Source organism: Streptomyces sp. DSM 120436 (assembly GCF_055778765.1).
On record NZ_JBSKBS010000001.1, the window covers coordinates 852,033 to 907,441 of the forward strand.

Annotated in this window: 49 protein-coding genes and 3 pseudogenes (2 of these 52 cut by a window edge); 24 read left to right on the forward strand and 28 right to left on the reverse strand. The window is 74.5% G+C overall.

What is annotated here, in order from left to right:
• The 3 genes and pseudogenes from ACWH4W_RS03795 to ACWH4W_RS03805 form a co-directional block, all read right to left on the reverse strand.
• Positions 1-52, reverse strand: a pseudogene (locus ACWH4W_RS03795) (tyrosine-type recombinase/integrase) (its annotated part extends 446 nt beyond the left edge of the window); the annotation flags it as partial.
• Positions 52-234 (reverse strand): helix-turn-helix domain-containing protein, encoded by a 183-nt coding sequence (locus ACWH4W_RS03800; RefSeq protein ID WP_019524151.1) that lies wholly within the window; start codon positions 232-234, stop codon positions 52-54. The pseudogene ACWH4W_RS03795 and the gene ACWH4W_RS03800, both read right to left, overlap by 1 nt.
• A pseudogene (locus tag ACWH4W_RS03805) lies at positions 224-640 on the reverse strand (replication initiator); the annotation flags it as partial. The pseudogene ACWH4W_RS03805 and the gene ACWH4W_RS03800, both read right to left, overlap by 11 nt.
• 222 nt (positions 641-862) lie before the next feature.
• On the opposite strand from ACWH4W_RS03805, the gene ACWH4W_RS03810 reads away from it, so the two are divergent.
• The 3 genes from ACWH4W_RS03810 to ACWH4W_RS03820 all read left to right on the forward strand — a co-directional run bounded on the left by ACWH4W_RS03810 (position 863) and on the right by ACWH4W_RS03820 (position 4,054).
• Positions 863-1,921, forward strand: a complete 1,059-nt coding sequence (locus tag ACWH4W_RS03810; protein ID WP_473074417.1) for a Gfo/Idh/MocA family protein — start codon at positions 863-865, stop codon at positions 1,919-1,921.
• Between the two features lie 520 nt (positions 1,922-2,441).
• Positions 2,442-3,638, forward strand: a complete 1,197-nt coding sequence (locus ACWH4W_RS03815; RefSeq protein ID WP_473077405.1) for a PP2C family protein-serine/threonine phosphatase — start codon at positions 2,442-2,444, stop codon at positions 3,636-3,638.
• On the forward strand, positions 3,635-4,054 hold the full coding sequence (locus ACWH4W_RS03820) for an STAS domain-containing protein (RefSeq protein ID WP_473074418.1): 420 nt from the start codon (positions 3,635-3,637) through the stop codon (positions 4,052-4,054). Before ACWH4W_RS03815 ends, ACWH4W_RS03820 begins: the two co-directional genes overlap by 4 nt.
• Positions 4,055-4,097: 43 nt before the next feature.
• Here ACWH4W_RS03820 and ACWH4W_RS03825 read toward each other — a convergent pair whose 3' ends face one another.
• Together ACWH4W_RS03825 and ACWH4W_RS03830 are read right to left on the reverse strand one after the other, a co-directional pair.
• Positions 4,098-4,769 (reverse strand): enoyl-CoA hydratase-related protein, encoded by a 672-nt coding sequence (locus ACWH4W_RS03825; protein ID WP_473074419.1) that lies wholly within the window; start codon positions 4,767-4,769, stop codon positions 4,098-4,100.
• Between the two features lie 89 nt (positions 4,770-4,858).
• Positions 4,859-5,212 carry a hypothetical protein gene (locus ACWH4W_RS03830; RefSeq protein ID WP_473074420.1) on the reverse strand — a complete coding sequence of 118 codons (354 nt, stop codon included), beginning with the start codon at positions 5,210-5,212 and terminating at the stop codon, positions 4,859-4,861.
• A gap of 352 nt (positions 5,213-5,564) precedes the next feature.
• Here ACWH4W_RS03830 and ACWH4W_RS03835 point away from each other — a divergent pair, with 352 nt between their 5' ends.
• Positions 5,565-6,602, forward strand: coding sequence for an XRE family transcriptional regulator (locus tag ACWH4W_RS03835; protein WP_473074421.1), 1,038 nt, complete (start codon positions 5,565-5,567; stop codon positions 6,600-6,602).
• A gap of 18 nt (positions 6,603-6,620) precedes the next feature.
• Here ACWH4W_RS03835 and ACWH4W_RS03840 read toward each other — a convergent pair whose 3' ends face one another.
• Complete coding sequence (locus ACWH4W_RS03840) at positions 6,621-7,259, reverse strand: DUF4352 domain-containing protein (protein ID WP_473074422.1); 639 nt, start codon at positions 7,257-7,259, stop codon at positions 6,621-6,623.
• Between the two features lie 218 nt (positions 7,260-7,477).
• On the opposite strand from ACWH4W_RS03840, the gene ACWH4W_RS03845 reads away from it, so the two are divergent.
• Both ACWH4W_RS03845 and ACWH4W_RS03850 read left to right on the forward strand, forming a co-directional pair.
• Positions 7,478-7,987 (forward strand): glutathione peroxidase, encoded by a 510-nt coding sequence (locus ACWH4W_RS03845; protein WP_106413764.1) that lies wholly within the window; start codon positions 7,478-7,480, stop codon positions 7,985-7,987.
• 80 nt (positions 7,988-8,067) lie between these two features.
• On the forward strand, positions 8,068-8,940 hold the full coding sequence (locus ACWH4W_RS03850; RefSeq protein WP_473077406.1) for a MerR family transcriptional regulator: 873 nt from the start codon (positions 8,068-8,070) through the stop codon (positions 8,938-8,940).
• A gap of 221 nt (positions 8,941-9,161) precedes the next feature.
• Here ACWH4W_RS03850 and ACWH4W_RS03855 read toward each other — a convergent pair whose 3' ends face one another.
• From ACWH4W_RS03855 to ACWH4W_RS03865, 3 genes are all read right to left on the reverse strand, one after another.
• The gene (locus tag ACWH4W_RS03855) at positions 9,162-9,353 is read right to left on the reverse strand and encodes a DUF397 domain-containing protein (protein WP_473074423.1); all 192 of its coding nucleotides are present in this window, start codon (positions 9,351-9,353) and stop codon (positions 9,162-9,164) included.
• A gap of 226 nt (positions 9,354-9,579) precedes the next feature.
• On the reverse strand, positions 9,580-10,437 hold the full coding sequence (locus ACWH4W_RS03860; RefSeq protein WP_473074424.1) for a helix-turn-helix domain-containing protein: 858 nt from the start codon (positions 10,435-10,437) through the stop codon (positions 9,580-9,582).
• Positions 10,438-10,755: 318 nt separating this feature from the next.
• Positions 10,756-11,508, reverse strand: coding sequence for a GOLPH3/VPS74 family protein (locus tag ACWH4W_RS03865; RefSeq protein WP_473074425.1), 753 nt, complete (start codon positions 11,506-11,508; stop codon positions 10,756-10,758).
• 343 nt (positions 11,509-11,851) lie between these two features.
• On the opposite strand from ACWH4W_RS03865, the gene ACWH4W_RS03870 reads away from it, so the two are divergent.
• Positions 11,852-14,398: a D-alanyl-D-alanine carboxypeptidase gene (locus ACWH4W_RS03870; RefSeq protein ID WP_473077407.1), complete on the forward strand. Its 2,547-nt coding sequence runs from the start codon at positions 11,852-11,854 to the stop codon at positions 14,396-14,398.
• A gap of 437 nt (positions 14,399-14,835) precedes the next feature.
• The gene (locus ACWH4W_RS03875) at positions 14,836-16,533 is read left to right on the forward strand and encodes an MFS transporter (RefSeq protein WP_473077408.1); all 1,698 of its coding nucleotides are present in this window, start codon (positions 14,836-14,838) and stop codon (positions 16,531-16,533) included.
• 36 nt (positions 16,534-16,569) lie between these two features.
• Here ACWH4W_RS03875 and ACWH4W_RS03880 read toward each other — a convergent pair whose 3' ends face one another.
• Together ACWH4W_RS03880 and ACWH4W_RS03885 are read right to left on the reverse strand one after the other, a co-directional pair.
• Positions 16,570-17,688 carry an ADP-ribosylglycohydrolase family protein gene (locus tag ACWH4W_RS03880; protein WP_473074426.1) on the reverse strand — a complete coding sequence of 373 codons (1,119 nt, stop codon included), beginning with the start codon at positions 17,686-17,688 and terminating at the stop codon, positions 16,570-16,572.
• A 122-nt stretch (positions 17,689-17,810) separates the two neighbouring features.
• A complete protein-coding gene (locus tag ACWH4W_RS03885; RefSeq protein ID WP_473074427.1) occupies positions 17,811-18,758 on the reverse strand; it encodes a tetratricopeptide repeat protein in 948 nt (315 codons plus the stop codon).
• 424 nt (positions 18,759-19,182) lie between these two features.
• Here ACWH4W_RS03885 and ACWH4W_RS03890 point away from each other — a divergent pair, with 424 nt between their 5' ends.
• Positions 19,183-19,359, forward strand: a complete 177-nt coding sequence (locus ACWH4W_RS03890; RefSeq protein ID WP_473074428.1) for a hypothetical protein — start codon at positions 19,183-19,185, stop codon at positions 19,357-19,359.
• A gap of 363 nt (positions 19,360-19,722) precedes the next feature.
• On the opposite strand, the gene ACWH4W_RS03895 is transcribed toward ACWH4W_RS03890, so the two are convergent.
• From ACWH4W_RS03895 to ACWH4W_RS03905, 3 genes are all read right to left on the reverse strand, one after another.
• Positions 19,723-20,292: a hypothetical protein gene (locus tag ACWH4W_RS03895; protein WP_473074429.1), complete on the reverse strand. Its 570-nt coding sequence runs from the start codon at positions 20,290-20,292 to the stop codon at positions 19,723-19,725.
• 70 nt (positions 20,293-20,362) lie between these two features.
• Positions 20,363-22,951 (reverse strand): bifunctional FO biosynthesis protein CofGH, encoded by a 2,589-nt coding sequence (locus tag ACWH4W_RS03900; protein ID WP_473074430.1) that lies wholly within the window; start codon positions 22,949-22,951, stop codon positions 20,363-20,365.
• Positions 22,952-22,975: 24 nt separating this feature from the next.
• The gene (locus ACWH4W_RS03905) at positions 22,976-23,836 is read right to left on the reverse strand and encodes an LLM class F420-dependent oxidoreductase (RefSeq protein WP_473074431.1); all 861 of its coding nucleotides are present in this window, start codon (positions 23,834-23,836) and stop codon (positions 22,976-22,978) included.
• Between the two features lie 222 nt (positions 23,837-24,058).
• Between ACWH4W_RS03905 and ACWH4W_RS03910 the strand changes: the two genes are divergently transcribed.
• From ACWH4W_RS03910 to afsS, 4 genes are all read left to right on the forward strand, one after another.
• Positions 24,059-25,570, forward strand: coding sequence for a CehA/McbA family metallohydrolase (locus tag ACWH4W_RS03910; RefSeq protein ID WP_473074432.1), 1,512 nt, complete (start codon positions 24,059-24,061; stop codon positions 25,568-25,570).
• 13 nt (positions 25,571-25,583) lie between these two features.
• Positions 25,584-25,979 carry a nitroreductase/quinone reductase family protein gene (locus tag ACWH4W_RS03915; RefSeq protein ID WP_473074433.1) on the forward strand — a complete coding sequence of 132 codons (396 nt, stop codon included), beginning with the start codon at positions 25,584-25,586 and terminating at the stop codon, positions 25,977-25,979.
• Positions 25,980-26,104: 125 nt separating this feature from the next.
• Complete coding sequence (gene afsR / locus ACWH4W_RS03920; protein WP_473074434.1) at positions 26,105-29,062, forward strand: SARP-family global regulator AfsR; 2,958 nt, start codon at positions 26,105-26,107, stop codon at positions 29,060-29,062.
• Positions 29,063-29,271: 209 nt separating this feature from the next.
• Complete coding sequence (afsS, locus tag ACWH4W_RS03925) at positions 29,272-29,460, forward strand: regulatory protein AfsS (protein ID WP_473074435.1); 189 nt, start codon at positions 29,272-29,274, stop codon at positions 29,458-29,460.
• Positions 29,461-29,593: 133 nt separating this feature from the next.
• On the opposite strand, the gene ACWH4W_RS03930 is transcribed toward afsS, so the two are convergent.
• From ACWH4W_RS03930 to kbpA, 3 genes are all read right to left on the reverse strand, one after another.
• A complete protein-coding gene (locus ACWH4W_RS03930; RefSeq protein ID WP_473074436.1) occupies positions 29,594-30,139 on the reverse strand; it encodes a hypothetical protein in 546 nt (181 codons plus the stop codon).
• Positions 30,140-30,325: 186 nt separating this feature from the next.
• A complete protein-coding gene (afsK, locus tag ACWH4W_RS03935; RefSeq protein ID WP_473074437.1) occupies positions 30,326-32,692 on the reverse strand; it encodes a protein serine/threonine kinase AfsK in 2,367 nt (788 codons plus the stop codon).
• 222 nt (positions 32,693-32,914) lie between these two features.
• Positions 32,915-33,637, reverse strand: coding sequence for an AfsK-binding protein KbpA (gene kbpA, locus ACWH4W_RS03940; RefSeq protein ID WP_473074438.1), 723 nt, complete (start codon positions 33,635-33,637; stop codon positions 32,915-32,917).
• A 134-nt stretch (positions 33,638-33,771) separates the two neighbouring features.
• Between kbpA and ACWH4W_RS03945 the strand changes: the two genes are divergently transcribed.
• The 3 genes from ACWH4W_RS03945 to ACWH4W_RS03955 all read left to right on the forward strand — a co-directional run bounded on the left by ACWH4W_RS03945 (position 33,772) and on the right by ACWH4W_RS03955 (position 35,759).
• Positions 33,772-34,407 carry a TetR family transcriptional regulator gene (locus ACWH4W_RS03945; RefSeq protein WP_473077409.1) on the forward strand — a complete coding sequence of 212 codons (636 nt, stop codon included), beginning with the start codon at positions 33,772-33,774 and terminating at the stop codon, positions 34,405-34,407.
• Positions 34,408-34,630: 223 nt separating this feature from the next.
• Positions 34,631-35,056: a pyridoxamine 5'-phosphate oxidase family protein gene (locus ACWH4W_RS03950; protein ID WP_473074439.1), complete on the forward strand. Its 426-nt coding sequence runs from the start codon at positions 34,631-34,633 to the stop codon at positions 35,054-35,056.
• Between the two features lie 37 nt (positions 35,057-35,093).
• Complete coding sequence (locus ACWH4W_RS03955) at positions 35,094-35,759, forward strand: pyridoxine/pyridoxamine 5'-phosphate oxidase (RefSeq protein WP_473074440.1); 666 nt, start codon at positions 35,094-35,096, stop codon at positions 35,757-35,759.
• Positions 35,760-35,826: 67 nt separating this feature from the next.
• Here ACWH4W_RS03955 and ACWH4W_RS03960 read toward each other — a convergent pair whose 3' ends face one another.
• Positions 35,827-36,429: a GNAT family N-acetyltransferase gene (locus ACWH4W_RS03960; protein ID WP_473074441.1), complete on the reverse strand. Its 603-nt coding sequence runs from the start codon at positions 36,427-36,429 to the stop codon at positions 35,827-35,829.
• 106 nt (positions 36,430-36,535) lie between these two features.
• Between ACWH4W_RS03960 and ACWH4W_RS03965 the strand changes: the two genes are divergently transcribed.
• Complete coding sequence (locus tag ACWH4W_RS03965; RefSeq protein ID WP_473074442.1) at positions 36,536-37,735, forward strand: flavin-containing monooxygenase; 1,200 nt, start codon at positions 36,536-36,538, stop codon at positions 37,733-37,735.
• A 40-nt stretch (positions 37,736-37,775) separates the two neighbouring features.
• On the opposite strand, the gene ACWH4W_RS03970 is transcribed toward ACWH4W_RS03965, so the two are convergent.
• Positions 37,776-39,101: an MFS transporter gene (locus ACWH4W_RS03970; protein ID WP_473074443.1), complete on the reverse strand. Its 1,326-nt coding sequence runs from the start codon at positions 39,099-39,101 to the stop codon at positions 37,776-37,778.
• Positions 39,102-39,172: 71 nt separating this feature from the next.
• Between ACWH4W_RS03970 and ACWH4W_RS03975 the strand changes: the two genes are divergently transcribed.
• Positions 39,173-40,210 carry a GlxA family transcriptional regulator gene (locus tag ACWH4W_RS03975; protein ID WP_473074444.1) on the forward strand — a complete coding sequence of 346 codons (1,038 nt, stop codon included), beginning with the start codon at positions 39,173-39,175 and terminating at the stop codon, positions 40,208-40,210.
• A gap of 426 nt (positions 40,211-40,636) precedes the next feature.
• Here ACWH4W_RS03975 and ACWH4W_RS03980 read toward each other — a convergent pair whose 3' ends face one another.
• The 3 genes from ACWH4W_RS03980 to ACWH4W_RS03990 form a co-directional block, all read right to left on the reverse strand.
• A complete protein-coding gene (locus ACWH4W_RS03980) occupies positions 40,637-41,104 on the reverse strand; it encodes an ATP-binding protein (RefSeq protein ID WP_473077410.1) in 468 nt (155 codons plus the stop codon).
• Positions 41,105-41,587: 483 nt separating this feature from the next.
• Positions 41,588-42,100 (reverse strand): EF-hand domain-containing protein, encoded by a 513-nt coding sequence (locus ACWH4W_RS03985; RefSeq protein ID WP_473074445.1) that lies wholly within the window; start codon positions 42,098-42,100, stop codon positions 41,588-41,590.
• 172 nt (positions 42,101-42,272) lie between these two features.
• On the reverse strand, positions 42,273-42,653 hold the full coding sequence (locus ACWH4W_RS03990) for an STAS domain-containing protein (protein ID WP_473074446.1): 381 nt from the start codon (positions 42,651-42,653) through the stop codon (positions 42,273-42,275).
• A gap of 360 nt (positions 42,654-43,013) precedes the next feature.
• Between ACWH4W_RS03990 and ACWH4W_RS03995 the strand changes: the two genes are divergently transcribed.
• Positions 43,014-43,595, forward strand: coding sequence for a sigma-70 family RNA polymerase sigma factor (locus ACWH4W_RS03995; RefSeq protein ID WP_473074447.1), 582 nt, complete (start codon positions 43,014-43,016; stop codon positions 43,593-43,595).
• On the forward strand, positions 43,592-44,764 hold the full coding sequence (locus tag ACWH4W_RS04000) for a zf-HC2 domain-containing protein (RefSeq protein WP_473074448.1): 1,173 nt from the start codon (positions 43,592-43,594) through the stop codon (positions 44,762-44,764). The genes ACWH4W_RS03995 and ACWH4W_RS04000 overlap by 4 nt, the downstream gene beginning before the upstream one ends.
• A 61-nt stretch (positions 44,765-44,825) precedes the next feature.
• Here the strand turns inward: ACWH4W_RS04000 and purU are convergent, their stop codons facing one another.
• Positions 44,826-45,707, reverse strand: a complete 882-nt coding sequence (purU, locus tag ACWH4W_RS04005) for a formyltetrahydrofolate deformylase (protein ID WP_473074449.1) — start codon at positions 45,705-45,707, stop codon at positions 44,826-44,828.
• Between the two features lie 47 nt (positions 45,708-45,754).
• Entirely contained in the window at positions 45,755-46,201 is a 447-nt protein-coding gene (locus ACWH4W_RS04010; RefSeq protein WP_473077411.1) for an SCO4402 family protein, read from the reverse strand.
• A 172-nt stretch (positions 46,202-46,373) separates the two neighbouring features.
• Between ACWH4W_RS04010 and ACWH4W_RS04015 the strand changes: the two genes are divergently transcribed.
• Positions 46,374-47,681 (forward strand): ABC transporter substrate-binding protein, encoded by a 1,308-nt coding sequence (locus tag ACWH4W_RS04015; protein ID WP_473074450.1) that lies wholly within the window; start codon positions 46,374-46,376, stop codon positions 47,679-47,681.
• A 30-nt stretch (positions 47,682-47,711) separates the two neighbouring features.
• Here the strand turns inward: ACWH4W_RS04015 and ACWH4W_RS04020 are convergent, their stop codons facing one another.
• Positions 47,712-49,535, reverse strand: a complete 1,824-nt coding sequence (locus ACWH4W_RS04020) for a hypothetical protein (protein ID WP_473074451.1) — start codon at positions 49,533-49,535, stop codon at positions 47,712-47,714.
• 189 nt (positions 49,536-49,724) lie between these two features.
• Positions 49,725-51,110 carry an NsdA family TPR-like regulatory protein gene (locus ACWH4W_RS04025; protein ID WP_473074452.1) on the reverse strand — a complete coding sequence of 462 codons (1,386 nt, stop codon included), beginning with the start codon at positions 51,108-51,110 and terminating at the stop codon, positions 49,725-49,727.
• Between the two features lie 309 nt (positions 51,111-51,419).
• Here ACWH4W_RS04025 and ACWH4W_RS04030 point away from each other — a divergent pair, with 309 nt between their 5' ends.
• Positions 51,420-52,082, forward strand: coding sequence for a bifunctional DNA primase/polymerase (locus ACWH4W_RS04030; protein ID WP_473074453.1), 663 nt, complete (start codon positions 51,420-51,422; stop codon positions 52,080-52,082).
• Positions 52,083-52,190: 108 nt separating this feature from the next.
• Positions 52,191-52,466 (forward strand): annotated as a pseudogene (locus tag ACWH4W_RS04035) (ATP-binding cassette domain-containing protein); the annotation flags it as partial.
• A 155-nt stretch (positions 52,467-52,621) separates the two neighbouring features.
• Here the strand turns inward: ACWH4W_RS04035 and ACWH4W_RS04040 are convergent.
• Positions 52,622-53,500, reverse strand: coding sequence for an alpha/beta fold hydrolase (locus tag ACWH4W_RS04040; RefSeq protein ID WP_473074454.1), 879 nt, complete (start codon positions 53,498-53,500; stop codon positions 52,622-52,624).
• Between the two features lie 568 nt (positions 53,501-54,068).
• The gene (locus ACWH4W_RS04045) at positions 54,069-54,761 is read right to left on the reverse strand and encodes an iron-dependent transcriptional repressor DtxR (RefSeq protein ID WP_473074455.1); all 693 of its coding nucleotides are present in this window, start codon (positions 54,759-54,761) and stop codon (positions 54,069-54,071) included.
• A 230-nt stretch (positions 54,762-54,991) separates the two neighbouring features.
• Here ACWH4W_RS04045 and ACWH4W_RS04050 point away from each other — a divergent pair, with 230 nt between their 5' ends.
• A protein-coding gene (locus ACWH4W_RS04050) for an SIS domain-containing protein (RefSeq protein ID WP_473074456.1) crosses the window boundary here: on the forward strand, positions 54,992-55,409 show its 5' portion. The gene runs 338 nt beyond the window's last position; 418 of the gene's 756 nt are visible here — the first part of the coding sequence; it begins with the start codon at positions 54,992-54,994; the stop codon falls past the right edge of the window.

Here is a 55,409-nt window from a genome sequence, read left to right on the forward strand (position 1 = left end):
GCTTGGTGATGGTGCCGGCGCCGTTGGGGTTGCGCTTGCGTTGCTGGGCCATCAGGCCGCCGCCTCCAGTTCGTTGGTGATGTACTCGCGGACGGCCCGCGCCGGGATGCGTCGGCACCGGCCGATGGTGATCGAGGGCAGGCGACGGGAACGGATCAGGTCGTAGACCGTGGAGCGACCGACCTTCAGCCGCTCCATCACCTCGGGCACCGTCAGCAGCTCGTCATCGCGCATGGGTCGGTTCTCCTTCCGTTCCGGGGGAGGGTTGGCGGGAGGCGGCAAGCCAGGTCTCCGCGGCTGTCAGGCCGGTACCGGCGAAGCGCCAGTGCGAGAGGACGAGCACGGTGTCCGGGTCGGGCAGCGGGTGGCCGGCCTCGGCCGCGCGTGCGCGGGCCAGGGCTTCGTTGTGGTCGGCGCGTTCCTGGCGGAGGGCGCCGAGGGTGACGGAGTAGGCGCGGGACTTGGTGGAGAAGTGGCCTCGGAAGCCGAGCATGTGAGCCCACTTGCGCAGGCGCAGGTCTTCGAGTTCGGGCAGGGCGCCGAGGTGCCAGCAGGTGAGGATCATGCGCCGGGCGTGGTCGGTGACGCCGGAGCCGATCAGGTCCGTGATCGGGTTGCGGATGGGCCGGTCGAGGATGCCCGCGGTCTAAAGCGGGTGTCGCAGGTTCGAATCCTGCCGGGGCACAACGAGAAGGGCCGGCTCAGGAGGGGTTTCCTCCCGGGTCGGCCCTTCGTCGTGTCCGGGACGTGCGCTTCGGTCAGCCCCTCCGCCTGCTGCGTTTTCACGGTGGGAAACCGGCTGTGAAGGAGGGGGGATCCGGAAGAGAATGCCCGTATGCGGATAGGAGTGGTCGGACTCGGGATGGGGCTTCACCTGGCGGACTGGTGCCGCAAGGTGGGCATGGAGGTCGTGGCGGCGTGTGATCGCGACCCCGAACGCCGTGCCGTGGCGCGGGCGCAGTCATCCGATGTGGTGCTGGTGGAACGGTGGCAGGAGCTGCTGGAGCACCGTCTTGACGGGGTCGTCCTGGCCAACGACTTCGACGAGCACGCGCCGCCGGCCATCGCGTTCCTGGACCGTGGGGTGCATGTGCTGTCCGAGTCGGCGGCGTGCGTGGACGCCGCGGAAGGAGAGCGGCTCATCGCGGCGGCGGACAGGTCGTCCGCGACCTACTCCTTCGCCGAGAACTACGTGGCCCACCCGCATGTCCGTCTCATCCGGCAGGCGATCGAGGCCGGGGAGCTGGGCCGGGTCAGCCTGATCGAAGCGGACTACCTGCACGGCATGTCCCCGGCCGAGGTCGCGGGCCTGATCGGTGACCCGGCGCACTGGCGCGGGCGCATCGCTCCCACGGCGTACTGCACGCACACCCTCTCCCCGGTGCTGGCCCTCACGGACGCCTGGCCGGTGGAGGTGTCGGCGTTCCCGGTGGACGAGGCGGACCCACGCGCCGCGGTCGTCATGGCGGTACGGCTGTCCACCGGGGCGCTGGCCCTCACCCGGCACGGCTTCCTCCAGGGCGAACCCGACAGCCACTGGAGCTGGATCTCCGTGCGCGGTACCAAGGCGCTGGCCGAGTCCGTCCGGGCCGCCGGCGAACGGTCCTGGTCGGTCCGTGTCAGGACGGAGGGCTGGGCGGCCCCGGAGGGCCACGCCCGCGAGGAGGAACGCGCCCCCGCGCCGCTCACCCTTGCCGGGGAACCCGTGGCACGCGGGGCCGAGGGCACCGTGGCGGTCCTGCGCGCCTTCCGGGCCACGATGGAGCACGGAGAGCCACCGCTGGTACCGGTGCGGCCCGCCGTGGCCGCGTCACTGGTCGGCGTGGCCGGCGCGGAGTCACTGGCCAACGGTTCCCGCCCGGTCCCGGTACCCGTGATGACGACCGGCCCACGAAGAACCACGGGCCAGGCAGACCCCTGACATCCACAGCTGACATCCACAGCTGACATCAACGACACCGGACGGGAAGGCACGCCAGCGTCTCCGTCCGGCCGTCGCAGCAGTCACCGACAACCGCAGAGACGTGTTTCCCGTGGCCAGGCACCCCACGGTGGACGCTTTCGCAGGTCAAGCCCCCACTCAGGGAAAACTCCTGAAGCGGGGCTCGCCGGTTCGGATCCTGCGGGGCACAGGGTGAGGGGCGCCTGCGAACCTAGCGATCACCAGGTCGGCCACCCGGCGGCGTGGCTCGCGGCCGGTGCTGATCACTGCGGCCCGGTACGGCCTTCGCCGAGGTCGTCGACGGGTCCCGGTACCGCACGTGTGCCCCGGCGGGCGGCCCTCCCCACCGAGCGGTGCATGCCGTCGCCGAGCGGGATACTCGGTAGGAGGGGAGCACGGCGGCGCCCTGAGTCGCGAAGCGGCGCGGTCCTTCGGGACGTCGTATGTCCGGCCGGCGAGGGGATCCAGGACCGTGACGGAACGCAGTGCGGTGTCGCTGATGCGGTTGATGCAGGCCAGCCATGTGGCCACGATGGAGCAGCTTCCGCGGTTGATCGCCGGTCACGCCGCCTCGGCGGGCCTGTACGACACGGCGGTCTTCCTGGTGGACATGCAGGAGACGGTGCTGCGCCAGCTCACCGGGCGAGGGCCGGACGCGGGGCAGGGCGGGCAGGAGTTCACCGTGTCGGGCAGCCTGCCCGGCCAGGCCTATCAGCGCGTGGAGCTGATCCCCGAGCCCGTACGGGCCCAGGGGGGCGGCGGTGCGCGGCGGCGCCGGTGGTGGGTGGCCGTCACCGACGGTGTGGAGCGTCTGGGGGTGTTACGGGCCGACACCGACACCGACACCGAGGCCGTCCGCGGGGCCTTGAAGGACCTGGCGTCGATGACGGCCCTGCTGGTGCTGAGCAAACGGTCCTTCAGTGACTCCTACGCCCGGCTGGTGCGCACCGAGCCGATGAACGTGGCGGCGGAGATGCAGTGGAACCTGACCCCGCCCCCCGCCTATGCCGGGCACGACGCCACCGTCGGGGCGGTGATGGAGCCCGCCTACCAGGTCGGCGGGGACGCCTTCGACTACGCGGTGACCGGCCGCGTTCTCCACCTGGGCGTCTTCGACGCCATGGGGCACGACACCACCGCCGGCATCACCGCCAACGTCGCCGTCGCCGCCTGCCGCAACGCCCGCAGGCAGGGCGCCTCCCTGGCCGGGACCAGCCGGGAGGTGGAGCGCGTCCTGATCGAGCAGTTCGGCGCCCGCCGCTACGTCACCGCGATCCTGGCGGACCTGGACATGGAGAGCGGCAAGCTGACGTGGGTCAACCGCGGTCACCACCTGCCGATCCTGATCCGCGACAGCCGCTGGACCACCGACCTGTCCTGCCCTCCGGCCGGCCCCATGGGAGCCGATCTGGGCCTGCCGATCGCCGAGGCCACCGAGCAGCTGGAACCCGGCGACCGTCTGCTGCTGTACACCGACGGCATCGTCGAGGCCCGCGACCGGCACGGCGTCGAGTTCGGCCGGGACCGCTTCGTCGAGTTCGTCCGCCGTCACCATTCCGGCCGGCACACCCTGCACGAGACCCTGCGCCGGCTGATGACCGCCGTCATGGACCACCACGACGGCATGCTCGACGACGACGCCACCGTCCTGCTCACCGAGTGGCGCGGCGGCCATCAGCAGGAGCTGATCCCATGAACCACCCGCACGTGCGCAAGGACGCCTCGACGCACTCCGACCAGCCGTCCGCCCCGTACGGCCGGCCGCCCGTCCCGGACATCGACGTCCGTCGGGCGGGCGCCGGCCACCACCTGGTCACGGTCCGGGGCGCCCTCGACCTGCACACCGCCCACCGGCTCGCCGACGTGCTGAGGCCGCTGACGCTCACCGACGGCCACAGCGTCCTCCTGGAGCTGTCCGGCGTGACGTTCCTGGACTCCACCGGTCTGACCTGCCTGATCGCGGCCTACCGCACGACCAGAACCGCCGGCGCCCGCATCGCGCTGATCGCGCCCAGCCCGCCCGTACGCCGCATGCTGGCCCTGACGGGCGTGGACCAGGTCCTGCACAGCTACCCCGCCCTCGAAGCGGTGCCGGACTGGCCGGGGCAGTGATCCGAGGAGCGCCCTTCCCGGCGCCGGCGGCGTGTCGTGCCCGTCAGCCCAGCGGGTCCGTGGTGTCCCTCAGGGTGGTCAGGACCTCGGTGTACAGGCGGGTCTTGATGGTTCCCAGGGTGGCGCCGGCCTTGGCCGCCTGGGCCCGGGCCAGGTCGACGGCCGTGGAGCGGACCGCGTCTTCCGGGACCGCCTGGTCCACGATCGCCGCGGCTGCCGCGTCCGTGCCTCCGTAGCGGCGGGCCGTCGTCATGGCCGCGTGGGCCGTCTGCGGGGTCAGGCGGGCGCGGATGAGGGCGGACATGCCGGGGGTGAACGGGATGTCGATGTCCGCCTCCGGCAGGCACCAGTAGCCGCGGTCGGCACGCATCACGCGGAAGTCGTGGGCCAGGGAGAGCATGGCCCCGGCCGCGAAGGTGTGGCCCTGGAGGGCGGCCACCGTCACGACCGGCAGGGACAGCAGCCGCGCGAACAGCGCGTGCACGGAGACCACGTAGTCGTGGTAGTGGTCCGCGTGGGCGAACAGCCACTCCAGGTCCAGGCCGTTGGACCAGAACTTGCCCGTGGCCGCGGTCACCAGGGCGCGCGGGCCCTCCGCCTTCTCCACCTCGTCGAGCGCGGCCCCGACCGCGGCGATCCAGTCGGGGTGGAAGCGGTTCTCGCCGTCTCCCAGGTCGAGGACGAAGACGTTGTCGTGGCGGTCCAGCGTGGGCATGGCGGCGCTCCGTTCACCTGTGGCCTACTCGCCAGTAACTTAAAGGGCAGGCCCAGGTTCCGCAAGACGCCCCGGGGCGCGGACACGGGTCAGGAGTAGCTGAAGTCGCCCACCGTCCAGGCGCTGACGTCCTCGATCGCCACCCGGTACATGCCGCCCGTCTCCGGGATGCCGACCGTGCCCTGGATGATCCGGGCGACGTGGAAGTGGAGGTGGGTGGGCGGGCCGTCCCGCTTCACCGGGGCGTCGAAGACGGAGGCGAACTCGCCGAGTCGGTCCGAGTCCGTCAGCACCTCCGCGACCCTCTTCCGCCACACGGCTTCGGGAGCCAGCCGGCCGGTGATGACGGCACCACCGGTGACCACGGTCAGAGACATCTGACTGCTCTGCCCCGATTCCACGCGGGCGGCGATGTCTACGATCAGCTCGTCGGGCTTCAGCATGGGCCGGATTCTATGCGGGGGCGTTGCGCGGTGTGCCGCCCGCTGTCCGGGTCACGGGTGCGGCACGCCTCTGACCTGCCCGGACACGGTGACGGTTGTCCGGGACAGGCGCTCCCTGTTGATCCCGGCCGGCGCGGTCGGCAAGGTCGGTGGTGCCGGCCGGGGGGCACGGGCCGCGGTGAGGGGGAGACCGCGGGCCGGCACTCCCGGCGGGCCGGCGACCCTGACGCGCCGACGCGCGGACACCCCCGGCGGGCCGGCGCGCACACGGCCGCGGGGTCCCGGCAGGCGGGTGGGGCGTGGCGGATTTCCCCGTTGTTCAGCGTGCAACGACCGCAGCAAGATGGCGCGCATGGGGAACCTGCGCGCGTTGTCTCCGTACGCGGCCGAGGATGCCGCCGGTTTCGTCGCGTCGTTGAGGCGGCTCAAAGAGCTGTCCGGGATGACCTACCGCGAACTGGAGGAGCAGGCGGCCCGGAACGGGGACGTGCTCGCGCGCAGCACCCTGGCCGACGTTCTCCGGCGTGACCGTCTGCCCCGGCCCGATGTCCTGGCCGCCTTCGTGCGCGCCTGCGGGGACGGACAGCGGGCCGGGGACTGGCTGGACGCCAGGGAGCGGATCGCGGAGGGCGGCACGGAACGGGGCGGCGGCACACCCACGCCGCCCCCGTCCGCGCCCCAGCCCCCGCCCGCGCCGAGCGGTGACGAGGACGAGGAGGTGGGCGCGGTGGCGCAGGACGGTGCGGCGCCCGCGGCCGGGCGGCCGGGGCGGCGCCGGGGGTGGACGCTCGCACTCGCCGCTCTCGCGCTCCTCCTGGCCGCCGGCGCCGGTGCCTGGGCCTGGCTGTCCCCCGGGGCGTCCGGCGCGCGGGACGGCGCCTCGGACGACGCCCCGGTCGCGCGGGGCGAGCGGGCGCCCGTGGACGGGTGGGTCACCATCCGGCCCGCCGGACGCACCGGTCTGTGCCTCACGGACGGACGCGATCGCCGGGGCGCCTACGGCAGCGCCGTCGCCGTGCACCTTCCCTGCGCCGGGGCCCCCGTGCCGCGTACGTACCTCGAACCGGCCGGTGCGGGGCTGTACCGCATCCAGTGGCACCACCCGGAGCTCGGCAAGGGCTGTCTGACCGTCCTGGGCGACGGTCCGGTGAGGGGCATGCTCGAACCGCGCGACGACTGCGCCCAAGCGACCCTGTTCCGCCCTGAGCCCGCCCCGGAGGGGGCCGGCGCCCCCGGCGCGTACCGGTTCCGGACGGTGCCGGGCGCGCAGTGCGTGGGCACCGCGGACGACACCGTGGCGGAGGGCGTGGAGGCCGTCCAGGAGCCCTGCGCGGACTCCCCGGACTCCCCGGACTCCCCCGGCCAGTACTTCGTCGTCCGGGCGGACTGAGGCGCCGGCGGCCGGGCGTCAGGAGACGTCGACGCGGACCGGGTCGCCCAGGAGGCCGTCGGTGTAGGTCACGTACCGCGGTGTGAAGGCGCCCCTGCCGGTGACGGTGCCGGAGACGTTCTCGCCGGGCGCGAGGTCCACGGTCTCGACCTGCCGCGTGTCCGCGCCGAGTTCGGCGGTGTGCTTGGTGCCCTCGGCGTCGGTGATCGTGAAGTACAGGGGGTTCACGCCCACCTCGTCGTCGCCGTTGTTGACGACGGTGACCAGCACGCTGGTGTAGGCGCTGCCGTCGGCCAGGGGGTCCTTGCTGAACTCCGTCCGCTCCGCGGTGATCTTCACCGGGCCGCTCCGCGCGGACTCCTTCTTCGCCTCGGACGTGTCCTTCGTCCCGGCGGACGCGGAGGTCTCGGCGGCCGTGTTCCCGCCGTCGCCGGCGTCGCCGCCGCCCGCCGACACCGCGGCGATCATGACGGCGAGGCCGAGGAACCCCGCGCAGCCGAGCCCCGTGACCTTCAGGAAGCGGCCCTTCCCGGGCGGCCGGGGCGGGGTGCCGGGGAAGCCGTGCCCCGGCGGCTGGGGGCGGGGCTGCTGGTTCGGGTACGGCTGCCGGTGCGCGTGGGGCGGCCGCTGCCTGCTCGGGTCGTTCGGCTGGGTCACGGTGCGGGGGCTCCCTGGTCGTCGCTGGTCGTGCGGGGAGGTGACCCGCGAGGAATGCGACCCGTTGCCCTGTACCGGACGGATTCACCCGACCGTGGCGGAGCGGCTGGTGAAGGTCGGGAGCCGGGGGGAAGGAGCGGGCGGACGGCTCCGGGGCGCGGCGGGATCCCGTCGGGGCGGTCAGGGCGGTGTCGGCGGCCGGGGCTAGGGTCGGCCCCATGACGACTACCGAGAACAACAGCGCCTCGCCGCTCGACGTCGAGATCGGCGCCCTGACCGGCGGCCCGGCCGGCCTCTCCCAGTACGCGGGCCGTGCCGTGCTCGTCGTGAACGTGGCCTCCAAGTGCGGGCTGACCCCGCAGTACGAGGGCCTGGAGCGGCTGCACGAGCGGTACGCGGAGCGGGGGTTCACCGTGCTCGGCGTGCCCTGCAACCAGTTCCTCGGGCAGGAGCCGGGCTCCGCGGAGGAGATCGCCGAGTTCTGTTCGGCGACGTACGGGGTGACGTTCCCGATGACCGAGAAGGTCGAGGTGAACGGGGAGGGCCGGCACCCGCTGTACGAGCGCCTGGTGGGCTTCGCCGACGCCGAGGGGCACAGCGGGGACGTCCGCTGGAACTTCGAGAAGTTCCTCGTCGGCCGGGACGGCGCCGTCGTGGCCCGTTTCTCCCCGCAGACCGAGCCGGAGTCGGCGGAGGTCGTGGCGGCCGTGGAGAAGGCTCTGGGCTGACGGTTGACCTTGCCCTTGGGGCAGGGGTGAGCGTCTTCGTCACCGGGCGGAGGAACCGCCCGGTCACGGAGAAGGGCGACGTGGACGAGGAACTGCTCTCCATCGGGGCGTTCGCGGCGCGGAGCCGCCTGTCGGCCAAGGCCCTGCGGTTGTACGACCGGCTGGGGCTGCTGGCGCCGGCGCGGGTCGACGCGGACACCGGTTACCGGTTCTACCGGGTGAGCCAGGTCGAACGGGCCCGGCTGGTGGCGCTGTTGCGGCGGCTGGACATGCCGCTGGCGCGGATCGCCGAGGTGGTGGACGCGGGCGACGGCGCAGCACAGGCGGGCCGGCTGGACGCGTACTGGGCCGAGGTCGAGGCGCGTCACGCCGCGCAGCGGACGCTCGCCGACTATCTCCGTGGACGGTTGTCGGGGAGGAGCCTCGAGATGTACGGGAAGTTCACGGTGGAGACGGTGGACGTGCCGGAGCAGGTGGTGCTCACCGAGTCGCGCCACATCCTGGCGGGCGAGCTGCCGGCGTGGATCGGCGCGTCGCTGGGCCGGCTGGAGGAGGGCGCCCGCGCCTGCGGCGGAGCGACCGGGTCACCGTTCGTCGTCTACCACTCCGAGGTGACGGTGGAGAGCGACGGGCCCGCGGAGGCGTGCGTGCCGGTCGCCGACGGGGCGGCGGCCCGCGCCTGGGCCGCGGAGCGGGGCCGGGCCCGGGGGACGGCGGTGCGGGTGGAGCCGGCGATGCGGCTGGCCCGCACCCGCATCACCAAGGCGCAGGTCGCGCACCCGCAGATCCTGGCCGCCTTCGAGGCGGTGGAGGCGTGGATGCGGGAGCAGGGACTGACGTACGCGGGGCCCTGCCGTGAGATCTACTTCGCGGACTGGGACGCGGCGGGCCCGGAGGACCCGGTGTGCGACGTCGCCTTCCCGGTCGCGGAGGCGAGGACGACCGCGGGCTGAGTGAGACGACCGCGGGCTGAGTGAGACGACCGCGGACCGAGGGACGGACACGGTCGCACGGGGCCGGTCGCGGGGGCTTCCCCGCGGCCGGTCCTGCCGTCTCCCGGCGGGGCGGGCCGGGACCCCGGGACGTGCGGAGCGGGGCGCGTGCCGGCCCTCTCGGCAAGGACGGCGGACTCGTCGAGAGGGCCTGTCGGCGGTGCCGGGCCCGCGCCGGGGCGCTAGGACCTGACCGAGGCCACGAAGGCGTTCCACGCGTCGGCCGGGAAGGCCAGCTTCGGACCCTCGGGGATCTTGGTGTCCCCGAGCTCCAGCGCCTCCTCGGTGGTCGACCTGACCATCACGCACGCGCCGTTGTTGTTGGTGTGGGAGGACGTCGTCCACGTTTCCGTGGCGCCCAGACGAATTGCCATGTTCGCTCCGTAGCCAGATGCTGAGTTGCTGTCACCGGCCTGCGCATTCCGGCGTGGACCCGCAGAACGGATTACGCCAACCGTGGATGCTGGTTGGCGTGATCGACGCTACTCGCCACCTTCGTCGTCCGGAGCGGCCGTTCACTCGACCGGATGGCATCTCTGGGGCGATACTTCCAGTCGTATGTGTCGGCGATGTACTATCCCGCCCTCTTACGACGGGAGTTCAGCGTGCGTACTCCTTCGCGAGCCGCTCCACCAACCGCCGCGACTGCTCCACGTTCAGCGACTGCGCCCGCAGGTGCTCGTACATCACCGTGTACTTCTGCACGTCGTGCGGCTTCTCCAGGTACAGGTCGCTGGTGACGCCCTCGATGTAGACCACGCTCGAGTCGGCCGCGTCGGCGAACTCCAGGATGGAGTACTGGCCGTTGATGCCCGCGTGCGCGCCGACCTCGAACGGCAGCACCTGCACGGTGATGTGCGGCAGCCGGCTCAGCTCCAGCACGTGCTCCAGTTGTTCGCGCATCACCTGGCGGCTGCCGACGACCCGGTGCAGCGCGGCCTCGTCGAGCACCACCCACAGCCGCAGCGGGTCCTGCTCGGCGGTGATCCGGCTCTGCCGGCGCAGCCGCACCTCCACCCGCTTGTCGTTCTCCTGCCCGCTGGACTCCGGCGAACCGCCCTGGACGATCGCCTCGGCGTACGGGCGGGTCTGCAGCAGACCGGTGATGATCTGCGGCTCGTACACCCGCAGCGACTCCGCGTCCGTCTCCAGACCGATGTAGACGCTGTACGGGATGTCGCCGAACGCGTGCCACCAGCCCTGCTGGCGGGAGTCCTTGGCCATCTGCATCAACGAGTCGACGATCCGCTGGTCCTCGACCTCGTAGACCCCGCACAGATCGCGCACGTCGCGTTGGCTGATGCTGCGGCGGCCGTTCTCCAGCCGGCTGATCTTCGACTGCGACACCAGCAGCCGCTCCGCGACCTCCTCGGCCGTCATGCCCTTCAGCTCACGGAGCCGGCGCAGCTCCTGGCCGAGCCGGCGCCGCCGGACGGTGGGGTTGACATTGGACGCCACGGGACGTGCACCTCCGGCTGCGTGCCTCGTACTTGCACTGTGTACTTGGACTTCGTACGTGCCACTGTGTGTGTCTGCTCGATGAGCAGACTGCCACCAACGCGCGTACTGCCGCTGGGAAATGGTGGATATACGACCGGTACACGCCCGTTCACCGCCCGCGGCCGGGAGCGACCGTGCCCTCGGGCACGCCGAGCGGGGCGGAGAGAGCCCGTGTGCTCTCTCCGCCCCGCTCGGACAGCGGCTCCCGTGACCGGGGCTGCGATGCCGTGGATCCGTGGTGGCGCCCTGCCGTGCCGAGCCCGGGGGACGTACGGCTCAGTGGACGGCGGCCCGTGCCATGGATCCGCGGTGGGGCTGCGCCGGAACGCCGCGGGCGGGTTCCGGTCCGCTCCTGCCGCCGGGGGCCTGCCGGCCCGCCGGTGCGGAGCTGCGGCGCGGCTGGGCCGCGACGCCGTTCTGGACGTCCATCACCGCGTGCGCGACGAGTCCGCCCATCGGGTCGTGCCGGATCAGGTCCCGCAACCGGGAGCGCGAGGAGCGACCCTCGTTCCCCGGGTACAGGTGCTTGCCGAGACCGACCGCGTGCGCCAGCGCGGCGAGCGCCGCGGTCCGCGGGTCCGGCGGGACGCCGGTGCGGATCGCGGAGTCCAGCCGGGCCCTGATCTCCCGGCTGATCTCGGTGTCCGTCGCCTGGTACCGGGTCGTCGGCAAGACCCCGCACATCTGGCCGGCCACGGCGTGCACCATGCCGCACCGCTCCAGATGCGAGAGGTAGGTCTGGCGGAGCCCGAGACGGGGCCCGCCGATCCAGTGGACGGCCCGCACGGGAGCGCCGCGCCTTCGCAGCAACTCCAGTGCGCTGTCCAGTGTTGGGTCTCCAGTCGGCCGTGGCACCACCACGGCGATACGATCCCCGTCTGGGGCTATCCGTCCGGCCAGCGCCAGCTCCACCAGCTGTGCTCCGGCCAGACCGAGATCGAGCGACTGCGGCTGCGCAGTGGTACCCGTGGCCGGGTCCAGTGCCAGCAGCAGAAGCTCCTCCGGAAGTGTTCTGCGGCTCCTGCCCATCCATGCCTCCCCGCGTGGATGAATGACAGGGTGACCCCTCTCACATTGGTCTGTCGAGGGTGCGTGACCGGTTCGTAGTGGAACCGATAGGTATGTCGTTCTCGTCTACCGCATGGGGTAAGCCCGCACACAGGACACTGGTACATGGTTCGGACAGCGCTTCAGGGCGATGTCACGGGCGGGCGGTTCACGGTTCGGTTGGCGCACGCGGGGCGTGCGGCACATGGAGGAGGCATCGGTGGCGGGCGAGTCCCCCGACAGGTCGAAGCAGCGCGAGTCGTCGGCACAACAGACGTCGGGGAGCGCCGGGCCGGTTCCCGAGAAGCAGGATCCCCGCCTCGCCATGACCCGCGAGACGGGGCGCTCGGAGAGCCGGGGAAGCGCGGACAGGCGAAGCGTGGACACGGCCACGCGGGTGCTGTCGGTCCGGGAGGCCGCGGCCTCCGGACCGGAGCCGGAGGAGAAGTCGGTCCCGGGGGCGGCTGCCGAGGCGGAGCGGGAGCGGGGGCCGGCCTCGGGGTCGGCTTCGGATTCCGGTTCGGTTTCGGACGGTGCTGCCTCCGACGCGGCGGACGACGCCCCGGCCGAAGGGCGTGACGGAGCCGTGGACGGCGGTGACGGGCGTCTGCGGGAGGCCGTCGCGGCCTGGGTGCGGCCGGCGGAGCCGAAGGAGGACGCGGAAGTGCCGGAGGCCGGCTCGGAGGAGTCGGCGCGGGACGACGCGGACGACGCCGGGGAAGCGCGGGACGACAGGAATCCGAAGGCCTCCACGGACGCCAAGGCCGCCTCGGACGAAGAGGCCGCCTCGGACGGGGAGGCCGCCACCGTCACCGCGGCGGAGGCCGACGCGGCCGACAGGGCGTCCGAGAGCGACGCAAGGGCGGACGACGGGGCCCGGGGCGACGGCGACGACGTCAGCGGGGTCGGCGCGGACGCCTCCGAGGCCCGCGCGGACGCCTCCCCCGCCGACGAGGACGAAGCTGACGAGGACGGGGAGAACGCCAAGCCCTCCGCGAGTGCCGAGGACGACGGCGGGAGCCCTCGCGAAGCCGACGGGGACGCCGACGCCCCGTCCGGCGACGCGCCCCAGGACGACGACCGGGACAAGGACGCCCAGGGCAAGGACGACCGGGCCGAGGACGACGACGAGGACGACGGGGACGGCCGCGCCCAGAACAAGGCCACCGCGGCCGGGGGCGACGAAGACGACCGCGCCTCGGACGAGGCCGCCCCGGACAAGGTCACCCCGGACACGGCCGACCAGGCCAGGGACGACGACGGGGACAACGACGGGGACGACGAAGACGACCGCGCCCCGGACGAGGCCGCCCCGGACAAGGGCGACGACGGCACCCCCGTCGATCAGCCCACCGCCGTGTTCCGGGCGCCGCGGCCCGCCGAGGCGTCCGTCGACCAGCCGACCACCATGCTCAAGCTGGGCGAGGCGGCCGCCCGTGCCGGCGAGGCCGAGCGGGCCGGCAAGTTCGTCGCGCTCAAGGAGGACCCCGCCCTGCGGCAGCCTCCGCGTCAGGGCGGCCCCGCCCCGGCCGAGTCGACGACGTTCCTGCCGCAGCTCGGCCCGGAGCGGACCACGCAGCAGCCGTTGCCCCCGAAGCCGCCGCTGGACCTGCTGGCCGAGCTGACCAACACGCCGCCGCCCCCGCAGACCCCGCTGCGGACGGCCGTGCGGCGGATCAAGATCTGGACGCCGCTGGTCGTCCTGCTGGTGATCGTCTTCGCGGTCGTGCAGAACGTCCGGCCACTGCCGACGCCCACCCTGGTGCTGACCGCCGAGGACAGCTACACCTTCGAGGGCGGCAAGCCGGACATCCCGTGGCCGGACAGCGGACAGGCCGCGCTGGACGTCGAGGGCGTCGGCACCTTCGGCTCCTCCGGTGAGCAGAAGCCGGTGCCGATCGCGAGTGTCGCCAAGGTCATGACCGCGTACGTGATCCTGCGCGACCACCCGCTGAAGAGCGGCGCCGAGGGGCCGAAGATCCCGGTCGACGCGCTCGCCGAGGAGCAGTCCGACGCCGGGCAGGAGTCGACCGTCAACGTCACCGAGGGCGACGCGATCAGCGAGCGGGAGGCCATCGAGGCCATCCTCATCGCGTCCGCGAACAACGTGGCTCGGCTGCTCGCCCGTTGGGACGCGGGATCGGAGGAGGCGTTCGTCGAGAAGATGAACGAGGCCGCCGAGGACCTCGGGATGTCGGACACGACGTACACCGACCCCTCGGGTCTGGACGACACCACCGTGAGCACCGCCGTGGACCAGGTGAAGCTGGCCCGTGCCGCGATGCAGCAGCCCGCGTTCCGCGAGGTCGCCGCGATGATGGAGTACATCGACTACAAGGGCGAGAAGCACGGCAACTGGAACCGCCTGGTCGGGCGGGACGACGTGGTCGGCATCAAGACCGGCACCACCACCTCCGCGCTCGGCAACCTGTCCTTCGCGGCGAAGAAGGACGTCGACGGCGAGGTGCACCGGATCGTCGGCGCGGTGCTGCGCCAGCCCGAGGGCGGCGAGGACAACACCATTCTGTCGGGCGCCCTGGACGCCGGGCACAAGCTCATTCTGGCCGGTCAGGACGCGCTGCGGGCGGAGACCATCCTGAAGAAGGGCGCCGTCGTCGGGTACGCGGACGACGGTCTCGGCGGCCGCACCCCGGTCGTCGTCACGGAGGACGTGAAGGCCGTCGGCTGGGCGGGGCTGTCGGTGAAGCTGACGTTCGCCGGGACCGAGCTGCCGCACACGGCGGAGGCCGGGACGAAGGTCGGCACGCTCACCGTGGGCGACGGCAAGAACGGCGCCGTCAAGGTGCCGGTCGCGCTGCGGGAGGACCTCGTGGAGCCCGGCTTCACCGACAAGCTGACCCGCGTCGCCTGATCCGGCGGCCGGTCGCCGACGTCCGCACCCCGCGGACCGCCGCCCTCCCGGGCGATCGGTCCGCGGGGTGCGTGCTAGCGTCACGAAACGGACAGGAGACGGGCGAGGAACGGGACACGGGGAGTGCCTTCAGGTGGCGACAGCGGAGCCGACACGCGCCGACGACGCAGACCCGGGCCCGGGAGCCGGCCCGCGAATACCCGCATCCGGAGCGGAGTGGTCCGCCGAGACCGCCGACGCCCCCCCCGGAGACGGACGCACCCCCGAAGACGGACGCAGCCCCGAAGACGGACGCACCCCCGGAGACGGACGCGCACCGGGCGAGGACGCCTGACGGGAACACCCCCCAGGGCGGCCCTCAGGGGGACCCCCGGCGTGACTCCCAAGACGACCCCCCGGGCCGCGTCGGGGCCGCCGTCCTCGCCGTGCGGGCCCGCATGCTGCGCCACCCGGTGCTGTCGGTCACCGCGCTCGCCGGGCTGCTGCACGTCCTCTGGTTCTTCACCTTCGCGAACAGCGGCGGCGACCTCGCCGCTCAGGACGCGTGGGCCGAGTTCGTGGGCCGGCACCCCGACTCCGCGTACAACCTCGCCTGGTACGGCGGGATGCACCCGGTGTCGTACAGCATGGTGTCGCCGTACCTGATGTCGCTGCTCGGGGTGCGGACCACGATGATGATCGCGGGCACGGTGTCGGCGGGCCTGCTGACCCTGGTGCTCCTGCGCAGCTCGTCGGTGCGCAACCCCCTGTGGGCCGCGCTGGCGGGCGTGTTCGCGCTGCTGTGCAACGCCGCCTCGGGCCGGGTGACGTACGGGCTGGGCACGATGTTCGGGCTCGGCGCCGTCGCGGTCGTCTTCTGCTGGCCCCACCGGTGGCGGTACAAGCGCTGGGCGAAGGCGCTGTGCGCGGCCCCGCTGGCGGCGCTCGCGACCATGGCCTCACCGGTCGCCGGCCTGTTCGTGGGCCTGGTGGCGGTGGCGCTGTTCCTGCAGAAGCGCCGGCCGGGCGCGTGGGCGCTGGGTCTCGCGCCCAGCGCGGTGGTCGCGGTGTCGGCCTGGCTGTTCCCGTTCTCCGGCACGCAGCCGATGAGCTTCGGCTCGGTGGTGCTGCCGCTGCTCTACTCGGTGCTGGTGTACGTCCTGGTGCCGAAGGACTGGAGGACGGTCCGGATCACGGCCGCGGTGTACGGGCTCGGCGTGGTGCTGGTCTGGCTGATCAGCTCGCAGATCGGGTCGAACATGACCCGGCTGGCCATGCTGTTCGGCGGTGTGGTGCTGGTGGCGGCGCTGCCGTTCGCCGAGCCCCGGTCCCGCAGGTGGTACGCGCTGGTCGTCGCCGTGGTCGGCTTCACCTGCTGGATCGGCGTGAAGTCCGTGAACGACGTGGTGAACACGACGCCCGCCGCCTCCTGGGCGCGTGAGCTGGCGCCGCTGGTGAACGAGCTCCAGGAGGTCGGCGCCGAGCGGGGCCGGGTGGAGGTCGTCCCGGCCCGCTCGCACCGCGAGGCCTCCGCGCTCGCGCCGTACGTGAACCTGGCGCGCGGCTGGAACCGGCAGGCCGACATGGAGCGCAACCCGCTCTTCTACGACGACACCCTCAACGCGGCCAACTACCACGAGTGGCTGAAGCGCTGGGGCGTGCACTACGTGGTGCTGCCGAAGGACGAGCCGGACGGCGACGGCGGCCAGCGGGAGCGGGAGCTGGTGCAGGGCGGGCTGCCGTACCTGAAGCAGGTCTGGGGTGACGCCAACTGGCAGCTGTTCGAGGTGCAGGCGCCGACCCCGCTGGCGGAGCCGCACACGGTCGTGGAGCGCGCCGAGCAGGGCGAGTGGACGCTGCGCGTGGAGAAGCCGGGCCGGATCCTGATCCGGGTGCCGTACTCGCCGTGGCTGGGTCTGGTCGACGCCGAGGGCGAGGCGCTGGACCCGCCGCGGGAGACGGAGGAGTCCGAGAACCGCCCGGAGGGCGAGCCGAAGACGTACGAGAACGTCCACGGCTGCCTGATGGAGACGGAGGAGGACGCCAACGGCGACCGGTGGACGGTGCTGCTGGCGCCCGAGGCGGGGACGTACCGGCTGGCGGCCCCGTACAAGTGGGGCGAGCGGGGAACGCCCTGCCCCGACGAGCTGCGCTGACGCGCTCCGGCGGGAGGCGGCCCCGGGGGCGTCCCCCTAGGCGCCTCGCGGGTAGCGGGCGAGCCAGGCCGGGGAGGCGGCCGCGGGGGTGTGGAGGGCGGGGCCCTGGGTCATCTCCATGGCGAAGTCGTCGGCGAGTTCGAGGACCGTGGGACGGCCCTCCAGTTCGGCCAGCCAGGCCGGCGGGAGGGCCGTCTCGCCGTGCAGGGCGCCCAGCAGGCCGCCGGTCAGGGCGCCGGCCGCGGCACTGGGGCCGCTGTGGTTCACGGCGAGGCACAGACCGTGCCGTACGTCCTCCCCCACCAGCGCGCAGTACACGGCCGCGGCGAGCAGGCCCTCGGCGGTGGCGGCGCCGACCAGTTCCGTGACCCGCTCCGCGCCGGGCGCCCCCTGCCGCACGGCGCCCAGCGCGCGCTGGAGGGCGTCCGTCACCGGCTGGTGGCCGGGCCGGGCGGCCAGCAGGGCGAGGGTGCGCCGCACCGCCGCGTCCAGAGCGTCGCCCCGGGTCAGCGCGTGCACCAGCACCGCGTACGCGCCCGCCGTGAGGAAGGCGACCGGGTGGCCGTGGGTCTGCGCCGCGCACTCCACGGCGAGCTGCGCCACGAGCTGCGGGTCCCAGCCGGCCAGCAGCCCGAACGGCGCGGACCGCGCCGCCGCCTCGGGACCCGCCTCGCCGGGGTTCTTGGGCGCGTCCAGCGTGCCCATCGTGTGGTCCCCGAGCCCCATGAGCAGGGCGCGGGCCGGGTCGCGTCGGGCGTACAGCCACTCCTCCCGCGCCAGCCAGCCGTCCTCCTCGCGCCGCTCGTCCGGGCCCCAGTCGCGCTGGGTCGTGGCCCAGCGCAGATACGCCTGGTGCAGGTCGGTCGGCGGGTGCCAGGCGCCGGTGTCGCGCCGCACCTGGGCGCGGATCAGGCCGTCCACGGTGAAGAGGGTGAGCTGGGTGTGGTGGGTGACGGCGCCGCGCCGGCCGTAGGCGGGGGCGAGGTCGGTCAGGCCCGCCGCGCCGTGGGTCCGGCGGATGGTGTCGACGTCCAGCCGGTCCACGGGCGCGCCCAGTGCATCGCCGACGGCCGCCCCGAGCAGCGTGCCGCGCACCCGGCTGCGGAAGTCCTGCTGCTCACGGCGTCCCCACACGGGCCCGGCAGTACCAGCCACCCAGACCTCCCCGGGACCGTCCGTACGTGCGACGCCCAGCACTGTAATCGAACGGGGGCGGCCGGCTCAGAGGCCGGATCGCTGTGCGGAGTGTGACCCGAGCGGCCGGAAGTGGCCGGTTTTCACCCGTCGCGGTCCCGTACGACCGCATCGCGCCGCTCGCGCGCCCAGGCGTAGGACGGATTCAGCTCCAGGGCGCGGTCCAGGTCGGCGAGGGCCCGGTCGCGGTGGCCCAGGCGGTGGTGGGCCACGCCCCGGCTCGCGTACGCCGACGCGTATCCGGGGTCGAGGGCGAGGGCCCGGTCGTAGGCGTCCAGGGCGTCGCGGTAGCGGTTGGCGGCGCGGAGCGCGTCCCCGCGCTCGCAGTGCGCCCACGCGGAGCCCGGATCCACGGCGACGGCGCGGTCGAGGGCGGCCAGGCGGCCGTCCATGTCGCCCAGTTCCCGGGCCACCCGAGCGCGGCGGACGAGCGCCCAGGCGTAGTCCGGTCTCAGGGCGAGGGCGTGGCCGAGCGCGGTGCGGGCCTCCTCCGGGTGTCCGAGGGCGAGGCGGGCCGCTCCGAGGGAGGCCCAGGCGTAGGCGTCGGCGGGGTCGAGGGCGGCGGCCCGCTCCAGGTCGGCGGCGGCCTCCGCGTGGCGTCCGACGACGCGCAGGCACTCGCCGCGCAGGGCGAGGGTACGGGCGTCGTCGGCGGCGAGGGCGGCGGTCTCCGCCTCGTGGCGGCGCTCGCGGTGGGCGGCGAGCATCCGCTCCAGGTCCTTGAACCGGTGTCCCTGTGCGGCGAACTGACGGCACACGGCTTCCAGCACCTCGGGGACGGAGCCGGAGGTCTCGTTGACGTACGCCGTCAACGCGCCTCGTTCACGTGCGAGATGCTCGAACTCCTTGACCAGGCGAGTCTTTCCGACGCCCGCGGTGCCGTGCACATGGAACAGGAAGCGGTGCCGTCCGTCCTCGGGTGTGGTGTCGAAGTTACCCCGGAACAGCTCCCGTTCGGCACTGCGCGCGACGAGCCCGGCCCGCGTCCGCCGCCGCACCCGCTCCTGGAGCGAAATCCGCCCGCGCGCCATGCGTACGTCCCTTCCCCCGCGTCACGACGGCCTCATTCTTTCGCACCTCGGGCCGGTCCGGCAGGGCGACGACAGACGACTGATCGCTCTGAGTGACCGCTCCCCTTGACTTCGGAATACGTTCCGAAGTCCGGTCGGGGCGTGTCCACACCAACGGTCGCCTTCTCCGGACTCCCGAAGAACTCAAAACGTGTCGCCGAGACCCCGACCGGGTCCAACGCGTGCACGTCACGCGCCGGGACGGAGAGGACCTCCACCTCACGACAGCTCGCCACGACCGGCAGCGTGAGGAGACGGCGGACATCACCGCCCGGCTCCTCGGCGCCCTCGTCCGCAGCGACGCGGGCGAGCGGGCCGTACTGCGCGCACTTCCCTCGGTCTTCCCCTGGTACGCCACCTGCCGGCGGAGGAGGCGAAGGAGTTCGTGGCGGACCTCATCGACGCCACGAACGACGCTGCGCACCCGGACGTCCACGGCAACCTGCACCGTCTGGTCACCGAATGGCGCGCGACCGCCCGCATCCTGGCGCACCCCGAACTCACGGCGAAGCTCACGCGGCGGCCGCCGGACGAGGACCACGGCGAGGTGACGGCGCCGTGAGCCCCGAGCGCGGCGACGACGTCGCGCCCCCGCCGGTGGACGGCGAACGGCGTCCGCGCTTCGCGGCGAACGAGGCCGCGAAGGGGTGGGGCGAACTCGGCGCGGGGGCGCCGGGCACCACGCGCCGCTGCATCGAGGCCCTGCGCAGGGATCCGACGTCCCGCCCGGACCCGGACCGTCAGCACCGCCTGCGGGGCCGGCCCACCACGGGGAACCTCGGCGGCCGGGACCGTCCGCAGGGGGAGTACGAGGTCACGGCGGGCGGCCGGGTGCGCTGCCTCGCCGACGAGGCGCGACGCACGGTGTGCTTCGTCCACGCGTCGCCGCGGCACCCGAAGGACACCGGGTGGCCGGGACGGCCGGCTAGTCCACCACGTGCACCGTGGTGCCCGCCGTGCCGAAGGTCCACAGGGCCTTGCCGTCCTGTTTGGCGACGCGGATGCCGCCGGTCCGGGTGCCGGGGTCGGCGGGCGGGGGTGAGGAGCCGTCGACCGCGTTGGAGAAGGCGACGAAGACGCCGGACTTCTGGGCGAAGTACATGATGTGCTCCACCGGCACGCCGTCGCTGCCGGTGGTGGCCTCGTTGCGGGTGCCGATCGTGTAGGAGCCGGGGTCCGGGGAGACCGTGCCGGGCCACACCGGGAAGGAGCGGCGGGCGGCGTCGCTGGCGTCGACGAGCCAGACGCGCTTCTGGCCGAGGGAGTAGACGATCCGGCGGCCGGTGCCGGAGTCGGCGGGCACGCCCGGTGCGCGGGTCTCCTCCGGCGGGGCGGTGGACGGCTTGGGGTCCGCCGTCGCCGCGGCCTTCGGCGGAGTGGTGGCGGCGACGGGCTTGGTGCCCTGGTCCGCCTGGACGCCCAGGACCGCCACCGCGGCTATCGCCCCCGTGGTCAGCCCGGTCACCCAGGCCCACGAGGGAAGTCGGGCAGACACCGGTACGCACTCCTCAGCTACCGACAGCGGGTCGGATCATCCTACTGCGAGCGGGGGCCGGGTCCGGGTCTCAGTCGAGCACGGGCAGCAGCTCCGGCAGATGCCCGTCCGACGCCTCCGCCGCGCGGCGGCGCTCCTCGGGCACCTCGCCGTACAGGGTCGTGCGCGGTTTCGCCGGGCGGCCGGCCGCCTCCGCGACCGCGATCAGGTCCTTGACCGACTTGTAGGAGCCGTAGGAGGAGCCCGCCATGCGGGAGATGGTCTCCTCCATCAGCGTCCCGCCGAGGTCGTTCGCGCCGGAGCGCAGCATCTCCGCCGCACCCTCCGCGCCCAGCTTGACCCAGCTCGTCTGGATGTTGGGGATCCACGGGTGGAGCAGGAGGCGGGCCATCGCCGTCACCGCGCGGTTGTCGCGGACCGTCGGGCCGGGGCGGGCGATGCCGGCCAGGTAGACGGGGGCGTTGGTGTGCACGAAGGGCAGCGTCACGAACTCGGTGAAGCCGCCGGTCCGCTGCTGGATCCCGGCCAGGGTGCGCAGGTGGCCGAGCCAGTGGCGGGGCTGGTCGACGTGGCCGTACATCATCGTGGAGCTCGACCGGATGCCCAGGTCGTGCGCCGTCTCGACGACCTCGATCCACGTCGCCGCCGGCAGCTTGCCCTTGGTGAGGATCCAGCGGACCTCGTCGTCGAGGATCTCCGCCGCCGTGCCCGGGATGGTGTCCAGCCCGGCCTCCTTCGCCGCCGTCAGCCACTCGCGGATCGACAGGCCGGTGCGGGTCGCGCCGTTCACCACCTCCATCGGGGAGAAGGCGTGCACGTGCATGCCGGGGACGCGCTCCTTCACGGCCCGCGCGATGTCGAAGTAGGCGGTGCCGGGCAGGTCGGGATGGATGCCGCCCTGCATGCACACCTCCACCGCGCCGACGTCCCACGCCTGTTGGGCGCGGTCGGCCACCTGGTCCAGCGACAGCGTGTACGCGTCGGCGTCGGTGCGGCGCTGGGCGAAGGCGCAGAAGCGGCAGCCGGTGTAGCAGACGTTGGTGAAGTTGATGTTGCGGGTGACGATGTACGTCACGTCGTCGCCGACCGCCGACCTGCGCACGTCGTCCGCGATCCGGCACAGGGCGTCCAGCGCGGGCCCGTCGGCGTGCAGCAGGGCCAGCGCCTCGGCGTCCGTGAGCTTCGTCGGGTCGTCGGCGGCCGTGCGCAGCGCCTCGCGCACGTCGGTGTCGATCCGCTCCGGGACCATGCCGGGGGCGGCGGCCTCGCGCAGGGCGTCCCAGTCGCCGTACACCTCGTCGAAGTCGGCGCGGCGGTCGCCCGTGCGCCCCTCGGTGTCGACGGTGCGGTGCAGGTCGGTGCGGCCGGACGCGGTGAACGCCTCGTCCGGCTCCTGCCACGGCAGCCCCCGGGGCAGGGCGTCCGGGCGGGCGAGTCCCGTCTCCGGATCGGCGAGCGCGGCGACGTGCGGGCGCAGCCGCGGGTCCAGCCAGGGCTCGCCGCGCCGCACGAACTCCGGGTAGACGCAGAGGCGTTCGCGCAGCTCGAAGCCGGCCGCGCGGGACTGTTCGGCCAGTTCCTCGATCTGCGGCCAGGGGCGCTCGGGGTTGACGTGGTCGATGGTGAGCGGGGAGATTCCGCCCCAGTCGTCGATGCCGGCGGCGATCAGCCGCCCGTACTCGGTGTCGACCAGGTTCGGCGGGGCCTGGAGGCAGGCGGTGGGGCCGAGGACGAGGCGGGCGACGGCGACCGCGGCGACCAGTTCGTCCAGTTCCGCGTCCGGCATGCCGCGCATCGCGGTGTCCGGCTTGGCGCGGAAGTTCTGGATGATCAGTTCCTGGATGCCGTGGTGGGCGCGGGCGACCTTGCGCAGCGCGAACAGCGACTCGGCGCGCTCCTCGTAGGTCTCGCCGATGCCGATGAGGATGCCGGAGGTGAAGGGCACGGAGGAGCGGCCGGCGTCCTCCAGGACCCGCAGCCGCACGGCCGGTTCCTTGTCCGGGGAGCCGTGGTGGGGGCCGCCGGGCTCGGACCACAGGCGGGTCGCGGTGGTCTCCAGCATCATGCCCATGGAGGGGGCGACCGGCTTGAGGCGCTGGAAGTCGGTCCAGGACAGCACGCCCGGGTTGAGGTGCGGGAGGAGGCCGGTCTCCTCCAGGATGCGGATCGAGATGGCGCGGACGTAAGCGATCGTGTCGTCGTAGCCGTGCGCGTCGAGCCATTCGCGGGCCTCGGGCCAGCGGTCCTCGGGCTTGTCGCCGAGGGTGATGAGGGCTTCCTTGCAGCCGAGCGCGGCGCCCTTGCGGGCGATGTCCAGCACCTCGTCCGGCGACATGAACATCCCGTGCCCGGCCCGGCGCAGCTTGCCGGGCACGGTGACGAACGTGCAGTAGTGGCACTTGTCCCGGCACAGCCGCGTCAGCGGGACGAAGACGCTCCGGGAGTACGTGATGACGCCGGGCCGTCCCGCCGCCTCCAGGCCCGCGTCGCGGACCCGGGCGGCCGAGGCGGAGAGGTCTTCCAGGTGGTCGCCGCGGGCCTGGAGCAGGACCGCGGCCTCGGAGACGTCCAGGGAGACGCCGTCGCGGGCGCGCCTGAGCGCGCGGCGCAGGGAGTTCTCGGTCGGGCCGCCGGTTCCGGTGGTCGCGGAAGTCGTCATGCTGTGAGCATACGTTCGGCGTGGTTAGGACCCCTGCCCGTCCAGGAACGGCTGGAGGGCGTCCAGCGCGCCCAGCACCTCCGTCTCCCCCGCCGCCGGCAGCTGCGCCACGACCTCCTCCACGCCCAGCTCCGCGAAGTGCTCCAGCTTCCCCGCGCTGGGCCGGACCGCGTACGGCACGACCTGGAGGGCGGCCGGGTCGCGGCCGGCGTCGGCCCAGGCGGCGCGCAGCGCCGGCAGCGCCCGGGTCAGGCCGCGCCCGCCGATCGGCAGCCAGCCGTCGGCGTACGCGCAGACGTCGGCGAACAGCTTCGGGCCCGCCGCCCCGCCGAGAAGCGTGCGCGGGCCGGTCACCGGTCCGCGCGGCTTCCGCACCGGCTTGGGGTACGCGACGCTCGCCCGGACGCTGCCGAACTCACCCTGGTAGGCGGTCGGTTCGTCGGCCCACAGGGCGCGCATCAGGCCGATCCGGTCCCGGACCAGCGCCCGCCGGGTGCGCCACTCCACCCCGTGGTCGGCGGCCTCCTCCACGTTCCACCCGAAGCCGACGCCCAGCGTGAACCGGCCTCCGGAGAGGTGGTCCAGGGTCGCGATCTGCTTGGCCAGGTCGATCGGGTCGTGCTGCGCGGCGAGCGTGATGCCGGTGCCGAGCCCGAGCCGCTCGGTGACGGCCGCGGCCTGTCCGAGCGCGACGAAGGGGTCGAGGGTGCGGCCGTACTCGCGGGGCAGTTCGCCGCCCGCCGGGTAGGGGCTGGTGCGCTCGACGGGGATGTGCGTGTGCTCGGGCAGGTACAGCCCGGCGAAGCCCCGCCGTTCCAGCTCCCGGGCCAGCCGGACCGGGGTGATCGTCTCGTCGGTGAGGAAGATCGTGACGGCGATGCGCATGGACGGCCTTTCGTACGCGGGACGACGTCCCATGCATACCCGCCCGCCCCCCTCCTGTCCATACCGACCGGTCGGCATTCATCCCGCCGCTCCCCCGCCACCCGCCCCGAAATCCGTCGATTCCCTTCCCTTCCACGGCAGTTCACTGCTCAATACGAAGGTTGCACCGCACCATCCCTGCATCACCCAGCCCTGTCCTCACCGACACCCGGGAGCAGCAGCATGTGCGAGGAGCACCAGACCGGCATCGGGCGGCGCACCGTCTTCCTGACGGGCGCCGCCGCCGCGCTTACGTCGGGGAGCGTGAGCTTCGCCTCCGCGGCCGAGGGCGGCCGCACCCGGACCAGGACGGTGCGCGGCACCCTGGAGCCCGGCGCACCCGACTTCGTGTACGTCCCCGTCGAAGTGCCGCACGGCGTGAGGGAGATCAAGGTCGCCTACGCCTACGACCGACCCCAGGTCCCGGCCGGCACCGCGGGCAACGCCCTGGACATCGGCGTCTTCGACGAGCGCGGCACCGGACTCGGCGGCGAGGGCTTCCGGGGCTGGTCCGGCGGTGCCCGCACCGAGTTCTTCCTGCGCGCCGACGACGCCACCCCCGGCTACCTCCCCGGCCCGGTCCGCGCGGGCACCTGGCACATCGCGCTGGGTCCGTACACGATCGCCCCGCAGGGCCTGTCGTACGAGATCACCGTGACGCTGACGTTCGGCGAGCCCGGCCGGACGTCCCGGCCGGTGTACCCGCCGGAGCGGGCGAGGGGACGGGGGCGGGCCTGGTACCGGGGCGACTGCCACCTGCACTCCTGGCACTCCGACGGCCGCCGCACCCCCGGGGAGATCGCCGCGCTCGCCCGCGCGGCCGGGCTGGACTTCGTCAACTCCAGCGAGCACAACACCCATTCCGCGCACGCCCACTGGGCGGAGGCGGCCGGCGACGACCTGCTGGTGCTGCTCGGCGAGGAGGTCACCACCCGCAACGGGCACGTGGTGGCGCTCGGCACCGACCCCGGCACCTTCGTCGACTGGCGCTACCGGGCCCGCGACAACCGCTTCGGACGGTTCGCCCGGCAGATCCGCCGCGCGGGCGGCCTGGTCGTGCCCGCCCATCCGCACGCCACCTGCATCGGGTGCAACTGGAAGTTCGGCTTCGGCGAGGCGGACGCGGTCGAGGTGTGGAACGGCCCCTGGACGCCCGACGACGAGGTGGCGCTGGCCGACTGGGACAGCATGCTGGTCACGTCCGTGCGGGACGGCCGTGACTGGATTCCGGCCATGGGCAGCAGCGACGCCCACCGCGACCCGGACGTGGTCGGCCTGCCGCAGACCGTCGTCCTCGCCGACGACCTCAGCCGCCGCGCGATCCAGGACGGCATCCGCGCCGGCCGCTGCTACGTCGCCGAGTCCGCGCGGGTCTCCCTGGCCTTCTCCGCGTCCGGCCCGCGCGGCGAACACGCCGGGATCGGTGAGCGGCTGCGGGTCCCGGACGACGCCCCGGTGACCGTCCGCCTCGAGGTCACCGGCGCCCCCGGCCGCACCGTCCGGCTCGTCACCGACCAGGGCGTGCTGCACACCTCCGCGCCGCTGCCGGCGAGCGGGAAGGGCGTCGTCGAGTGGCGGACCACGCCGTCGTACGCCGCGTACGTGCGCGCGGAGGTGCGGCACGGGGCCCCGGCCGGGCCGCTGCCCGGAAGCTTGGCCGCTTTCACCAACCCCGTCTTCCTCGGCCGCCGGTAGGCTCGGCGCCACGATGACTTCTCGCGCCGAACGCAAGTACCGCGTCGCCACGGCCTTCCAGCGCCGCGTGGGGAACCCGCTGCTGCGCCGGATGCCGTTCCAGACCCTGCTGGAGACCACCGGCCGCGTCTCCGGCCTGCCCCGCACCACGCCGGTGGGCGGGCGCCGGGTCGGCGACGCCTTCTGGCTGGTGTCGGAGTTCGGCGAACGCTCGCAGTACGTGCGGAACATCAAGGCGGACCCCCGGGTGCGGGTGCGCGTCCGGGGCCGCTGGCACACGGGCACCGCCCGTCTGCTGCCCGAGGACGACCCCGTCGCCCGGCTGCGCACCCTCCCCCGCTTCAACAGCGCCGCCGTGCGGGTGATCGGGGCGGATCTGCTCACGGTCCGGGTGGATCTGGACGGGTGAGGTCGCACACGTGGGGAGTCCGTGGCGGCCCTCCGGTCCCCGTGTGATCGGCGTCTCGCACGGCTGACTCCTGCGTCAGGAGAAGGCAAACTGGCGTAGTTGCTCGGAATGCATAGGGGGACTGCATGGACGGTGTGCCGCGGGGACCCGAGCAGCGGGGTCCCGGCTCCCCGACGGAGCCGGTGGCGCTGCGGTTCGGTGTGCTGGGTCCGGTGCGCGCCTGGCGTGACGGCCTACCGGTCGCCACCGGCAGTCCACAGCAACGCGCCCTGCTGGCCGCCCTGTTGCTGCGCGAGGGCCGCACCGCCACGGCCGCCGAGCTGATCGACGCCCTGTGGGGCGGGGAACCGCCCTCCCAGGCGCTCGCCGCGGTGCGCACGTACGCGTCCCGGCTGCGGAAGGTGCTGGACCCCGGCGTCCTGGTCAGCGAGTCCGGCGGCTACGCCGTGCGCGGGCTCGGCGAGGGCGCGCTGGACCTCGCGGCCGCCCAGGAGCTGGCCGCGGAGGCGGAGAAGGCCCGCAACACCGGCGACCTGTGCCGCGCCCGCGACCTGCTCAGCCAGGCGCTGGCGCTGTGGGACGGCGAGTCGCTGGCCGGGGTGCCCGGCCCGTACGCCGACGCGCAGCGCGTCCGCCTGGAGGAGTGGCGGCTGCAACTGCTGGAGACGCGGCTGGACATGGACCTGGAGCAGGGCTGCCACGCGGAGGCCGTCTCCGAGCTGACCGCGCTGACCGCCGCGCATCCGCTGCGGGAGCGGCTGCGCGAGCTGCTGATGCTGGCGCTGTACCGCAGCGGCCGCCAGGCGGAGGCGCTCGCCGTGTACGCCGACACCCGCCGGCTGCTCGCCGACGAGCTGGGCGTCGACCCGCGCCCGGACCTGAGCGAGCTGCAGCAGCGCATCCTGGAGGCCGACCCGGCCCTCGTGGAACCGCCCGCCCGGCTGCCCCACCCGGACCCCGCGCCGGTGCGCCCGGCACAGCTCCCGGCGACCGTGCCGGACTTCACCGGCCGTGCGGCCTTCGTACGGGAGCTGGGCGATGTCCTGGCGTCGGCCTCCGGCGACGAGGCGCGGGTGATGGCGGTGTCCGCCGTCGCCGGCATCGGCGGCGTCGGCAAGACCACCCTCGCCGTGCACGTGGCGCACGCCGCCCGCGACGCCTTCCCCGACGGCCAGCTCTACGTCGACCTCCAGGGCGCCGGAGCGCGCGCCGCGGAGCCGGAGACGGTTCTCGGCTCCTTCCTGCGCGCCCTCGGCACGGCCGACTCGGCGATCCCTGACTCCCTGGAGGAGCGGGCGGCGCTGTACCGCTCGGTGCTGGACGGCCGCCGGGTGCTGGTGCTGCTGGACAACGCGCGCGACGCGGCGCAGGTACGGCCGCTGCTGCCGGGCACGGCGGGCTGCGCGGCCCTGGTGACGTCCCGCGTGCGGATGGTGGACCTGGCCGGGGCACATCTGGTCGACCTGGACGTGATGGCGCCGGAGGAGGCGCTGGCGCTCTTCACGAAGATCGTCGGTGAGGAGCGGGTGCGCTCCGAGCGGGAGGCCGCCCTGGACGTGGTGGCCGCCTGCGGCTTCCTGCCGCTGGCCATCCGCATCGCCGCCTCCCGGCTGGCCGCCCGCCGCACCTGGACGGTCCCCTTCCTGGCGGCGAAGCTCGCCGACGAACGCCGTCGGCTGGACGAGCTCCAGGCGGGCGACCTGGCGGTCGCGGCCACCTTCGAACTGGGCTACGGCGCGCTGGAGGCGGCGCAGGCGCGTGCGTTCCGGCTCCTGGGCCTGGCCGACGGCCCCGACATCTCGCTGGCCGCCGCGGCCGCCCTGCTGGACCTGCCGACGGCTGAGACGGAGGACCTGCTGGAGTCCCTCGTCGACACGTCCCTCCTGGAGTCCGCGGGCCCCGGCCGCTACCGCTTCCACGATCTGCTGCGGCTCTACGCGCGTGCATGCGCCGAACGCGACGAACAGCCGCCCGCCGAGCGGGAGGCCGCCCGGTCGCGGCTGCTGGACTACTACCTGGCGACGGCGGTGCGGGTGTACGGCATCGAGCGGCCGGGCGACCGGACCGTGGCGCACCTGGAGAAGGGCCGTGCCGCGGGCGAGGAGTTCAGCGGCGCGGCGAAGGCGCTGGACTGGCTGCACAGCGAGGCCGGGCCGCTGCTGGCGTGCGTGCAGCAGTCGCTGGGCGCGTCCATGGTGCGCCGGGCCGTGGACCTGCTGGTCGCGGCCATCGACCTCGCGGAGTCCGGGGTGGACTCCCGCCAGTACCGCAAGACCGCGCGGGCCGCGTGCGAGGCGGCGGCCGCCCTCGGGGACGCGCGCGCCGAGGTGCGGGCCCGGGTCACCGTCGCCCAGGTGTTCAGCCAGGCGGGCCGGTTCGAGGCCGCCGACGAGGAGGCGAGGCGCGCGGACGCGCTGCTGCGGGACGCGGACGACCCGTGGGCGAACGGCACCGCCCCGAACCAGCTCGGCATCATCGCCCTGTGCACCGCGCGGTACGCGGAGGCCGAAGGCTGCTTCCTGCGCGCGATCGACGCCTTCCGCGCCGACGGCAACCGGCCCGGCGAGGCCAGCGCCGTCTGCAACCTTTCCCGCACCCTCGCCTCGATGGGCCGCAGCGGCGAGGCCGTCGAACTCGCCCAGCGGGGCGTCGAGATCTACGACGAGCTGGGGATGTCCATGCGGCTGGCGAACGCCCGCTACGCCTCCGGCATCGTGCTCAGCCAGGCGGGACGGTCCTCGGAGGCGCTCGCCCAGCTCGACGAGGCGCTGTGCATCTTCGCGGAGAACCGGCAGTCGCTGTGGGAGGGCACCACCCACTACCGCATCGCCGAGGTGCACCTGCGGGCCGGCCGCCCGGCGCGGGCCGCCCGCCACGCCGAACAGGCCCTGGCGACGGGCTGCATCGGCGGCGACTGGATGCGGGCCAACGCCCTCACCGTGCTCGGCCGGGCGCTGGACACCCTCGGCCAGGGCGACCGGGCGCGCGCCTGCTGGCGCGAGGCGCTGACCCTGTACGAGGAGACGGGCTCCGCCGAGGCCGTCCAGGTGCGCCACCTGCTCGCCCGGCTGTCGGCGGCCTGACGGCGGCCCCCGCGGCGGCGTTCATCGAACGTTTATGGCGGGCTGCCACCCTCATGGGACGGATGCGTCGCGTCGGGGGGCAGGCGGATCCGAGGGGCTCATCTCCACGGTGGGACCCGCTGGAACGGCCGCTCGGCGGCTTCGGGGGAGCCGCCGAGCGTGCCGTTCGACCGCACGGCCCAGTCCACCTGTTGGGGGTAGCACACGTCATGAGCGACGCCACGAACGAGCCGGAGTTCACCACGCAGGACCAGCACGCGCCGGCCCCGCCGGGCAAGGACGGCCCTGAGGTCACCACGCTGGACCAGCACGCGCCCGCCCCGCCGAGCATCGGCGAGGTCACCACGCTGGACCAGCACGCGCCGGCCCCGCCCGCCCTGGACCGGGACGGCCGGTAGGTCTCCGCACGGGGACCGGCCCCGGCGGCGCGGAGGGGCAGCCGCCGCGGCCGGGACGTGCAGAGGGTCCGGTCGCGGTGTCGTACGACACCGCGACCGGACCCTTTCGTGTCGTCGCCCCCGGGCGCCCGGGTCAGGACGCCGGGGCGGAGGGGTCCAGGTCGCACGCGTCGATCAGCGGGACGCTCTCCGCGTCGTCCACCGGGACCCTGGCCGGCGTGGTCCCGCCCGCCGGGACGGCGACCTCCTCGGTCCGGCTGACGAGTTCGTCGCCGGCGGTGTCCTTGAAGACGACCGTGACCGAGAAGGTGCCGTCCACCGTGTCGGTGTTGGTGACCTCGACGGTGGCGTAGGGCGTCTCCTCGGACGCGCAGCCGACCAGCCTCACCGTGGCGTCCTCCGGGGACGCCGACGCCTCCGGGCTGCCGGACCCGCCGCTGCTGCCGTAGTCGTCGTAGCCGCCGCCGTTGTAGTCGTCGTCATCGTCGTCGTCGCGGTGCGAGCCGCCGCCCGAGCCCGACGCGTCGTGGTTCTGGCTGGAACTGCTGCAGCCGCCGCCCCCGCCGTCGCCGTCCCCGCTGCCGCCTCCGTGCCCGCGGCCGGTGGAGAAACCGGTGAGGGCGAGGACGACGAGCGCCGAGACGGCGGTGAGCTTGAGTGTCTTCCCCCGAGAAGTCATGCCTCTCAGGCTAGCGATCTCCGTGTCACGGGCATGTCACCGCCTGGCGACCGTCCCGCACGCGGTGCGGCGTCGGCCCCGAGGGCGGCGGACACCGCCGCTCCCCGCCGCGGCGGCCGCCGTCCGGGCCCCTTCCGCGCAGCCGGCGCGACGGCCGTCCCGCGGTGACGCGGGGGACGGCACGGCTCACGCGGTCCGTGCCGTGCCCGTCCCCTTCTCCGCGTCCAGCGCGTACACACAGCGGTCCTTGCTGCACGCGTACACCACGCCGTCCCGCACCACCGGCGAGCCGGTGATCTCCCCGCCGGTGGCGAGCTTCCAGCGCAGGCGCCCGTCGTCGGCCTTCAGCGTGTACAGCAGGTGGTCGCTGGAGCCGAAGTGGATGCGGCCCTCGGCGACCGCGGGGGAGCCGACGATCTCGCCGCCGGACTGGAAGCGCCACTTGGGCGTGCCGGTGACCGCGTCCAGCGTGTAGAGGCCCTTGCCGCTGCCCACGTGGACGTGGCCGGCGGCGACCAGCACCGGCTCGACCGAGGAGCGGGCCTCGGTGGCGATGCGCCAGCGGTCGCGGCCGTCGGTGGCGTCCAGGGCGTAGACCGTGCCGAGGTAGTCGGCGAGGTACACCCCGCCGCCGGTGACCGCGGGGCCGGGCACGAAGGCGGGCGGGCACAGGAAGACCGCCGGGGCCTCGAAGTGCCAGCGGACGTGCCCGGAGGCCGCCTCCAGGGCGACCACCCGGGTGCCGGCGCAGACGTAGACGTAGCCGTCGGGCGCGGAGGTGAGGCGGACCGGGACGCCGCCGCAGGAGGCCGCGTCGCCGATCGGGTACGCCCAGCGCTCCTCGCCGGTGCGGGCGTCCAGGGCGCGCAGCCGGGCGTCCTGCCAGACGTAGGCGGTGCCGTCGAGGAGGGCGGGTCCCGCCTCCGGGGACTCGAAGTCGGTCTGGCAGCCGGTCACCTCCCACAGCTTCTGCCCGGTGGACGCCTCCCAGCCCTGTACGCCGCCGCCGCGGGTGCCGGTGAGGACGGTGCCGCGGTCGGCCTTGAGGGAGTACACCCAGGCGTCCGTGTTCAGCCGCCACAGGTCGCCGCCCCCGCGGGCGTCGAGCGCGTAGAGGGTGGGGCCGTCGGAGGCGTGGACGCGGCCGTCGGCGACCGCCATCGACCAGGCGACGTCCCGCGTCTTGAAGCGGCGCCGGCCGGTGGCCACGTCCAGGGCGTGCACCTCGAAGGAGGTGACGTACACCAGGTCGCCGGCCACGGCGGGCGTGCCCCACACGTCGTTGGACATGCGGAACCGCCACGGACGCCAGCCGCCGGGCTGCTCCGGCGGGGCGGCGGGCGCCGGGGGCGCGGGCGCGGCGGCGGGCTCGGCGCCGTTGACGTCGGGGCGGGACTTCGTCCAGGTCGCGGCCAGGGCGGCGGTGGGCGGGGGCGCCTGCACGGCGGCCGTGCGCGTGTCGGCGACGCGCGGGCCGGGGCCGATGGGCACCGCGGCGCCCGCCAGCCGGACGGGCCCGGTGCCGGGCGCGCCCACGGGGGCCGGCCGCGGCGGGGGCGGCGGCACGACCGGGTCGTGCGGCGGCGGGGGCGGCACGGGGGGACGCGCGCCGGCGCCGCCCCCGCTGCGACCGCCGCTCTGCGGCGGCTTGGCGGGCCGGCCGCCGCGGCGCGCCTCGATCAGGCTGACCGCCCGCTCGGGCAGCCACGCCGACGCCGTGCCGCTGTCGTCGGAGCCGGAGCCGAACAGGTGCGGGGCGAGCTGCGCCTGGAGGTCGGCGGGGTTGGGCCGGGCCGTGGGGTCCGTCTGCATGCACGACTCGATGAGCGGCCGCAGCTCGTCCGGCAGGCCCTCGAGGTCCGGGCCCTCGCGCAGCAGCATGAAGACCGTCTCGACGGGGTTGGCGCCGTGGAACGGGGGGTGTCCGGTGGCGGCGAAGACCAGCATGGAGCCGAGGGAGAAGACGTCGCTCGCGCCGGTGACGCTGCGGGAGTCCTTGGCCTGCTCCGGGGACATGTAGGCGGGGGTGCCGACGGCGACGTTGGTCATCGTGAGCCGGGTGTTGGACACACCGGAGGCGATGCCGAAGTCGATCACGCGGGGGCCGTCCTCGACGACCAGCACGTTGGAGGGCTTGAGGTCGCGGTGGACCAGGCCCGCGCCGTGGATCGACTGGAGCGCCTCGGCGACGCCCGCGGCGAGCCAGCGCACGGCCTGCGCGGGCAGCGGCCCGCACTCGTTCACTATCTCCTCGAGCGAGGGGGCGGGGACGTACGCGGTGGCCAGCCACGGCACGGCGGCGCGCGGGTCGGCGTCCACGACGGCCGCCGTGTAGAAGCCGGAGACGGCGCGGGCCGCCTCCACCTCGCGCGTGAAGCGGACCCGGAAGAGCTGGTCCTCGGCCAGCTCGGTCCGGACCGTCTTGATCGCCACCCGCCGGCCGGACGCCGAGCGCGCGAGATAGACCAGCCCCATGCCGCCGGCTCCCAGCCGTCCCAGCACCTCGAACGGCCCGATACGCCGCGGATCGTGCTGCGTCAGCTGATCCACCACTTGCCTGCCACCTCCCCGTACGCGTCACGCCACCACCTGTGCGCGACCGTAGTGCAGCGTCTCACCACCGCACCGCCGTGGCGGCACGCACCCCGATTCTTCCTGTCCGGGCCCCCTGGTGCGAACCGGCCGACAAATCGGGTGTCCAGGTTGACATATGACGTGATCGGACGGCCGGACGGTGCACGGGAGACGGACCGCGACGGCGCACCGAGCGTACGGTCAGGGGCGCAGCAGCGCGAAGGACGCCCCCTGGTCGTCGGTGACGACGGCCGCCGTCCCGTACGAGGTCGCGAAGGGCGGCACCTGTGTCCGGCCGCCGAGCCGGGTCACCTTCTCCAGGGCGGGCTCCAGCTCCCGCACCGCGAAGTGGACGAGGAGGTGCGGCGGCATCTCGGGGGCGAAGACCTCGGAGACCGGCGCGCGTCCGAAGTCGGGGTCGGCGTCCGCGCCGAACAGGGCCTCGTGGAAGAGGCCGCCGTAGAAGGCGTTGGCCGTCTCCGTGTCCCGTGCGTAGAGCTGGACCCAGGCGAAGGCGCCCGGCTCGTGCCGGCGTCCGAAGCCGGCCGCGGTCCCGGACTCCCACAGCGAGAACACCGCGCCCTCGGGGTCGGTGACGAGCGCGGTGCGGCCGAGGTCGCCGAACGGCGCCGGGGGTGCGACCACCTGTCCGCCGGCCGCCCGGATCCGCGCGCAGAGCGCGTCGGCGTCCGGGGTGAAGAAGGACACCGTCCACACCGTCGGCAGCCGCCCGTCCGTCTTGTGCGCGAGGGAGGCGACGGGCTCCCCGTCCTTCAGCGCCCGGACCGTCCCGGTGGGCCGGCCCTCGAAGGTCCAGCCGAACAGCTCACCGTAGAACCGCTTGCCCGCCTCCAGATCGGGCAGTTGCGCGTCCACCCAGCACGGGGTGCCCTCCGTGTACTCCGATGCCCTGTTTTCGGCCATGCCGACAACGTAACCGTGCCGCCCGCACGTCGCCGACCAGGCACACCAGGGTCACGGAGTCCTCGCACCCCATTTGCAGTCGGCCGAATCGCGCTCCCTCACCCCGTCGGTAAGCTGACGGCATGACAGGACAAGTGCGTACCGTCGACGGCCGTGTGGCCGGCCGGCGCGGGCAGGAGACCCGGCAGAAGCTGCTCGACTGCCTCAGCGAGATGCTCAGCTCGTCCCCGTACCGGGATGTCAAGGTCATCGACGTCGCCCGCCGCGCAGGGACCTCGCCGGCCACCTTCTACCAGTACTTCCCGGACGTCGAGGGCGCCGTCCTGGAGCTCGCCGAGACCATGGCCGCGGAGAGCGGCTCCCTGGGCGAGCTGGTCGAGGGCCGCTCCTGGAGCGGGCGGGCCGGCTGGCAGACGGCGCAGGAACTGGTCGAGGGCTTCCTGGAGTTCTGGCGGCGCAACGACGCGATCCTGCGCGTGGTGGACCTGGGCGCCGCCGAAGGGGATAAACGTTTCTTCAAGATCCGTCTGAAGGTCCTCAGCGCGGTGGAGACCTCGCTCGCCGGGTCCGTCTCCGAGCTCCAGGCGAAGGGGCGGATCGACAAGGACGTCAGCCCCGGCGCGGTCGCCGGGTCCCTGGTCGCCATGCTGGCGGCCGTGGCCTCGCACCAGAAGGGTTTCTCCTCGCGGGGCGTCAAGCAGGCCGAGATCAAGCCGAACCTGGCGCTGCTGGTGCACCTGGGGGTCACCGGGCGCAAGCCCACCAAGTAGCCGCGCCCGCGGCCCGCTCCCCGCACGCGACCTCGCCGTTTCCTGTCATCCGGGCGGCGGTTCACTCCGGTGGACCGCCGCCTGTCGCGTCCCGCGGGCCGTCCGGTTCCGATGGTCGGGGCGCGACGCACGGAACACGTCCCCGCCCGGCCGGCGTTGCACCGCCCGGCCGCAGGCCGCCCGGGCGCACGCCCCGACCGCAGACGCCGCTGGAGGAACCGCCATGGCCCTGACCCGTGAAGAGCGCGAACAGTTCCTGTCCGAACCGCGCGTGGCCGCGTTCGCGGTGGACGCGGGCGAGGGCCGCGCCCCGCTGACCGTGCCGATCTGGTACCAGTACGCGCCCGGCGAGGACGTGTGGATCCTCACCGGCCTGCACTCCCGCAAGAACCGGCTGCTGAAGGCGGCGGGGCGCTTCTCCCTCCTGGTGGAGCGCGCCGAGCCGACCCTCCGCTACGTCTCCGTCGAGGGCCCGGTCGTCGACACCTCCCCCGCGACGGTCGAGAGACTGCGGGAGGTCTCCGCGCGCTACCTGCCGGCCGAGAAGGTCGAGGGGTACGTCGACTTCGCGTGGAAGAACCACGGCGAGCAGGTCGTCGTACGGATGCGTCCGGAACGGTGGGTGTCGTCCGACCTCGGGTCCGTCTGAGGCGGCCGCCGGGCCTCCGGGGACCGACAATCGCCCCATGGAACCCGACCTCCACGCACTGCTGCGGTCCCTGCGGGTGTGGGACCCGGCCGTCACCGACCTGCGTCCCTTCGATCCGGAGCAAGCCCCCGCCGAGCCGCTGCCGCTGTTCGCGCGGTGGCTGGCGCAGGCCGCGGCGGCCGGCCAGCCCGAGCCGCACACCATGTCCCTGGCGACGGCGGACGCGGCGGGCCTGCCGGACGTACGGATCGTGATGCTGCACGGCGCGGACGAGGACGGCTGGTCGTTCGCCACGCACGCGCACAGCCGCAAGGGCGGGCACCTCGCGGCCCGCCCGTACGCGGCCCTCGTCTTCTACTGGCCGGTCCTGGGCCGCCAGGTCCGGGTGCGGGGCCCCGTGTCGGTCGCCCCGCCCGAGGAGGCGCGGGCGGACCTGCGCGCCCGCTCCACCGGCGCCCTGGCCGCGGCCCTGACCGGCCGCCAGAGCGCGGTGCTCCCCTCCCCGGAGGAGCTCACCCGCGCCTCCGAAGCCGCCTGGGACCGGGCCCGCCGGGCCCCGGACACCCCGGCCCCCTCCTGGACCCTCTACCGCCTCGCCCCGGACGAGACGGAGTTCTTCCAGGGCGACCCCCACCGCCGCCACGTCCGCCTGCGGTATCGCCGCGGGGCGGAGGGCTGGGTCAGGGAACTGCTCTGGCCGTGAGCGGGGCGGGGGTCCCGGGACCGGGGCGGTCGGCCGCCCCGGTGCGCCGGCGCGCGGCCCGGCCGCCTCACGGACCCGGCGGAACCGCGTCCGTGGCGAGGCGGGCGTGGAGGTGGGCGTCCCGGTAGGCGTCGTGGCGGCCGGTGGCGAGCATCGCGCCGCGGAGTGTGCCCTCCGGGAGGAAGCCGCAGCGTTCCGCGACGCGGCAGGAGACCGTGTGGCCGACGGCGTGTTCCAGTTCCAGGCGGTGCAGGCCGCCTTCGGTCAGCGCCCACTCAGCGGCGAGCAGCAGCGCGCGGGTGGCCACGCCCCGGCCGCGCGCCTCGGGCAGCACCCAGTAGCCGACGCGGCCGCAGCGCAGCACCGGGCGGATCTCGGTGACGCCGATGTGGCCCAGCGCCGTACCGCTGTCCGCGTCGGCGACGTGGAAGGAGACGCCAGCGCCGGCCGCGGTCTGCGCGGCGCGGGCGCGCAGCGACTCACGGGCGCCGGCGAGGTCGGCGACCGGGCGGAGCGGGGTGTTCCAGCGCCGGAACTCCGGGTCGGTGATGCCGCGCAGCCAGGTCTCGGCGTCGGCGGCGGACTCCGGGTCCCAGGGACGCAGGGACAGGCCGTGGCCGTGGAGTCCGGACGGCGGGCGGAGCCGGGCGCGGGGGTGCGAAGGGACCATGAGGGCATTCAAACCCGCGATCGCGGTGAAATCATGTGATCATTCCGCAACCAATTCCGGTCTTGACCGAGACCCATCAAGCACCTGCCGGATTACGCTCGCGGTCATGGCCGACTCCACCACGTCCGCGCAGCCCACCGCGCCCCACCGGGCGGACCGCCCCGTCCACGTCATCGGCGGCGGCCCCGGCGGACTGTCCGTCGCGTACGCCCTGCGCGCCCGCGGGGTGCGGGCCGTCGTCCTGGAGCGCTCCGAGCGGGTCGGCGACTCCTGGCGCCGCCACTACGACCGGCTGCACCTGCACACCACCCGGCGGCGGTCGGCGCTGCCCGGCCTGCCGATGCCCCGCCGCTTCGGACGCTGGCCGTCCCGCGACGACGTGGTCCGCTACCTGGAGAAGTACGCCGAGCACCACCGGCTGGAGATCGTCACCGGTGTCGAGGTGTCCCGCGTCGAGCGCACCCCCGACGGCACCGGCTGGCTGCTGCGCGCCACCGGCGGACGCGAGCTGACCGGCGCGGCGGTCGTCGTCGCCACCGGCTTCAACCACACCCCGCGCGTCCCCGACTGGCCCGGCCGGGACACCTACGGCGGGGAGTTCCTGCACGCGTCGCAGTACCGCGACGCCGAGCCGTTCGCGGGACGGGACGTGCTGGTGGTGGGGGCCGGCAACACGGGCGCCGAGATCGCCGTGGACCTGGTGGAGGGCGGCGCCTCCCGGGTGCGGCTGGCGGTGCGCACCCCGCCGCACATCGTGCGCCGCTCGACCGCGGGCTGGCCCGCGCAGTACTCCGGGATCCTGGTGCGCCGGCTGCCGGTGGGCCTGGTCGACCGGATCAGCCGGCTCCAGGCGCGGATCGCGCTGCCGGACCTGTCCGGGCACGGCCTGCCCCGCCCGAAGGCCGGGCTCTACTCCCGCGTCCTGGAGGGCGCCATCCCGGTGCAGGACGTCGGTCTGGTCGACGCCGTGCGCAAGGGCAGGGTGGAGGTGGTCGCCGCCGTGCGGGGCTTCGAGGGCGACGAGGTGCTGCTGGCCGACGGCGAGCGCGTCGCCCCGGACGCGGTGATCGCGGCCACGGGCTACGCACGCGGTCTGGAGGGCCTGGTCGGCGGCCTCGGCGTGCTGGACGACCGGGGCAGGCCCGTGGTCCACGGCGCCCGCACCCCGGCCGGCGCCCCGGACCTGTACTTCACCGGCTTCACCAACCCGATCAGCGGCAACCTCAGGGAGATGGCCCTGGACGCCCGGCGCATAGCCCGGGAGATCGCCCGCAGCGGCAAGGCGTCCCGGCTGCCGGGCGCCTGACCCCACGGACGCACCGCCCCCGGACCGTGGGCGGTGCGGTTCAGTCCACCGCCTCCACGGCCACCGCGTCCGGACGGTCCGCCGGCCGCTCGCGGATCACCAGCGCCAGCAGCGCCGCCGCCGCGCACAGCGCCCCCGACCCGAGCCAGACCACGTCGTACGTGCCGAACGCGTCCCGCGCGAGACCGCCGACGAAGGCGACCACGGCCGCGCCCACCTGGTGGGACGCCAGGACCCAGCCGAACACGACGGGGCTGTCGTCGCCGTAGTGCTCCCGGCACAGCGCGAGCGTGGGCGGCACGGTGGCGACCCAGTCGAGGCCGTAGAAGACGATGAACAGCAGCATCGGCGGGTGCACCGAGGGCGCGAGCAGCAGGGGCAGGAAGAGCAGGGAGACGCCCCGCAGCGCGTAGTAGACGGCGAGCAGCCGGCGCGCGTCGAAGCGGTCGGTGAACCAGCCGGACGCCACCGTGCCGACCACGTCGAAGACGCCGATGACGGCCAGCAGGGACGCGGCGGTGGTGAGGGGCATGCCGTGGTCGTGCGAGGCGGGCACGAAGTGGGTCTGGATCAGCCCGTTGGTGGAGGCCCCGCAGATCGCGAACGTGCCGGCGAGCAGCCAGAACGGGCCCGTGCGGGCGGCCGAGGCGAGCACCGCCAGCGTGCGCCGGGCGGCTCCGGGCACGGGCGCTGGCCTGGGCACGAACTCCTTCGCCCCGTACGGTTTCTGGCCCACGTCGGCGGGGTGGTCGTGCAGCAGCAGCCAGACGAACGGCACCACCGCGAGCGCGGCGAGCGCCACCGTCACCGCCGCGGGCCGCCAGGAGTACCGGTCGACGATCCATGACAGCAGCGGCAGGAAGATCAGCTGCCCGGAGGCGGACGCGGCGGTGAGGATGCCGCTGACCAGGCCGCGCCGCTCGGTGAACCAGCGGTGGGTGACGGTGGCGGCGAAGGCCAGCGCCATGGAGCCGGAGCCGAGGCCCACCAGCAGGCCCCAGCAGAGCATCAGCTGCCAGACGGCGGTCATCCACACGGTGGTGCCGGACCCCACCGCGATCACGGTCAGGGCGACCGCGACGACCCGGCGGATGCCGTAGCGGTCCATCAGCGCCGCCGCGAACGGGGCGGTGAGGCCGTACAGCGCCAGGTTGACGGAGACCGCGGCGCCGATGGTGCCGCGCGACCAGCCGAACTCGTCGTTCAGCGGGTCGATGAACAGCCCCGGCACGGCGCGGAAGGCGGCGGCGCCGATGATCGTCACGAAGGTGACGGCGGCGACGAACCAGGCCCGATGCACCCGGAGGCGGTTCGGCTTGCGGCCGCTCGCGGGCGGCCCGGCGGCGGTTCTGCTGGTCGTGGTCACGCGGTACAGCTTCGGGGGGCGTGTTCCCTTCAACGAGTGGCCCGAAGGACAGAGTTCGCTAGGATCGGGCCATGCCTCTGGACACGGCCGGGTTCCCGTCCTCCCCCGCCGGTCGCCGACCCCACCGCGTGGTCGTGCTCGCCCTCGACGGGCTGCTGCCGTTCGAGCTGGGCATCCCGCACCGTGTGTTCGGCCGTCCCCGGGACGAGCACGGGCGCCCGCTGTACGAGGTGCTCACCTGCTCGGTCCGGCCGCCCGGCCCGGTCGAGACGGACGCCGACTTCACCGTCCACGTCCCCCACGGTCCACAGGCCCTGGCCGGCGCCGACACCGTGATCGTCCCCGCCTGCCACGAGCGGGGTCCGGTCTTCGAGCGGGGCGAGCTGACGGACGAACTGGCCGACGCCCTCGGCCGCATCCCGCGGACCGCCCGCATCGCCTCCATCTGCACCGGGGTGTACGTCCTCGCCGCCGCCGGCCGGCTCGACGGGCGCCGCGCCACCACCCACTGGGCCGACGCGGAGCGGCTGCAGCGGCTGTTCCCCCGGATCGACGTCGACCCGGACGTGCTGTTCGTGGACGACGGCGACATCCTCACCTCGGCGGGCGTGGCGGCCGGGATCGACCTGTGCCTGCACATGGTGCGGTGCGACCACGGCGCCGCCGTCGCCAACGACGTGGCCCGGCGCACGGTGGTGCCGCCGCACCGCGACGGCGGGCAGGCGCAGTACGTCCAGCGGCCGGTGCCCGACCCGCAGCAGGCGTCCACCAGCGGCGCCCGCGCCTGGGCGCTGGACCGGCTGCACGAGCCGATCCGGCTGCGCGACCTGGCCGAGCGGGAGTCGATGTCGGTGCGCACCTTCACCCGCCGCTTCCGGGAGGAGACCGGGGTCAGTCCGGGGCAGTGGCTGACCCGCCAACGGGTGGAGCGGGCGCGGCACTTGCTGGAGTCGACCGATCTGACCGTGGACCAGGTGGCGCGGGAGGCGGGTTTCGGCACGGCCCAGTCCCTGCGGGCCCGCCTGCAGGCGGCCCTCGGCGTGACACCCACGGCCTACCGCCGCACGTTCCGCGCGGAACGCGGGGAGGCGGCAGCGGCCGGGAGCTGACAGCCGCCCCGAGTCCCGCCGCCGGGCGCCCGCGGCCCGTCCACAGCCTGTGGACGGGTCCTCGGCGGTGCGGCGCCGCTCGCCCCGAGCGCGACAGCCCCGCACCGCCCTTCCTCTCCGGCCCTCCCGCCAGGTCCCCCGCCCCCGGGAGCACGTGCCGGATGACGACCCGCACTCGCCGAGGACTCCCGTCGCGGGCCCTCGCCGTCCCCTCGCGGCGGATCGCTGACGACCAGGGTGATCACCCGGTCACGGCACGTCAACACCGTTCAGCCGGATGGCGGGAGGATCGCGGCAATTGCCCGTTTCGCCGCCTCGGCGCACGGGAGCACGCCCGGCGCACCGGATCACGCGCGGCACCGCACCGCCGTCCCCCCGTGCGCCCGTCCCTCCCCGAAGGCGCGGCAACCGTACGGCGGGTGGCGCTCAGACCGCCTCGTACGTCAGCCCGTCGTAGGTCACGACGCCGCTGTCGCAGGAGGCGCGGGCGGCACCGGACGCCCGGCCGCAGCGGTCGAGTTCGCACCAGATGCGCTTGCCGGCGCCCTCGGTGCTCCAGCCCCAGCGGTCGGCCAGCCCGTCGACGAGGGCGAGTCCGCGTCCGCCGGTCGCCTCGCCGCCCACGCAGCGCGGCACCGGCGCCCGGTCGCTGCGGTCGGCGACCTCCAGGCGGACGGTGACCTCCTCGGCCGCGTCGGCCCCGGGCAGCGAGAGCCTGAGGACGGCCGGACAGCCCGTGTGCACCACGGCGTTGGTGACCAGCTCGGAGACGAGCAGGATCAGCGTCTCGGCCAGCGGTTCGTCGGCCCCTATGCCGGCCCCGGCCAGCCGCGAGCGTGCCCAGCGCCGGGCTCGCCCCACCTCAGCGGGGTCGGGCCGGATCTCCAGCTGCACTTGAAGCACCTGCACCGCTCACACCATCCGAACCGGCGGACACTTGGACTCGCGCCTCACGAGGGCCACGATCCTAGCCATTCTCTGCATGGCCAGAACAACGGCCGGGACAGGGATCACGGACCGTGACTCCCTTGTGGGCCAGCATGGTTGACGTTCCGTCACCTCAACAAGCGCTTCGGGCATATTCCAGCGCGAAGGAGTACCCGTGCGGCATACTGTGCGACGCTCGCCACGGTGAGTCGAACGGAGCGCCGCGAACGGCCCGCTCGCCCCGCGAACGGGCCGCAGGCACGGGCCGGTCGGCCGCCACCCCGGGGGCGGCTCGGCCGCGGCGCGCTCATGACGACTCGCATCCCGCACACGGTACCGGAGCCGCGCTCCGACTCCGGGCCGTGACGGAGGGACGCACCGGGCACGAGTCGGCCCCGACGCTCCGTGATCAGGGAAATGCCACGATCGGCGACACGGACGCGCGGCGTGTCACTCGGGGACGGTGAAGTAGCGGGCGAACGCGGAGACGATCTCCTCCTCGCCGATCCGGCCGTCCCCGTCCGTGTCCAGCTTCGCGGCGGCCTCCTCGGCGAGCTCCCCGTCGACGCCCAGCACCTGGAGCACGCGCACGGTGTCCGCCACGCCGACGGTGCCGTCCTGGGTGGCGCCGGCGACGGCGAGCGCCGCGTGCAGGAAGGGGCGGGCGATCCCGGCGAAGCGTTCCGGGTTGTCCCGCAGCCGCTTGAGCGCGCCGTTCACGAACTCCTCGCGGGTGATGCGCTGGTCGCCGTCCCGGTCGGCGATGCCGGCCATCCCCTGCCAGAACGCCTCGGCCCCGGCGTACAGGGCCTGGCCCCGGTCGGAGCGGGCCGCGGTGCCGGATGCGGCGAGCAGCGCCTTGGCCGCCGCGATGAAGTCCTCGCGGTCGATGTAACCGTTGCCGTCCTGGTCGAAGCCGGCGAAGCGGGCCGCGATCCTGCGCTCGTACTCGCTGGTGACCATGTCTTTTCTCAGGCCGCCTTAGGTCGGAGGGTCGTCTCGCTGGGAGCGTACGTGGTGCGGGGGCGCGGGGGAGCCGGAAGGGGGCGCTTGCACCAGGACCGGGGGAACACCGGGACACACGTGTGACACGCGTCAGGTGCCGCGCGTTCGGGCGGGGTGAGCGGGCGGCGGGTCAGGCCGAGAGGGGGCGGGCGTCCTCGTCGACGGCGGACGGCACGTCCGGGTGGATCTCGAACAGGCGGCGCACCCCGAGCGCGCCGAGCACCTTGTTGACGTGGCTGCCGTCGGCGGCGCCGCGCGCGGGCAGGATCAGCCGCAGCCGGCCCTGGCAGGAGCGCAGCAGCCGGCGGGAGGCTATGAGCACGCCCACCCCGCTGGAGTCGCAGAACCACACCTCGGAGAGATCGAGGACGAGCCGGTGCCGTCCCTCGGCCACGGCGTCGTGCACCCGCTGCCGCAGCACCGGGGACGTCGCCAGGTCCAGCTCGCCGGAGACCCGGAGGACGGCCCATGCGCCGTTCTCCTGGCCGGTCACTGTGAAGGTCACCACCACGCCCCTCGCTCGCCGAACGGAAGCAACGCCTACGCTTCCTTGCTGCGCGGCTGCCCACCGGCCGTTCCCCGAAACGCGGCACCGAAAACGGTTACCGAACAGAGAAGGCCGGTAATAGTCGCAATCGATCCGATTCGATCGGTTCCGATCGCCCCCTGGTGGGCAGACATGAGGCGCACACCGTGCGACCTGCGTGGGCGGCCCTCTACCACGGAAGCTCCCGCGAGGGGCGCACTTTGCCACAAAGGGGCGTGCATGCGCCCCCAGGACGGCTACATTCGTGGCATCGCCGGTCACGCACCGGCCCCGGGAACCGACCATCCCGGGGCCCGGGGGGACGAACAGGGGGTGAGGGGCCGCATGCCCAAAAGGGACGTACCGCCCCGCTGGGACCGCACGATGCAGCAGCGGCTCGCCCGCGGGGAGGCCGCCGCCCTCGGCGAGCTCTACGACCGCTTCGCCTCCCTGGTGCACGGCCTGGCCCACCGCGTCCTCGGCGACGAACACGCGGCCGACACCGTCACCCGCGCCGTCTTCGCCCACGCCTGGCAGCACCCCGACTCCTACGACCCCCGGCAGGGCCCGCTGCGCAGCTGGCTCGCCGCCCTGACCAACCGGCTGGCCGTGCAGCGGCTGCGCACCACCGAGACCGCCGCGCTCGCCCTGGGCGGCCCCGGCACCACCGAGGACCTGGAGCGCAAGGTCCGGCACGCCACAATCGCCGCCCGCGCCGACTACATCGTCCAGTCCATGCCCGCCCCGCTGCGGGCCGCGCTGGAACTGGCCTACTTCCAGCGCCGGGACTACCGCCGGACCGCCGCCGACCTCGGCGTCACCGACGAGGAGGCCCGCCGCCGGCTGCGCCTCGGCCTCCAGTTGCTGGCCACCGCCCACGACACCGGGACGCCGGGCGCGCCGCCCGGGATCGGAGGGGCCGCGTGAACGGACGCCGCCCCGGACCGTACGACGGCCGCGCGCCCCTCGCCCCCGGACCGGACGAGCTGCCCCCGGAGCCGGAGCACCGGGTGCTGAAGTCGCTGCTGGGCGCCTGGGCGCTGGCCGCCTGCGCGCCCGCCGAGGCCCAGGCCGTCGAGGCGCACCTCGGTGTCTGCGGGCCCTGCGCGGACGAGGCGCTGCGGCTGCGCGAGGCGGTCGGCCTGCTCCAGCGCCCCGAGAGCCTCGACCTCGACCCGGCGCTGCGCACCCACGTCCTGGGGACCTGTCTGGAGCGGCGCCCGCCGCGCGTCCCGGTCCCCGAGTGGGCCGCCGCCTACGACGCCGAGACGGCCCGGCTCGACGCGCTGCTCCAGGACTTCGGGAACAACGAGTGGCACGCCCCGGTACGGCTGCGCTGGTACGAGGGCGACGAGGCGAGCAGCCGCCGCACCACCGTCGCCGGGGCCATCGCCCACCTGCTGACCGTCGACGGACTGGTCGCGGTCGCCCTGGGCCTGGAGGACCCGCTCGGCGACGTCCGGCCCGAGCGCCCCACCCCCTCGGACCGCACGGAGGCCTACTGGCGGGCCGCCCGCTTCCCGCCCACCCGGACCGTCCGCGGTCCCTGGCGGGAACAGAGCCACCGGCTGATCCGCACGGTCTCCTTCACCGGCAGCGGCCGCATGCCCGTCCCCTACGGCGACTACGCGCTGCCGCTGCACGACGCCATGCTGGACCGGGCCTTCGAGTGCTGGGTGCACGCGGAGGACATCGCCGAGGCGGTGGACTACCCCTACGACCCGCCCTCCGGACGGCACCTGCACGACATGGTGGACCTCGCGGCCCGGATGCTGCCCCTGGTGCTGGAGCACCGCCGGCACCACGGGCTGGCCGCGCCCGTGGAACGCCGCCTGGTCGCGGCCGGGGAGCCGGGGCGCAGCCTGCGGCTGGAGATCGAGGGGTCCGGCGGCGGGGAGTGGCTGATCCCGCTGGACTCGCCGGCGGCGAAGGGGTCCGCCGAGCACGAGGTGGCTCATGTCGCCCTGGACGGGGCGGAGTTCTGCCGGCTGGCGGCGGGCCATCTGCCACCGCCCGAGGCGGCGGCCGGGCAGGAGGGGGACCGCGAGGCGATCAGGGACGTGCTGCTGGCCGCGGCGAGCATGAGCAGGATGTAGCGCGCCTGCGAGCGGCCCTCGACGGCCCGCTGCCGCCGACGGAACCGAGGGCGCCCCGCTCCTAGGCGAAGACGACCGTCCTGCGGCCGTTCAGCAGGATCCTCCGCTCCGCGTGCCACTTCACCGCCCGCGCCAGCGCCTGGCACTCCACGTCCCGCCCGATGGCGACCAGCTGGTCGGGGGTGACGTCGTGCGCCACCCGCTCGACCTCCTGCTCGATGATCGGCCCCTCGTCGAGATCGGCGGTGACGTAGTGCGCCGTCGCCCCGATCAGCTTCACGCCCCGCGCGTGCGCCTGGTGGTACGGCTTCGCGCCCTTGAAGCTCGGCAGGAAGGAGTGGTGGATGTTGATGATCCGCCCCGAGAGCCGCTTGCACAGGTCGTCGGAGAGCACCTGCATGTAGCGGGCGAGGACGACGAGCTCGACGTCCTCCTCGCGCACGATCTCCAGCAGCCGCGCCTCCGCCTCCGGCTTGGTGTCCCCGGTCACCGGGATGTGGTGGAAGGGGATGCCGTAGGAGGCCACCAGCTCGGCGAAGTCGGTGTGGTTGGACACCACTCCGGCGATCTCCACGGGCAGCGCACCGGTCCGCGCCCGGAACAGCAGGTCGTTCAGGCAGTGCCCGAACCTGCTGACCATCAGCAGGATGCGCATCTTCTCGTCGGCCCGGTTGATCTGCCACTCCATCTGGAAGGAGTCGCCGATCGCCGCGAAGCTCGCCCGCAGCTTGTCCACCGTGACCGGGGCCTCGGCGGAGAAGTGGACGCGCATGAAGAACAGACCCGTGTCGTGGTCGCCGAACTGCTGGCTGTCCTCGATGTTGCAGCCGGTCATGAACAGGTAGCTGGACACGGCGTGCACGATGCCCTGCTTGTCGGGGCAGAACAGGGTGAGGACGTACTGGTCGGCCGGGGCCGCGGCTCGGGTGGACTGCTCGCTCATGGGGAAAAGGGTCGCACACACGGACCGGCGTCCGGCCGGTCGTCCCGCTACGCGGAACGGGTCAGGATGCGCAGCACCTCGAGCGTGCTGGGCGGCGCGTCCGGGTCGTCGCCGTCGCTCGCCGCCATCCGCACGTGCGCGTCGCGCGCCGCGCGCAGCGCCTCCGGCCAGCCCTCGTGCTCCAGGTACGCGGCGACCGGGGCGTCCGGGCCGACCTGGTGCATGATGCGCAGCACGCGCAGCACGGCGGTGTCGACGAGCGCGGCCTCCTGGGAGTCGCGGAAGATCGTGCCGACGTACTTCTCCGCGGACCAGTTGTCCAGCCAGGTGTCCTCGACCAGCCGGTACACGGCGTCGGTGACGTCCCCGTAGCCGGGGACCCCGGCCAGCCAGACGTCCCGCTGGAAGACGGGGTCGGAGAGCATGTGCAGCGCGGAGCGCACATTGCTGCGCCAGCGCCACCACGGCATGTCGTTGAGCGGCATGCCGCCCATGGTGGAGGAGCGACGGCCGCGACGGGAAGAGTTCTCCGAACCTTGCACGGTCGTCGATCGTACGGTTCCGCCTCGTACGCGCCGGACGGGCCCCCGCAATTCACCTCCGCGTCACCCGTCGTCGACCGAGCGTCACGGCGTGGTTCGCTGGGCGGGGGAAGGGTGCGGGGGCATGACCGGCAGGCGACGCACCCCCAGCACCGTCCTCCCCCGCCCCCTCGTCCGGCCCGCCCGCGCCGGCGCCCTGGCCGCGGGCGCGCTGGCGGCGTGCGCCGCGCTGGTCGCCGGCTGCGGGGTCGTCCCCGGTGTCACGGGGGGCTCCGGGGACGACACGATCACCGTGATGACGTGGGCGCCCGAGGGCACCGGCGCCACCAACAAACCCGGCATGCCCGCGTTCGCCGAGGCCTACGGCCGCTGGGTGAACGCCCGCGGCGGCCTCAACGGCCGCACGCTGAAGGTGCTGACCTGCAACGAACGCGACGACGCGGCGGCCGCGGCGCGCTGCGCCCGGCGCGCGGTGGAGGAGAACGCCGTCGCCGTGGTCGGCTCCTACAGCCAGCACGGCGACGCCTTCCTGCCCACGCTGGAGGCCGCCGGCATCCCGTACATCGGCGGCTACGGCATCACCCACGACGAGTTCACCAGCCCGCTGTCCTACCCCGTGAACGGCGGGCAGCCCGCCCTGCTCGCCGGGCTCGGCCGCACCCTCGCCGACGCGTGCGGGCCGGTCGTCCTGGTCCGGCCGGACACCATCGCGGGCGACCAGTTCCCGCCGCTGCTGGACTCCGGCCTCACGGCGGGCGGCCACGATCCGGCCGACGACCTGCGCGCCGCCGAGGCCGCGACCTCCTACGGCGACGCCGCCGAGCGGGCGCTGGAGCACGCGGCCACCGGCACCGGGGAGAAGGGCTGCGTGGTGCCGGCGCTCGGCGACCGCACGGGCACCTTCATGGACTCCTTCCGGCGGGCCCGCGGCGAGCACCCCGAGGTGCGCACCGCGACCGTGCTGGGCAGCGTCGACCAGACGGTGCTGGACGCCTCCGGCGGGGCGTCGGGGCCCTACGAGGGGGCCTACGTCACCGGCTGGTACCCGGAGGCGGGGGACGCGCGCTGGGACCCGATGAAGGAGGTCGTGCGGGCGGAGGCGTTCGGCGACAACCGGATCGACCCGGCGGACGCCGGGGTGCAGACGACGTGGATCGCCTACACCGTGTTCCGCCAGGCCGTGGAGTCGCTCGGGGACGGGGAGGTCAGCGCGGACACCGTGACCGGCGCGCTGGACGGCGGCCTGAAGGTCACCACCGGCGACCTCACCCCCACCCTGCGCTGGACGTTCCAGGACGTCCTCGCCGCGGTCGGCCTCCCCCGCCTGGTCAACGCGCACGTCACCCTCCAGGTGGTCGAGCGGGGCCGCCTCGTCTCGGCCGCGGACGGCTTCACGGACGTGACGTCCACCTTGAGGGAAGCAGCTCTGTAGAAGCGTCCCGCCCCCGGGCGGACCCACCCCTCACAACTGCGTGGGCTCCCGCTCGGTCAGCCCGTACTGCCGGGCGATCCCGTTCCACAGGTCCGCGGCCTTCTTCTTCTGCTCGGTGGCGGTCCCGCTGGCGCGGTTCCCCGCCTCGGTCTCCCCCGTGCTGCGCGCCTGCCCCTTCTTGCAGCCCTTCTTGCCCTTGGTCTGGTCCGCCCAGCGCGCGTAGTGGTCGTCGGCCGAGGCGGACGCCTTCCACGCCTCCCGCAGCGCCTCGGTCAGCGCCTCGTGCTGGGGCAGCTTGTCCACGGGGAGCTGGGACAGGTCGGTCACCAGCTGGTTCCGCTGCTTGGCGGCCTCCCGCAGGTCGGAGGCGGCCTTGCCGAGGTCGCGGCACGCCTTCACGTCCTCCACCGCGTCGATCACGGTGCTGCGGCTGTCGCCGCTGTGCGCCAGCAGCTTGTCCAGCTCGACGGCCTGCTCGCGGGCCGGGTCGACGGTCGGCGAGGGTGAGGGTGAGGCCTCCACGCTCGCGGGCGCGGTGGCGGAGACCGGCTGGTTCGTGCCGCCGTCGTCGTCCTTGCCGCCGCTGCCGAGCAGGGCGCCCGCGCCGACGCCGACGACGGCGATGCCGACGCCGACCGCGGCGATCAGCGGCCAGCGGGGGCCGCCGTTGCCGCCACCGCCGCGTCCGCCGCGGCCCCCGCGGCCCGCGACGGGCGGGGCGGGCGGTCCGGGCGGTCCGGGCGGGGTGCGGTCGGCCCGGGCGGGACGGCCGTAGTCCAGGCGCGGCATCTGCTGGGTGGTGCCCGCCGCGCCATCGCCGTCGCGGAAGAGGTTGTCGAACTCGGCGGGCGGCTGCCGGCCGGCGTCACCGGGCGCGGCGCCGTACGGCTGCGGCGGCCCCTGGTCGGTGATCGGGGCGATGAACCGGGTGGGCTCGGCGTCCGGGTCACCGGGCCGCGGAAGCGGTCCCGGACCGGCCGGCGGCTGGGCGATGCCGAGGTCGCGGGTGGCCTCCGCGTCGTGCGCGGCGGGCATCTCGGGCGGCAGCGCGCCCGGGGCGACCGGGGGTATGTACTGGGTCGCGCCCTCGTCGGCCCCGCCCGCCGGGACCGGGGGTATGTACTGGGTCGCGCCCTCGTCGGCCCCGCCCGCCGGGACCGGCGGGATGAGCTGCGTGGCGCCCTCGTCCACGCCGGGCGCGGGCGGCGGCAGCGGGGCGCCGGGGGCGGGCGGGTAGCCGTACCCGCCGCCGTCGGGGGCGCCGTAGCCGGAGCCGTGCTGCGGCGGCAGCGGGCCGCCCGCGGTGTGCCCGCCGTACGCGGCGGCGCCCGGGGCGGCCTGCCCGTAGCCGTCGGTTCCGGCGTGCCCGTAGCCGTCGGTTCCGGCGTGCCCGTAGCCGGGGCCCTGCTGCCCGGTGGGCGCGCCGCCCTGGCCGTAGGCGCCGTGCCCGCCCTGCGCGGGCGGGTAGCCGCCCTGGGGCGGAGCGCCCTCGGGCGGCAGCGGGCCGGGACCGTCCTGCGGCCGGCCGCCGTGCTGCGGGCCGCCCTGCGCCTGGCTCCCGGCGTCCCAGGAGGGCGGCTGCTGCTGCCACTGCCCGTCGTTCGCGGACGGCCACTCCTGGCCCGAGGACGGGGCGGCGGCCTGCCGGCCGGGGCCCCAGGAGGTCCCCCAGGTCTGGCCGCCGGGCGGCGCCGGGGCGGGGAACCCGCCGGCGGGCGGGCCGTCCGTACCGCCGGGCGCGACCGGACCGGACGTCACGCCCGGCAGCAGGGGCTCGCCACCGTCCGAGGGCAGCACGATGCCTTCGCGCGCGGGAGGCGCCGAGGGCTCCTCGCCCTGTCCACTCTGCGTCACCGGGACTCCTACCCATGGGGGACCTTGTGAATCGTCGGCTCACGCTACCGGGTCCCCGGAGCCCCGTGCCACGCAGCACAGAACCTGGCCTCCTGCCCTGTGAGCGCGGTAACAAAACCCGGTCACCGGGCGCTGGTTACGTCCCCTCCGTCCCGCCCGCCTCCCGTGACGCACGCGGTGTCGCGGACGTCACGCCGCCGTCTGGAGCTCCACCCGCGCCCCGAACTCCCGTACCACCGGCTCCTCCCGGTACGGCTCGAGGCGCTGCTGGAGGTCCTCCAGGTACTCCGCGCCCCGGTTGGAGCGCAGCTTGCCGAGCAGTTCGGCCGCCTTCAGGCCCGTGGCACAGGCCTGTTCGATCTCGCGCTGCTGCACCTGCGCGGTGGCGAGCAGCACGTAGCCGATGGCCCGGCGCCGCGCGCGTGCGGGCGGGTGGCCGTCCAGCGCCTCCCGCGCGCACCGCGCGGCGGCCTCCGCCTGGCCGAGGTCGCGGTGGCAGTGCGCCAACTCGTCAGCCAGATAGGCCTCGTCGAAGTGCGTGATCCACGGCGGGTCGTCGCCCGAGCCCGGGTCGGCGGCCTCCAGGGCGCTCACGGCACGCCCCGCGACGGTGTGCGCGGCCTGGGCGTCGCCCATCAGCGCGTGCCCGCGGGCCTCGGCCGCGAGGAACATCGCCTCGGCGCGGGGGGGCACGCGCCCCCGCGTGCCTTCCTGCGCCGCGCGTGCCAACTGGGCGATCTCGCGCGGGTTTCCGAGCTGCGCGGCGAGGTGGCTCATGGACGCGGCGAGCACGTACCCGCCGTAGCCGCGGTCCCCGGCGGCCTGCGCGAGCCGCAGCGCCTGGATGTAGTACCTCTGGGCCAGGCCCGGTTGGCCGGTGTCGACGGCCATGTACCCGGCCAGTTCGGTCAGTCGGGCGACGGCGGCGAACAGGTCGCGCCCCACCGCCTCGCGGTACGACCCCGCCAGCATCCCCGAGACCACGCTGTTGAGGTAGTGCACCACGACCGGGCGGACGTGCCCGCTGCCGTACTGGTGGTCCAGCACGACCAGCGCCTCCGTCATGGACCGCACCGCCGCCACGTCCGACTGGCCCACGCGCGGTCCGGAGGAGCGCGCGACCTGGCCGTCGGGCGCGGAGATCAGCCAGTCCCGGCTGGGCTCCACCAGCGCGGAGGCGGCGACGGACGACCCGGACAGGAAGTCCCGCCGCCCCACGTCGCTGCGCCACAGCTCGCAGACCTGCTCGATGGCGCCCAGTACCGTCGGCGAGAACTGGAGGCCGACCCCCGACGCGAGGTTCTTGCCGTTGGCCATGCCGATCTCGTCGATCGTCACCGTGCGGCCCAGCTTGCGGCCCAGCGCCTCCGCGATGACGGCCGGCGCCCGGCCCCGCGGCTGCTGTCCGCGCAGCCAGCGGGCCACCGACGTCTTGTCGTAGCGCAGGTCGAGGCCGTGCTCCGCGCCGCACATGTTGACCCTGCGGGCCAGTCCGGCGTTGGAGCATCCGGCTTCCTGGATGAGCGCCTGCAGCCGTTCGTTCGGCTGCCGGGCGACGAGCGGCCTTGCGGCCATGGCGTACCCCCTGAGGCTGCGGTGCCTGCCCACGCACCGGGTTGACGTGTTGTCCGCGGCCGTACGTCTCACGTCGTCCCGGCGAGACGTCCGGCCGGGAGGATCAATGCCCCGTCGAGATACCGACAATGCGGGACATGTGAGAATTGCCGGGGTATCGACGGTTGCCGACCCCCCTCCTGGTTACCCCGTCGCAGTGGCGGATCCCCCCGCGCGCCCCCATGGATGCACCCATGCGCCCCGGACACGGGCCCGGTGCCCCTCCCCCGCGCATTCGGCAGGGCGTAACCCCTGGTGACGGGAGTAGTTGTGTTCCTCGTGGAAGAGACGATCGCGGGCGCCGACGCCGTACAGATCCCGACGCAGCGCGGGGAATCGCTGCTGGACACCGCCGTGCGCTATGCCGAGGAGCGCCACTGGGACGTGGTGCCGGGCACCTGGACCGAGGTCGTCGACGGGGTGCACGCCTGCTCGTGCGGTGACGCGGCGTGTTCCGCCCCCGGCGCGCACCCGGCGGGGCCCGACTGGGCGGACCGGGCGACCGGGAGTGCCGGCGCCGCGCGCCGGATGTGGCAACAGCGGCCCGGCGCCTCGGTCCTGCTGCCCACCGGGCGCACCTTCGACGCGATCTCCGTGCCGGAGACGGCCGGTCTCCTGGCGCTGGCGCGGCTGGAGCGGATGAGCCTCACGCCCGGCCCGGTGACCCGGACGCCGTACCGGCGCACGGAGTTCTTCGTGCTGCCCGGGGCGGCGGCGAAGCTCCCGGACCTGCTGCGCGCGCTGGGCTGGACGGCGTCGTCGCTCGACCTGGCCGTCCTGGGCGAGGGGTCGTACGTGGCCGCGCCGCCGACCCGGGTGGGGCGCCACGGGGCCGTGCAGTGGGCCCGTCGGCCGACCCGGGAGAACCGCTGGCTGCCGGACGCGGAGGAGCTGGTGCCCGCACTGGCGTACGCCTGCGGCCAGAACCGGTGACGGAGGTTCGCTTTCCGCGCCGACGTGGCGCGTTGGTCTCCTCGTAGGCTCTGGGCGACAGGGGGGAGACGCGGCGGGGGCTGTCGCCGTCGGCGGGACCGGCCCGGGCTGCCCGCGCGGCGGTCCGTCGGCCCGGCCGGGCCGAACGGCGCCGGGAGGACCACCACCCTGTCCACGGTGACGGGGCTGCTGCGCCCGGACCGGGACGCCGTCGAGATCGCCGGCCACGACGCGGGGCGCGATCCGGTGCGGGTGAAGGCCCGGATCGGCGTGCTCCCGGAGGGACTTCGTCCCTCCGAGCGGCTGCCGGGACGCGAACTGCTCGCCCGCACCGGCCGGTTGCGCGGGCTGCCCGGCGAGGAGGCCGACAAGCGGGGCGCCCGCGCACGCCGGGCGCCGCCGCCCCCCCTCCGTGCGCTCCGGCGGGCCGGGGCGGTCCTGGCGCGGGACGACGCCCGGCCGGCCCGGTCGAGACCGGCGGCGGTCGCGGCGGCGCACCGCACCCCCTCCCCCGGGCATCGCCGCCGGCCCTCGCGGCCTCACGCCGTGTCGAGGGAGGCCAGGAAGGGTTCGATGGCGGCGAGCCAGGCTTCGGGCTGGTCGTAGTGGACGAGGTGGCCGGCGTCGGCGACCTCGGCGTACTGACCGCGGGGGAGGACGCGGACCATCTCCTGGGCCTCGGCGCGGCCCAGTTCGCCGTCCAGGCCGCGGACCACCAGGGCGGGGCAGCGGACCTGGGCCAGCTCCTCCCAGTGGGCGTCGTGGACCCAGGTCGCGCGGGAGCGGAGCATCTGGTCGGGGTCGAAGACGGGACGCCAGCCGTCGGGGGCCTCCGCCATCACCTCGGCGTAGAACTCGCCGCGGGCCGGATGGGGCCGCTCCACCCAGGGGTCGTCCTCGCCGAACCACTTCCGTACGTCGGCGAGGGTGGCGAAGGGGACCGGCCAGGACGTGAACCACTCCGCCCACTCGCGCTGCGAGGCGCCCCCGAGGGCGGAGGCCCGCATGTCGCAGATGACCAGGCCGCGGACCAGGTCGGGGCGTTTGGCGGCCAGCTGCCAGGCGGTCAGCGCACCCATCGCGTGGCCGATCAGGACGGCGGGGCCGAGGCCGAGCTGCTCGAGGGCGGCCTCCGCGTCGTCGACGTAGGCGTCCCGGCTGAAGGCGCCCTCCGGGGGCTTGTCGCTGCGGCCGTGGCCACGCTGGTCGAGGGCGACCGCCCGGTGCCGCGCGGAGAGCCGGCGGGCGGTGGACGCCCAGTGCGAGGCGCGGCCCATCAGACCGTGCAGCAACAGCACGCCGGGCGCGTCCGGCGCGGTCCCTCCCTCGGGGCCGGGTCCGGCCTTGGCCGGGTCGCCGAACTCCCAGGCGGCCAGGCGTACGCCGTCCGCCCCCGTCACGTCGATGCGTCGCGCCATGGTCCTGGCACCCCCCAAGCTCGCTGCCTGCCCACTGCCTGCCGCCGGCGTCCCGGCCCGCGCCGGCCGCCGGCCTCTGCCTGTTGCCACTGCCGCACGTTATCGAATGGACATTCGAGAGTGCCCTTTTGCCCGGCAACACCCCTCGTTCGAGTGACCCCGCTCGGGATTTGACCGCCGTGGCCCGGGGGAGATCTTCAGCGGGGGGCGGACCGCTCGGGGAAATCGGTCCGCGGGGAATGACCCTGAGAGCTCGGGGCTCCGGGTCAGCACAGGGGAGGACAGGCCCCGGCGCCGTGCGGCGCCGGGGCTCCTCACGTGGTCACGGCACATCGTCCCGCCCCTCCCCGGCCCGGGCGGCGTCCGCGTCTCCGGGCCAAGAACCCCTCAGGTCATATGCCCCACACGACAGCCTCGCACGTCGGCCCGGCGACCGCTGCGATTCGGCGCAACGGGGACGCGGCGGCGCCGGGTCCGGCGCATGGTCCGGCGCGTCCCCGGTCGGCGGGCGTGCACCGCTCGCCCCACCGGTCACGCCCCCCACCGGTCCCCCTGTCGGCGGCCGGCGTCAGGGCCTGGCGACGAAGACGTGCGAGGCGACCTCCGCCTCCAGCTCCGCCGCCTCGCCGCTGCTGCCCACCAGCACGCCGCCCGCGGACTCCGTCACGCTCACCACCGAGCCGGGCTGCACACCCGCCCGGCGCAGCGAGTACATCAGCTGCGCGTCCGTCTGGATCGGCTCGCCGATCCGGCGCACCACGACCGTCTTGCCCTCGGCGCCAGGGTCGAGGTCGGCCAGCGACACCATGCCCTCGTCGAGGAACGGGACGGCGCCGTCCGTCTCGCCCAGCTCCTCCAGCCCCGGGATCGGGTTGCCGTACGGCGACTCGGTCGGGTGCCGCAGCAGCTCCAGGACGCGGCGCTCGACGGCCTCGCTCATCACGTGCTCCCAGCGGCACGCCTCGGCGTGCACCTGCTCCCACTCCAGACCGATCACGTCGACCAGGAGACACTCGGCGAGGCGGTGCTTGCGCATCACGCGGGTGGCCAGCCGGCGGCCCTCCTCCGTGAGCTCCAGATGGCGGTCCGGGGCGACGGACACCAGGCCGTCGCGCTCCATCCGGGCCACCGTCTGGCTGACCGTCGGCCCGCTCTGGTCGAGCCGCTCGGCGATCCGGGCGCGCATGGGGACCACACCTTCCTCCTCCAGCTCGAGGATGGTGCGGAGATACATCTCCGTGGTGTCGATCAGTCCGGACATACTTGCCCCTTGATGAGATCTGCGGATTGGCTCTGCCGGAAGGCTGGACGGCTCACCGGCGTGTGCGCTGGCCCGATACCCAATTCTTGCGCATACGACGGACAACCGGGCCGCGCCCCGGAAACACGGGGGTCCGGCCACCGGGAAACGGCCGTCCGGACACCGTATTGACACGGCAGCGGTCCGGACCGCACGGTGATCCGCGACAGGTCCGCCCCGAAGGGAGCCGCATGAGCGACCGCACGCCCGCCGGCCAGTTCCTCGACGCCGCGATCGGGCTGCTGCGGCGGCTCCGCGACGAGGAGGACGGGCCGATGGCGGCCGCGGGCACGATGATCGCGGACACGGTCGTCGACGGCGGACGGCTCTTCGCCTTCGGCGCGGGCCACTCCTCGCTCGCCGCGCAGGACCTCGTCTACCGCGCGGGCGGGCTCGCCCTGATGAACCTGCTCACCGTTCCGGGGGCCGTCGGCGTCGACGTCAGGCCGGCGACGCTGGGGTCCGCGCTGGAGCGGGTGGACGGGCTGGCGGGTGCGGTGCTGGACTCCTCCCCGCTGCGGGAGGGCGACCTGCTGGTGATCATCTCCCTGTCCGGGCGCAACGCGCTGCCGGTGGAGATGGCGGTGAAGGCGCGCGCCAAGGGCGTGA

Excerpts from the sequence above, each read along its gene's own strand:
- ACWH4W_RS03800 (WP_019524151.1), bottom strand. The coding sequence starts at position 234 with ATGCGCGATGACGAGCTGCTGACGGTGCCCGAGGTGATGGAGCGGCTG.
- ACWH4W_RS03810 (WP_473074417.1), top strand. The coding sequence starts at position 863 with ATGGGGCTTCACCTGGCGGACTGGTGCCGCAAGGTGGGCATGGAGGTC.
- ACWH4W_RS03815 (WP_473077405.1), top strand. The coding sequence starts at position 2,442 with ATGCGGTTGATGCAGGCCAGCCATGTGGCCACGATGGAGCAGCTTCCG.
- ACWH4W_RS03820 (WP_473074418.1), top strand. The coding sequence starts at position 3,635 with ATGAACCACCCGCACGTGCGCAAGGACGCCTCGACGCACTCCGACCAG.
- ACWH4W_RS03825 (WP_473074419.1), bottom strand. The coding sequence starts at position 4,769 with ATGCCCACGCTGGACCGCCACGACAACGTCTTCGTCCTCGACCTGGGA.
- ACWH4W_RS03830 (WP_473074420.1), bottom strand. The coding sequence starts at position 5,212 with ATGCTGAAGCCCGACGAGCTGATCGTAGACATCGCCGCCCGCGTGGAA.
- ACWH4W_RS03835 (WP_473074421.1), top strand. The coding sequence starts at position 5,565 with ATGGGGAACCTGCGCGCGTTGTCTCCGTACGCGGCCGAGGATGCCGCC.
- ACWH4W_RS03845 (WP_106413764.1), top strand. The coding sequence starts at position 7,478 with ATGACGACTACCGAGAACAACAGCGCCTCGCCGCTCGACGTCGAGATC.
- ACWH4W_RS03855 (WP_473074423.1), bottom strand. The coding sequence starts at position 9,353 with ATGGCAATTCGTCTGGGCGCCACGGAAACGTGGACGACGTCCTCCCAC.
- ACWH4W_RS03865 (WP_473074425.1), bottom strand. The coding sequence starts at position 11,508 with ATGGGCAGGAGCCGCAGAACACTTCCGGAGGAGCTTCTGCTGCTGGCA.
- ACWH4W_RS03870 (WP_473077407.1), top strand. The coding sequence starts at position 11,852 with ATGACCCGCGAGACGGGGCGCTCGGAGAGCCGGGGAAGCGCGGACAGG.
- ACWH4W_RS03875 (WP_473077408.1), top strand. The coding sequence starts at position 14,836 with ATGCTGCGCCACCCGGTGCTGTCGGTCACCGCGCTCGCCGGGCTGCTG.
- ACWH4W_RS03885 (WP_473074427.1), bottom strand. The coding sequence starts at position 18,758 with ATGGCGCGCGGGCGGATTTCGCTCCAGGAGCGGGTGCGGCGGCGGACG.
- ACWH4W_RS03900 (WP_473074430.1), bottom strand. The coding sequence starts at position 22,951 with ATGACGACTTCCGCGACCACCGGAACCGGCGGCCCGACCGAGAACTCC.
- ACWH4W_RS03905 (WP_473074431.1), bottom strand. The coding sequence starts at position 23,836 with ATGCGCATCGCCGTCACGATCTTCCTCACCGACGAGACGATCACCCCG.
- ACWH4W_RS03910 (WP_473074432.1), top strand. The coding sequence starts at position 24,059 with ATGTGCGAGGAGCACCAGACCGGCATCGGGCGGCGCACCGTCTTCCTG.
- ACWH4W_RS03915 (WP_473074433.1), top strand. The coding sequence starts at position 25,584 with ATGACTTCTCGCGCCGAACGCAAGTACCGCGTCGCCACGGCCTTCCAG.
- afsR (WP_473074434.1), top strand. The coding sequence starts at position 26,105 with ATGGACGGTGTGCCGCGGGGACCCGAGCAGCGGGGTCCCGGCTCCCCG.
- afsS (WP_473074435.1), top strand. The coding sequence starts at position 29,272 with ATGAGCGACGCCACGAACGAGCCGGAGTTCACCACGCAGGACCAGCAC.
- ACWH4W_RS03930 (WP_473074436.1), bottom strand. The coding sequence starts at position 30,139 with ATGACTTCTCGGGGGAAGACACTCAAGCTCACCGCCGTCTCGGCGCTC.
- kbpA (WP_473074438.1), bottom strand. The coding sequence starts at position 33,637 with ATGGCCGAAAACAGGGCATCGGAGTACACGGAGGGCACCCCGTGCTGG.
- ACWH4W_RS03950 (WP_473074439.1), top strand. The coding sequence starts at position 34,631 with ATGGCCCTGACCCGTGAAGAGCGCGAACAGTTCCTGTCCGAACCGCGC.
- ACWH4W_RS03955 (WP_473074440.1), top strand. The coding sequence starts at position 35,094 with ATGGAACCCGACCTCCACGCACTGCTGCGGTCCCTGCGGGTGTGGGAC.
- ACWH4W_RS03960 (WP_473074441.1), bottom strand. The coding sequence starts at position 36,429 with ATGGTCCCTTCGCACCCCCGCGCCCGGCTCCGCCCGCCGTCCGGACTC.
- ACWH4W_RS03965 (WP_473074442.1), top strand. The coding sequence starts at position 36,536 with ATGGCCGACTCCACCACGTCCGCGCAGCCCACCGCGCCCCACCGGGCG.
- ACWH4W_RS03975 (WP_473074444.1), top strand. The coding sequence starts at position 39,173 with ATGCCTCTGGACACGGCCGGGTTCCCGTCCTCCCCCGCCGGTCGCCGA.
- ACWH4W_RS03985 (WP_473074445.1), bottom strand. The coding sequence starts at position 42,100 with ATGGTCACCAGCGAGTACGAGCGCAGGATCGCGGCCCGCTTCGCCGGC.
- ACWH4W_RS03995 (WP_473074447.1), top strand. The coding sequence starts at position 43,014 with ATGCCCAAAAGGGACGTACCGCCCCGCTGGGACCGCACGATGCAGCAG.
- purU (WP_473074449.1), bottom strand. The coding sequence starts at position 45,707 with ATGAGCGAGCAGTCCACCCGAGCCGCGGCCCCGGCCGACCAGTACGTC.
- ACWH4W_RS04010 (WP_473077411.1), bottom strand. The coding sequence starts at position 46,201 with ATGGGCGGCATGCCGCTCAACGACATGCCGTGGTGGCGCTGGCGCAGC.
- ACWH4W_RS04015 (WP_473074450.1), top strand. The coding sequence starts at position 46,374 with ATGACCGGCAGGCGACGCACCCCCAGCACCGTCCTCCCCCGCCCCCTC.
- ACWH4W_RS04025 (WP_473074452.1), bottom strand. The coding sequence starts at position 51,110 with ATGGCCGCAAGGCCGCTCGTCGCCCGGCAGCCGAACGAACGGCTGCAG.
- ACWH4W_RS04040 (WP_473074454.1), bottom strand. The coding sequence starts at position 53,500 with ATGGCGCGACGCATCGACGTGACGGGGGCGGACGGCGTACGCCTGGCC.
- ACWH4W_RS04045 (WP_473074455.1), bottom strand. The coding sequence starts at position 54,761 with ATGTCCGGACTGATCGACACCACGGAGATGTATCTCCGCACCATCCTC.